The sequence below is a fragment of the Dermabacter sp. HMSC08H10 genome, assembly GCF_001807585.1.
In the GTDB taxonomy this organism is placed as follows: domain Bacteria; phylum Actinomycetota; class Actinomycetes; order Actinomycetales; family Dermabacteraceae; genus Dermabacter; species Dermabacter hominis.
In genome coordinates this window covers 139,995-189,501 of record NZ_KV789415.1, presented here as the reverse complement: position 1 = coordinate 189,501, position 49,507 = coordinate 139,995, and the positions used below count along the sequence as shown (strand labels likewise).

At 63.5% G+C, this 49,507-nt stretch carries 40 protein-coding genes; 18 read left to right on the top strand and 22 right to left on the bottom strand.

What is annotated here, in order from left to right; genetic code table 11:
* Window positions 1-479, top strand: a 479-nt coding sequence (locus HMPREF3176_RS10625) for an LPXTG cell wall anchor domain-containing protein (protein ID WP_141742317.1), incomplete at its 5' end; no start/stop codon positions are given.
* A 534-nt stretch (window positions 480-1,013) separates the two neighbouring features.
* Here the strand turns inward: HMPREF3176_RS10625 and HMPREF3176_RS01275 are convergent.
* From HMPREF3176_RS01275 to HMPREF3176_RS01240, 8 genes are all read right to left on the bottom strand, one after another.
* On the bottom strand, window positions 1,014-1,916 hold the full coding sequence (locus HMPREF3176_RS01275) for an anchored repeat-type ABC transporter permease subunit (protein ID WP_070457563.1): 903 nt from the start codon (window positions 1,914-1,916) through the stop codon (window positions 1,014-1,016).
* Window positions 1,916-2,725, bottom strand: a complete 810-nt coding sequence (locus HMPREF3176_RS01270; protein ID WP_246826614.1) for an anchored repeat-type ABC transporter ATP-binding subunit — start codon at window positions 2,723-2,725, stop codon at window positions 1,916-1,918. Before HMPREF3176_RS01270 ends, HMPREF3176_RS01275 begins: the two co-directional genes overlap by 1 nt.
* The gene (locus HMPREF3176_RS01265; RefSeq protein ID WP_070457561.1) at window positions 2,722-3,849 is read right to left on the bottom strand and encodes a choice-of-anchor M domain-containing protein; all 1,128 of its coding nucleotides are present in this window, start codon (window positions 3,847-3,849) and stop codon (window positions 2,722-2,724) included. The genes HMPREF3176_RS01270 and HMPREF3176_RS01265 overlap by 4 nt, the downstream gene beginning before the upstream one ends.
* 30 nt (window positions 3,850-3,879) lie before the next feature.
* Window positions 3,880-5,490: an anchored repeat ABC transporter, substrate-binding protein gene (locus HMPREF3176_RS01260; protein WP_210386438.1), complete on the bottom strand. Its 1,611-nt coding sequence runs from the start codon at window positions 5,488-5,490 to the stop codon at window positions 3,880-3,882.
* A complete protein-coding gene (locus HMPREF3176_RS01255) occupies window positions 5,487-7,487 on the bottom strand; it encodes a choice-of-anchor M domain-containing protein (RefSeq protein ID WP_070457559.1) in 2,001 nt (666 codons plus the stop codon). The genes HMPREF3176_RS01260 and HMPREF3176_RS01255 overlap by 4 nt, the downstream gene beginning before the upstream one ends.
* Before the next feature lie 93 nt (window positions 7,488-7,580).
* Window positions 7,581-8,198 (bottom strand): cysteine hydrolase family protein, encoded by a 618-nt coding sequence (locus HMPREF3176_RS01250; protein ID WP_083286160.1) that lies wholly within the window; start codon window positions 8,196-8,198, stop codon window positions 7,581-7,583.
* Complete coding sequence (locus tag HMPREF3176_RS01245; RefSeq protein ID WP_070457557.1) at window positions 8,195-9,661, bottom strand: purine-cytosine permease family protein; 1,467 nt, start codon at window positions 9,659-9,661, stop codon at window positions 8,195-8,197. The genes HMPREF3176_RS01250 and HMPREF3176_RS01245 overlap by 4 nt, the downstream gene beginning before the upstream one ends.
* Before the next feature lie 48 nt (window positions 9,662-9,709).
* Window positions 9,710-10,762 carry an arginase family protein gene (locus tag HMPREF3176_RS01240; protein ID WP_070457555.1) on the bottom strand — a complete coding sequence of 351 codons (1,053 nt, stop codon included), beginning with the start codon at window positions 10,760-10,762 and terminating at the stop codon, window positions 9,710-9,712.
* A gap of 62 nt (window positions 10,763-10,824) precedes the next feature.
* Here HMPREF3176_RS01240 and HMPREF3176_RS01235 point away from each other — a divergent pair, with 62 nt between their 5' ends.
* Window positions 10,825-11,583, top strand: coding sequence for an IclR family transcriptional regulator (locus HMPREF3176_RS01235; RefSeq protein ID WP_070457553.1), 759 nt, complete (start codon window positions 10,825-10,827; stop codon window positions 11,581-11,583).
* A gap of 38 nt (window positions 11,584-11,621) precedes the next feature.
* Here HMPREF3176_RS01235 and HMPREF3176_RS01230 read toward each other — a convergent pair whose 3' ends face one another.
* Together HMPREF3176_RS01230 and HMPREF3176_RS01225 are read right to left on the bottom strand one after the other, a co-directional pair.
* Window positions 11,622-13,379, bottom strand: a complete 1,758-nt coding sequence (locus HMPREF3176_RS01230) for a pyruvate dehydrogenase (RefSeq protein ID WP_070457551.1) — start codon at window positions 13,377-13,379, stop codon at window positions 11,622-11,624.
* 613 nt (window positions 13,380-13,992) lie between these two features.
* Complete coding sequence (locus tag HMPREF3176_RS01225; RefSeq protein WP_070457549.1) at window positions 13,993-14,838, bottom strand: MBL fold metallo-hydrolase; 846 nt, start codon at window positions 14,836-14,838, stop codon at window positions 13,993-13,995.
* Between the two features lie 223 nt (window positions 14,839-15,061).
* Here HMPREF3176_RS01225 and HMPREF3176_RS01220 point away from each other — a divergent pair, with 223 nt between their 5' ends.
* Genes HMPREF3176_RS01220 through HMPREF3176_RS01210 form a run of 3 tightly spaced genes read left to right on the top strand, consistent with a single transcriptional unit; the run spans window position 15,062 to window position 18,203 of the window.
* Window positions 15,062-16,387, top strand: coding sequence for an ABC transporter substrate-binding protein (locus HMPREF3176_RS01220; protein ID WP_070457547.1), 1,326 nt, complete (start codon window positions 15,062-15,064; stop codon window positions 16,385-16,387).
* Entirely contained in the window at window positions 16,384-17,268 is an 885-nt protein-coding gene (locus tag HMPREF3176_RS01215; protein ID WP_016663458.1) for a carbohydrate ABC transporter permease, read from the top strand. Before HMPREF3176_RS01220 ends, HMPREF3176_RS01215 begins: the two co-directional genes overlap by 4 nt.
* The gene (locus tag HMPREF3176_RS01210; RefSeq protein WP_016663457.1) at window positions 17,265-18,203 is read left to right on the top strand and encodes a carbohydrate ABC transporter permease; all 939 of its coding nucleotides are present in this window, start codon (window positions 17,265-17,267) and stop codon (window positions 18,201-18,203) included. Before HMPREF3176_RS01215 ends, HMPREF3176_RS01210 begins: the two co-directional genes overlap by 4 nt.
* Before the next feature lie 15 nt (window positions 18,204-18,218).
* On the opposite strand, the gene HMPREF3176_RS01205 is transcribed toward HMPREF3176_RS01210, so the two are convergent.
* Entirely contained in the window at window positions 18,219-19,535 is a 1,317-nt protein-coding gene (locus HMPREF3176_RS01205) for an ABC transporter substrate-binding protein (RefSeq protein ID WP_070457546.1), read from the bottom strand.
* 231 nt (window positions 19,536-19,766) lie between these two features.
* Between HMPREF3176_RS01205 and HMPREF3176_RS01200 the strand changes: the two genes are divergently transcribed.
* From HMPREF3176_RS01200 to HMPREF3176_RS01180, 5 genes are all read left to right on the top strand, one after another.
* Entirely contained in the window at window positions 19,767-20,126 is a 360-nt protein-coding gene (locus HMPREF3176_RS01200; RefSeq protein WP_210386437.1) for a FeoA family protein, read from the top strand.
* Window positions 20,123-22,066, top strand: coding sequence for a ferrous iron transporter B (locus HMPREF3176_RS01195; protein WP_070457544.1), 1,944 nt, complete (start codon window positions 20,123-20,125; stop codon window positions 22,064-22,066). Before HMPREF3176_RS01200 ends, HMPREF3176_RS01195 begins: the two co-directional genes overlap by 4 nt.
* Complete coding sequence (locus tag HMPREF3176_RS01190) at window positions 22,066-22,737, top strand: NifU family protein (RefSeq protein ID WP_070457542.1); 672 nt, start codon at window positions 22,066-22,068, stop codon at window positions 22,735-22,737. Before HMPREF3176_RS01195 ends, HMPREF3176_RS01190 begins: the two co-directional genes overlap by 1 nt.
* A 169-nt stretch (window positions 22,738-22,906) precedes the next feature.
* Complete coding sequence (locus tag HMPREF3176_RS01185) at window positions 22,907-25,309, top strand: PhoX family protein (RefSeq protein WP_070457540.1); 2,403 nt, start codon at window positions 22,907-22,909, stop codon at window positions 25,307-25,309.
* A 368-nt stretch (window positions 25,310-25,677) separates the two neighbouring features.
* Window positions 25,678-27,663, top strand: a complete 1,986-nt coding sequence (locus tag HMPREF3176_RS01180) for a DUF6541 family protein (RefSeq protein WP_070457538.1) — start codon at window positions 25,678-25,680, stop codon at window positions 27,661-27,663.
* A gap of 46 nt (window positions 27,664-27,709) precedes the next feature.
* Here the strand turns inward: HMPREF3176_RS01180 and pseC are convergent, their stop codons facing one another.
* Window positions 27,710-28,840 carry a UDP-4-amino-4,6-dideoxy-N-acetyl-beta-L-altrosamine transaminase gene (gene pseC, locus HMPREF3176_RS01175; RefSeq protein ID WP_070457536.1) on the bottom strand — a complete coding sequence of 377 codons (1,131 nt, stop codon included), beginning with the start codon at window positions 28,838-28,840 and terminating at the stop codon, window positions 27,710-27,712.
* Between the two features lies 1 nt (window position 28,841).
* Entirely contained in the window at window positions 28,842-29,831 is a 990-nt protein-coding gene (gene pseB, locus HMPREF3176_RS01170) for a UDP-N-acetylglucosamine 4,6-dehydratase (inverting) (protein ID WP_070457534.1), read from the bottom strand.
* 106 nt (window positions 29,832-29,937) lie between these two features.
* Between pseB and HMPREF3176_RS01165 the strand changes: the two genes are divergently transcribed.
* Both HMPREF3176_RS01165 and HMPREF3176_RS01160 read left to right on the top strand, forming a co-directional pair.
* On the top strand, window positions 29,938-30,693 hold the full coding sequence (locus HMPREF3176_RS01165; protein WP_083286157.1) for a cytidylyltransferase domain-containing protein: 756 nt from the start codon (window positions 29,938-29,940) through the stop codon (window positions 30,691-30,693).
* 53 nt (window positions 30,694-30,746) lie between these two features.
* Window positions 30,747-32,198 carry a bifunctional UDP-2,4-diacetamido-2,4,6-trideoxy-beta-L-altropyranose hydrolase/GNAT family N-acetyltransferase gene (locus tag HMPREF3176_RS01160; protein ID WP_246826612.1) on the top strand — a complete coding sequence of 484 codons (1,452 nt, stop codon included), beginning with the start codon at window positions 30,747-30,749 and terminating at the stop codon, window positions 32,196-32,198.
* Here the strand turns inward: HMPREF3176_RS01160 and pseI are convergent.
* The 4 genes from pseI to HMPREF3176_RS01140 all read right to left on the bottom strand — a co-directional run bounded on the left by pseI (window position 32,179) and on the right by HMPREF3176_RS01140 (window position 38,535).
* The gene (pseI, locus tag HMPREF3176_RS01155) at window positions 32,179-33,249 is read right to left on the bottom strand and encodes a pseudaminic acid synthase (protein WP_070457528.1); all 1,071 of its coding nucleotides are present in this window, start codon (window positions 33,247-33,249) and stop codon (window positions 32,179-32,181) included. The genes HMPREF3176_RS01160 and pseI overlap by 20 nt on opposite strands.
* Window positions 33,250-33,284: 35 nt before the next feature.
* The gene (locus HMPREF3176_RS01150; RefSeq protein WP_070457526.1) at window positions 33,285-34,313 is read right to left on the bottom strand and encodes a hypothetical protein; all 1,029 of its coding nucleotides are present in this window, start codon (window positions 34,311-34,313) and stop codon (window positions 33,285-33,287) included.
* Between the two features lie 5 nt (window positions 34,314-34,318).
* Window positions 34,319-37,699, bottom strand: coding sequence for a glycosyltransferase family 4 protein (locus HMPREF3176_RS01145; protein WP_246826610.1), 3,381 nt, complete (start codon window positions 37,697-37,699; stop codon window positions 34,319-34,321).
* A gap of 83 nt (window positions 37,700-37,782) precedes the next feature.
* Window positions 37,783-38,535 (bottom strand): glycosyltransferase family 2 protein, encoded by a 753-nt coding sequence (locus HMPREF3176_RS01140; RefSeq protein WP_070457594.1) that lies wholly within the window; start codon window positions 38,533-38,535, stop codon window positions 37,783-37,785.
* Between the two features lie 150 nt (window positions 38,536-38,685).
* On the opposite strand from HMPREF3176_RS01140, the gene HMPREF3176_RS01135 reads away from it, so the two are divergent.
* Window positions 38,686-39,573, top strand: coding sequence for an ABC transporter permease (locus tag HMPREF3176_RS01135; RefSeq protein WP_246826606.1), 888 nt, complete (start codon window positions 38,686-38,688; stop codon window positions 39,571-39,573).
* Window positions 39,566-40,426, top strand: coding sequence for an ABC transporter ATP-binding protein (locus HMPREF3176_RS01130; RefSeq protein ID WP_070457521.1), 861 nt, complete (start codon window positions 39,566-39,568; stop codon window positions 40,424-40,426). The genes HMPREF3176_RS01135 and HMPREF3176_RS01130 overlap by 8 nt, the downstream gene beginning before the upstream one ends.
* A 92-nt stretch (window positions 40,427-40,518) precedes the next feature.
* On the opposite strand, the gene HMPREF3176_RS01125 is transcribed toward HMPREF3176_RS01130, so the two are convergent.
* From HMPREF3176_RS01125 to HMPREF3176_RS01110, 4 genes are all read right to left on the bottom strand, one after another.
* On the bottom strand, window positions 40,519-41,136 hold the full coding sequence (locus HMPREF3176_RS01125) for a response regulator transcription factor (RefSeq protein WP_070457519.1): 618 nt from the start codon (window positions 41,134-41,136) through the stop codon (window positions 40,519-40,521).
* Window positions 41,133-42,353, bottom strand: coding sequence for a sensor histidine kinase (locus HMPREF3176_RS01120; protein WP_070457517.1), 1,221 nt, complete (start codon window positions 42,351-42,353; stop codon window positions 41,133-41,135). The genes HMPREF3176_RS01125 and HMPREF3176_RS01120 overlap by 4 nt, the downstream gene beginning before the upstream one ends.
* A 100-nt stretch (window positions 42,354-42,453) precedes the next feature.
* The gene (locus tag HMPREF3176_RS01115) at window positions 42,454-43,272 is read right to left on the bottom strand and encodes an ABC transporter permease (RefSeq protein WP_070457515.1); all 819 of its coding nucleotides are present in this window, start codon (window positions 43,270-43,272) and stop codon (window positions 42,454-42,456) included.
* A gap of 42 nt (window positions 43,273-43,314) precedes the next feature.
* Window positions 43,315-44,262, bottom strand: a complete 948-nt coding sequence (locus HMPREF3176_RS01110) for an ABC transporter ATP-binding protein (protein ID WP_070457513.1) — start codon at window positions 44,260-44,262, stop codon at window positions 43,315-43,317.
* Window positions 44,263-44,449: 187 nt separating this feature from the next.
* On the opposite strand from HMPREF3176_RS01110, the gene HMPREF3176_RS01105 reads away from it, so the two are divergent.
* The 4 genes from HMPREF3176_RS01105 to HMPREF3176_RS01090 are packed head-to-tail and all read left to right on the top strand — an operon-like array spanning window position 44,450 to window position 48,580.
* On the top strand, window positions 44,450-45,307 hold the full coding sequence (locus tag HMPREF3176_RS01105) for an SAM hydrolase/SAM-dependent halogenase family protein (RefSeq protein ID WP_246826604.1): 858 nt from the start codon (window positions 44,450-44,452) through the stop codon (window positions 45,305-45,307).
* Between the two features lie 9 nt (window positions 45,308-45,316).
* Window positions 45,317-45,913: an ECF-type riboflavin transporter substrate-binding protein gene (locus tag HMPREF3176_RS01100; RefSeq protein WP_070457511.1), complete on the top strand. Its 597-nt coding sequence runs from the start codon at window positions 45,317-45,319 to the stop codon at window positions 45,911-45,913.
* Between the two features lie 8 nt (window positions 45,914-45,921).
* Window positions 45,922-47,757, top strand: coding sequence for an ABC transporter ATP-binding protein (locus HMPREF3176_RS01095; protein ID WP_070457509.1), 1,836 nt, complete (start codon window positions 45,922-45,924; stop codon window positions 47,755-47,757).
* Window positions 47,747-48,580, top strand: coding sequence for an energy-coupling factor transporter transmembrane component T family protein (locus tag HMPREF3176_RS01090; protein WP_070457508.1), 834 nt, complete (start codon window positions 47,747-47,749; stop codon window positions 48,578-48,580). Before HMPREF3176_RS01095 ends, HMPREF3176_RS01090 begins: the two co-directional genes overlap by 11 nt.
* A 58-nt stretch (window positions 48,581-48,638) precedes the next feature.
* On the opposite strand, the gene pdxH is transcribed toward HMPREF3176_RS01090, so the two are convergent.
* On the bottom strand, window positions 48,639-49,322 hold the full coding sequence (gene pdxH, locus HMPREF3176_RS01085) for a pyridoxamine 5'-phosphate oxidase (protein WP_070457506.1): 684 nt from the start codon (window positions 49,320-49,322) through the stop codon (window positions 48,639-48,641).
* Window positions 49,323-49,507: the final 185 nt, after the last annotated feature.

Genomic DNA, 49,507 nt, shown 5'->3' with positions numbered 1-49,507 from the left:
CCACCGTGGATCCGACCGATGATCCGACTGTGGATCCGACGGACGAGCCCACTGTGGATCCGACGGATGAGCCCACCGTGGACCCGACGGACGATCCCACTGTGGATCCGACCGATCCGGTTGATCCGACGGTCCCCGGCAAGCCTGAGGATCCGGCTAACCCCGAAGATCCGACGGATCCGGGTAAGCCTGAGGACCCGTCGGATCCGGAGGAGCCTGGTCAGCCTGAGAATCCGTCTAACCCCGAAGATCCGACGGATCCGGGCAAGCCTGAAGCTCCGTCTAACCCGAGTAATCCTGGGGGCACCCCTGGCGACGAGGGTAGTTCGACCGGCAAGCCGAGCAGGCCGTCGAAGCCGGGCCTGCCTCTGCCTCGTACCGGTGCCGAGATTGCCGCGACTGCTGGCCTCGCCGCACTTCTCGTGCTCGGTGGCGTAGCTGCAATCGCATGGCGCCGGAGGTCAAACTCGCAGAAGTGAGGACAAAGCGATGAAGCCGTAAAGATTCATCTCTGACTCGCACACATGTGGCGGGGGAGCGGGAGAAATCCCGAACCCCCGCCACATTCGTATACCTACAGCCGGTGCCGACGGCGTTGCCGACCGAGTCGGCTGGGCAGAGCTGAGTGCGCCGGTTATTGGGAAATGAATCTGGCGATGGTCCAAGAGCGCCGCCGTGGACGGGGCACGCGAGGTCGACCGCAAAACTAAACCCAACATTTGCGGCGGAAAACGAGAGAATAGCGCCGCAAACGTTGGATATAGAAGTCTAGGCCGCGAGGGAGGCTTCGCGACGAAGCGCGGAGGACCCCAAGAGAGGAGTGGGCCCGAGAAGGGGGCCCCGAGAGGGGTAGGCGGGGCGCGCAGGACCGAGGGCCGAAACTACACCCAACATTTGCGGCGGAAAACGAGAGGATAGCGCCGCAAACGTAAGGGATAGATCTCTAGGCAGGGAGGAGGGGCCGAAGAAGGGGCCCCGAGGAGGGGCGGTTCGAGGAGGGCTGGCGGAGCGCCCTAAGCGCCCACCGCCTCGAGCTCCGTGCCCTCGGCTCCGCTGTCGAGCTCGCCGCGGCGCTTGTTGCGTAGTACGCCGTGGCGGGGGCTCAGCGCCCACGACAGCACGAAGATCGCCGTCGCGACGAGCACGATCGTGCCGCCCGTTGGGAGATCGAGCGCCCACGAGAAGTACACGCCGAGCAGGGCACTGCCCATGCCGATTCCCGCCGCGCATGCCATCATGGGGACGATCCGATCGGTGAGCATGCGCGCCGAAGCCGCAGGGGTCACGAGAAGGGCGAGCACGAGGATGTTGCCGATCGTGTGGATGCTCATGACGACCGCGAGGGTCACGAGAACCGAGAGGGCGATGTCGAGGAGCATCACGGGGAGACCGAGCGCCGCCGCATAGCCGCGGTCCATGCCCACCACGACGAGGTCGCGGTGCAGGATCACGAGCAGGGCAAGCACAATAGCGGTGAACACCGCCGAGGTCACGAGCGCCGAATCCTCAATGCCCGTGATCGCACCAAACAGGAAGCTCGAAAGCGAGCCACCATAGCCGGGAGCGCGGCTCATCACGACGATGCCGAGCGCAAAAGCCGCCACGAAGAACACGCCGATCACGGCGTCGCTGCGAAGCCGGTGATGGTTCCCGAACACCGCGATAAGAATCGCCGTAATGACACCTGCGACGATGCCTCCCACGAGGAACGAGCCCTGAAGCACGAACGCGACCGCGATACCGGGAAACACCGCGTGCGCGACCGCATCGCCGATGAAGGTCATGCCGCGCAGCACCACGTGCGTGCCGACGACGGCGCAGACGAGCGCCGCAAGCATCGACACGACGAGAGCTTTCGGAAGGAAGGTGAGCTGCGGGTTCGTGAGATCCGTGAGGAAGTCGAGGGGAGTCAGCATCAGTGATCTTTCGATTCGGCGTCAACCGCGGAGGCGACGTGTGTGAGAAGCGGTGAGTGCTCGGAAACACGGAAGGTCTCCCGCCACGGCTCGGGATCGCGAAGCTCGCTCGGCGGAGCATCCGCGACAACGCGGCGATTGAGCAGAACCACACGATCGGCGACGTGCAAGGCGTGGGTGAGGTCGTGGGTCGACATCACCACGGAGCAGCCCTCGCGCGCGAGCGACACGAAGAGGTCGCTCAGCAGTTCCTGCGAGGGCATGTCGAGGCCCGTGAAAGGCTCATCGAGCAAAAGCACGGAGGGCTCGAGCACGAGCGCACGCGCGATCATGACGCGCTGGCGCTGACCACCCGACATCTCGCCGATCGGCCGATCCTTCATCGCGTCCATGCGCACCTTCGCAAGGGCACGCGCCACTGCCTTGTAGTGCTCCTTACTCGGCGAACGCCACCGGCTCAACCTTCGGATCAGGCCGAGCATGACCACGTCGTGCGCTGTCGCGGGGAAGTCCCATTCCATCTCGCTGCGCTGCGGAACATACGCGCGTTCGCCGCGCGCCTCGACCGTGCCCGAAGCGAGCGGGAGAAGCCCGAGCAGACTCTTCACGAGAGTCGTTTTTCCAGCGCCGTTCGGGCCGAGAAGCACCGTGATGCTCCCCGCCTCAATATCGAGCGAGATGTCGTCGAGAACCGTGCGCCCACCAAGGTTCACGCGGAGGTCGCGGCACGCAAGAGGCGAATCAGTCCCGCGCTTTGCCCGCTTCCCTTTCGTGGGGGTCGAGGTGTGCGCAGTAAGCGCCGCGGTCACTTGGCGCCACCCTCATCTGCGCGGGTAGAGCCCGCACCCGCCGTTTCAGCCTCGGCCTCGGCACGGGCGCGGTCACTCTTCTTCTTACTCAGAGCGTACGCGCCACCGCCGGCTGCTGCAGCAACGACAGCGCCGCCGCCCACGATCCACGGAAGCGAGTTCGAACTCGTCTTCTCGCTCGCACCCGCATCATTGGCGCCCTTCGACGGCTCGGACGTGCCATCCTTGGGAGCGTCACTCGAGGCCGAGGAAGCGTCGGAACCGCCACCATCGCTCGCGCCCTCAGATGCCGAGCCCTTTCCCTCATCCCACGGGACCGAAGCCGTGAGAGCTTCATCGGGTGCGGTCGCGTCACCCACGGCGAAGCGCAGCGTGCCGCCCGCCGAATACTTCGTGCCGTCCTCGCCCTCCGCGATAGCCTCGACCGCGACGAGGTACACGCCCGGCTTCGTAAACACCCAGTTCGCGTGCGTGTGGGTGTTGATGTCCACGAACACGTCCGCCGGTGTCTGTTCGAGCGTGTCGCCATCGGCGAGCTGCTGCGGCGGCGCGAAGTTGCCCGGCTGAAGGAACAGGCTGAAATGCCCCGGACCGGAGACGTTGGTAAAGCGCAGCGTCACGCCGCGCGGGCACGCCTTCACAACCGCCGGGTCCTGCGTGTTCCAGCCGAGCCACACGACGCCCGAGACCTCGGTCTGCGGAACGACGTACACCTCGGAGCCCGGATCGGCCTTGATGAACGAGTACGCCTCGTCGTCGGGAACGGGGAGAATGCCCTGGTCATGAACCTGGAAAACCACGTCCTCAACCATGCGCCACTTAGGGCTTTCGCCCGTGTCATCGCGCGCCGCGAAGATCCATTCGCCGTCGATCAGGCGCGGGCCGAGATCGACGTGGTGAGCATCGATCACGACCTTCTCATCCTTCACGATCTGCTCGCTCTCGCTCACCTTCTGCTTGAGCGCCGGGTCGTCGGCACCGTCGGTTGCGCCGTCGGTCGGGTCGAGCGGCAGTGGCCGTGCGGGGGCCGCGAGGGCAGGTGCGCATACGAAGGCGCCGAGTGCGCCGGCGCCGATTGCGGCGAAGCTACGGCGCGAGAGGGGACGGGAAAAGTGGGAGGTCATGAGTTCATCTTTCGTATCTGGGTGGGTTTTCTATTCCGACGCTTGCCGGTCGCCATTGCCCAGGGGTTTTCCGCCGAGCCCGCGTGCGAGGGAATCGGCGTTGGCTCTCATCATCGCGGCGTAGGTGTTGACCTCGCGCGTGAAGGAATCACCCCAAATGGGTTGGACGGGAATGCTTTCCATGCGCGCCGCATCCACGAGGCTCGTGGACACGGGCCCTGCCGTCGCCTCAAGGAACACGGCCTTGGGGGCGAGGTCGCGAAGCGTCGCCGCGAGGCGGCGACGGTCGGCGATCGAGGGCTCTTGTCCCGGCGAAGGCGAGACGACCGCGGCGATGCGAAGTCCGTAGCGGTTCGCAAGGTAACCGTAGGCGTCGTGGGTCGTGACGAGCTCGCGGCCCGCCTCGGGGATCGAGTCGACCGAGCGCTGAACGTAGGAATCGACGTCGTCGAGTTCGCGCAGGTAGGTTGCGGCACGCGCACGGTAGCCGCCCGCGTGATCTGGGTCGAGGCCGCACAGGTGATCGCGAATGACCTCGACGTAGGCCTGGGCATTTGTGACGTCCTGCCACAAGTGCGGGTCGATCTCGCCGTGCACGTGCTTGCCGAGAACTGCTTGCGGAAGCTGGTACACATCCGTGCCGCCGCGCGCGATAAAGCGGAACGCGGGATCGGCTGGCACGGGAAGGAGTGCCTTTGGGGGCACGTGAATGACCATGTCCGAGAGGGCGATATCGCGGGTTCCGCCCTCTGCTTCGGGATCGTCGATGCGCATTGCGAGCGAGGCCGAAGGTACGTTGACCGTGATATCGGCGTGGCCTGACGAAATCACCTGGCGCTTCGCGAGAGACACTTCCGCACCCTTCTTCGCAGCTTCCTCGGGGGAGACGCCCACGCAGATCCACACGTCACCCTCCGCCGAGGACTCGGCGCCGAGGGAGCCGCCGCTCCACGTTGCCCTGAACCGCGCGCGATACACGCCCGCCTTTGTGAAGGCCCAGCTCATGTGCGTGTGGGCATCCATCGGGAGATCAATCGCATCGGTGCGAGCGGAGGTGCCGTCGGAAGAATCGAACACCCGCTGCGGCTCGCCAAACGTTCCCGTGACGTACCCGTGCAGGTCACCCGGACCTTCGCACGAGGCGAGTGCAAGGCGCACTTGCGTGAGGCGTCCGGCGCCGCGCTCACGGCCCGCGACGCGAAGACCGAGCCACACCGTGTCAAGAGAGCGGTTCTCGACGAGCGGGATGATTGTGGCGCCGCGCGTCGAGGCTTCCTCGGCGAGTGCGAGGTGCGTCGAGCCAGCGGGAAGGTTCGCGTCGATCGTGCGGATCAGCGCCTGTTCCTCGAGCATGAGGTAGTTCGACAGCGCGAGATCGGCGTAGGCGATGTCGCGGACGTTGCGGGGGAGAGGCTCGAACGAGTGCGGGTCGCCGCCCTCGGGGATGAGGGACGTGACGAGTGCATCGGGACCCGCGACGTTCTTTGCGAGATCGGCGAGAATGCCGGTCGTTGCCACGACGCGCGGGCGAGGGTCCTCGCTTGAGCGCGCGGTGCGGCCAGGCAGAATGATCGCGCCGAGAGAGCAGGCGGCGGCGCCCAGGAGCACGGAGCGCCGCCGCAGTTGAGGGGTGGAGGTCACTGGAAGCGGCGCCTCGCCACTGCCGTGCCAGCGCCCACGATGATGAGCGCTGCGGCGGTGCCGGCGAGGCCGGTCACCTCAGCGCCCGTGCGCGGAAGATCCGAAGCGGAACCCGCGGGAGCGTCGCCCGTCACGGACTTGGCGTAGTCGGCGGAGCCGCCCGCCTCCACGATCTGGTCGGCGCTGAGGTCACAGTCGGCGCCGTCCTCGGTCTTGCCCTTGAGGTCGACGATCTTGTAGCCCTTGCCGTCCTTGAAGATCTGGCCGATCTTCGCGCTCTTGCGGTCCTTTGCGGCGCTCACGCTCGAGCCCGAGCCGGCGGTCGAGGAGTACCACTTCTGGCCAACGATCTGGCCGAAGTTGCCCGAGGTGAACACGCCCACGTTGCCTGGGCCGCTCGCGGACACGAGGGTCTGAGTGATTTCGCCGGTCGTGTTCTGGATGATCGAGGGGTGCATCGAGTTCGCGCCGACCCACGGAACGCTCGGGGCCTGAGTCGAGCCGATCATCCACACGTCCGAGCCTGCGGGGGCGATGAACTCGATGCCCGCGGGTGCCTTTGCCTTTGCGGCGTTGCCGAGGCCGAACGAGATGGAGGAGGGGTCAACCCACTGCGCGGGTGACTTGCGGTCGTCCTTGATCGACGAGATGAGCTTGCCGTTCTCGAAGCGTGAACCGAAGTCGAAGTGGCCGCTCGTTGCGCCGGAGCTGCTACCCACGTTGAACGTGAGGGTCGAGGTGTCGGAGTAGCTCTTGCCGTCCTTGCCCTTGACGCTCTGGCGGATCGTCAGCTTGTAGGTGCCGGGCTTCGAGAAGACCCAGTTGGGGTGCACGTGCGTGTTCGCGGGAATCGTGTACGAGCCGCCAACCTTGGCTTTAGAGGTGCTCGTCGCGGCCTTGATTTCGTCCTGCGTGGCGTCGCGCACGACCTCGGTCGCCGTGCACACGGGCGCCTTCGGCTCTTCCTTGGCGGGGGCTTCCGGCATCGCCGGTGCTGCGGGAGCAGCGTGCTTTGCCGGTGTCTTGGCCTCCTTAGCCGGGGCCGCAGCCTTAGCCTTAGCCTTAGGCTTCGCCTTCGGCGCGGGTGCGGCGGGCTTTTCCGGCGCCTTGGCCTTCGGCGTGGAAGTGCGAGGCTTCGGCTTGTCCGCGGGTGCGGGATTTGCGGGCGCGGCAGGCTTGGTGGAGTCCTTCGGCGCAGGCGCTGCCGCGGTGGGTGCGGTGTCCGACGGCTTCTTCGGTGTCGTCGAGTCCTCCGGTTTAGGGGCAGGAGCCGGTGCTGGGGCAGGAGCCGGTGCCGGCTTTTCAGCCTTGGCGTCGGCCTTGCCCTTGAACTCATCGCCCACGGTGAAGGTGTAGGTCGCCTTGTTCGAGGAGACCTTCTTGCCGCCCTTGCGGCCCTCGGCGTGGAGGGTCAGCGTGTACACGCCGGGCTTCGTGAAGACCCAGTTGGCGTGAGTGTGCGCTGGCATTTCCTGGTTGCGCACGGCGCCAGCCTTGAGGTCCATGCTGCCGTTCTCGAGGAGAGGCGCGATCCCGCCGAATGAGTCCTGGCCGAACAGGTGAATCTGGCCCGGGCCTTCGACCTTGTCGAACTTGAGCTTGATCGACTTATCAAAACCCTTCCCCTGCGTGCTGAGCGTGTCCCAGCCCGGCCAAAGGAGCTTTTGGTCCTGGGACATAGGCAAAAAATACGCTTTGGGTGCGCCGGGAAAGGCCTTGGGGATGTCTTTGAGGGCCGCGGACTTCACGTGAAGCTCGACGTCTTCGGGCTTGTGAGTCACGTGTTGACCGGTGACGTCTTCCTTGAGGTTGAGCGTGAGGGCGTCGCCGTTGGCTTCAACGTTGAAGGCATCGACGTGGCCGGATTCGATCACGAGGCGCCCGGCGGCGTGCGCCGAGCCGAGTGGAATGAGGATAACGGCGAGCGAAGCGAACGCCGCGAGGAGCGCGCGCAACGCGGCGCGAGTGCGCGCCGGCGCCGTGGCTGTCTGGACCAAGGGAGCACCTTTCTATGTCGCCCGGCGAAAAAACGCGAGCAACGGTTGTTAATGAGAGTCGCTATCATTAACAACATAGGGAGCCTCCTCCCGTCAACCCAGGGACAGCACCTCGTTCGTTGTAGCGATACGCACCTGCGGCGCAAAAAGCCTCATGATTGAGAGCGCCCGCTCGTGATTTCCCTGGTCAGAGCCCGCACACGCATCGCCTACGAGGGTGATCCACGCACCCGAATCGGCCGCGGGCAAAACTGTCGAGATCACGCAGCAATCGGTCGACACTCCCGCCACGACGAGATGCGGACTCCCGCCCGTAATCGCCGTGAGTTGGGCGCCCCACTTGCCGAACGTTGGCTCATCAATCACGTGTGAAGCGCCGAGCGCGGCCGCCTCGGGGGTGAGGTCGTACAGCGGGTCGCTCGCTGGCACATCCGCAAACGGCCACGCCTCGAAATACTCGCCCCACGAGGTCGAGCGGTCCGCCGTCGGAATCCAGCGCGTGAGAATCACCCGCCCCTCGAACGCCTCCGCAAGGCGCGCGATATTCGCCCAGGCCGCCTCCCACATGGGGGAGGCCCAGTCCGACGATTGCTCGGCAAAAATCACCTGCGGATCAATGACGAGAAGCCACGCATCCGAGAAATCGTCGCCGGGAACGCCGCGAGAATGCGAAGCCGATGCGGCGCCGGAAGGCGTCGGCACCGCGCTCATGCCCGCTCCTGACGGCGGATCGTGCCACGGCGCAGCACGAACGTGAGAACGAAGCCGAGGACGAGTGCGAGAAGAACGCCGAGGTTCGCGTCCGCCCAATCGCCATCGCGCCCACCGAGCGGGCCAAGCAGATAGCCCTGCCAGTTGTTCCATGCCGCCGCTTCCGCGAAGCTGTTGACCACGAGCCCCCAGCCGAGCACGGAGCACACGATGAGTGTGAGGATCGAGATCCAATCGACCGAGCCGTAGCGGCCGTGTGCATCGAACAATGCCTGCTCGTCGTAATCCACGCGGCGCGTGAGGATATCGGCGATAAGAATGCCCGCCCATGCCGCGAGCGGAACACCGAGCGTGATGAGGAAGCTTTGGAACGGGCCGAGGAAGTCGTGCGCGAAGAACACGACGTAAATGGTGCCCGCCGTGAGGATTACGCCGTCGATCGCTGCCGCGGCGGGGCGCGGGATGTTGATGCCGAGGCTCAACAGCGTGAGGCCAGACGAGTAGATGCCGAGCACGGCCCCCGACACGAGCGCGAGGACAGCGGTGAGCCAGAACGGGATGAGCACCCAGATCGGGAGGATCGAGGCGAGCGTGCCGATCGGATCATTCACGATGCCATCGCTCAGTGAGGGATCCGAGGCCACGAGGAGCACGCCAAAGAACACGAGGAGCACCGGGGCGATCGCACCGCCGAGCGTGTTCCACCAAATGATCGAGGCATCGGAGGTCTCGCGCTTTTGGTACCGCGACCAGTCGGCGGCGATATTGATCCAGCCGAGGCCGAAGCCGGTCATGACCATCACGAGCGCGCCGATGACCTGCTGCGGCGTGCCGTTCGGGACGGCGAGGACCGCGTCCAAATCGATGTGAGAGAACGTGAGGAGCACGTACAGGATCGTGATGGCGCCCGTGATCCACGTCAGAACCGACTGCAACTTCATGATCGTGTGATAGCCGAGCACGCTCGCGACGACGATGAGCGCAGCAACCGCAACCGTCGCGGCAACGAGCACGGGCGTGCCACTGGGAAGGCCAAGGCGGGAGAACACGGTTGCCGTCGCAAGAACCGCCATGATCGACAGGAACGTCTCCCACCCGATCGAGGTGAGCCACGAGACGATTCCGGGAACCTTCTGGCCATGCACGCCAAACGCCGCACGAGAGAGCACCATCGTTGGGGCGCTTCCGCGCTTGCCGGCGATCGCAATCAGGCCACACAGGAAGAACGAGATCGGGATGCCGATGAGGGTCACGAGCGTGGCCTGCCAGAAGCTCACGCCGAAACCGAGGATGTAGCTGCCGTAGCCCATGCCAAACACCGAAATGTTCGCGGCGAACCACGGCCAGAAAAGGTCGCTCGGCTTCGCCGTGCGCTCGGATTCAGCAACGATCTCAATGCCTTGGCGTTCCATGAGCCCCGGGCTCGTGACAGGCGTGGGGGAAGAGGATGCGTGAGTGCTCATGAACAGCTCCAGTCGCGCGAAGGAAAGGGGGGTTAGATCACATCCTAGTCAGCGAGCGAGGATGTGGGCGGCCTCGCTCACGAGCCGGGCCGCGGACTTCGCGGTGCGTCCATCCACGTCAAAGCGCGGATTCAGCTCGACAATGTCCATGAGCGAGAGTTTCCCGGTGCGCGCAGCGGCCCGCACCGCCGCCACGATGATCGGCAAATCCACGCCAAGCGCCGCCGGGGCTGACACCCCGGGCGCCGTGTGGGCGGGCAGCACGTCGAGGTCGATCGTCAGGTAGAGAACGTCGATACGGGCGGCGAACTCCTCGACGAACCGCGCGACGCCCTCGGCACCCATCTCAAGGCACTCCAGATCCGTGCGGTACTGAACGCCGAGCGCATCGGCCGTGTCGAAAAGCGTGCGCGTGTTGCCCGGCTCCGCGATCCCGAGCACCGCGTAGTTCAGGTCGCGCCCCTCGGCCTTTTCCGCCTCCGCCATTTGCAAAAATGGGGTCCCGCTCGTGGGCGTGGGCGCGCTGCGAAGATCGAAGTGGGCGTCAAGGTTGAGAACGCCCCACGAGGGAGGCTCGCAAGCGTCGGACCCCTCGCCCGCGGTGCCCGTGGTGCCAACCGAGCCGGCTCCCGCGCGCCCGCGCGCCCCCAGGTGCTCGCGAAGCCCCAGGTAACTTGCCCACGCGGTTTCGTGACCGCCGCCGAGCACGAGCGTGAGGCGATTGCCCTCGGTGCCGAGCGCGCGGGCCGTCAGATGCCCCATGTCCGCTTGCGCTTCCTCGAGCGCCTCGCCAACGGTCGTCACATCGCCCCAGTCCGCGAGGGCCACCTCGCCCGTGCCGAGCGGACCGTGAAGCGCCATGCCCGCAAGCGCCGAACGCAAAGCTGCGGGTGCTTCCGCCGCCCCCACACGACCGTGATTGCGGCGCACCCCCTCGTGCGAAGCAAAGCCCGCAAGTGCCACGTGTGCGCCCTCGGGCGGGCGCTCCTCACTCACGAGCGACACGCGCTGATGCCAGCGCGCGTGCGCCGCACCCTCACCATCAACTCGACCCTTCCACGGACTGTTCTCGATGCTGCTCAACGTGTTCACGCCCTCCATTATGGGTGCGCGGACTGTATCCAAATAGATTCGCTCCAGGCGCGCCCGATAGTGTGTGCTCTATGCCGTCGAAAGTACCCGCAGCCGCCTCAACGTTGAGGATCCTCACCTACCTCGCCCAGCGCTCGAGGCCCATTGCCGCCTCGCGCATCGCGAGCGAACTCGATATTCCGCGCTCGAGCACGTACGACATCCTCGCGGAACTTCTCGATCAAGGCTTCGTTCTCCACTACTCAGACCTTCACGCTTACGGCCTTGGTCCATCCGCCTATGAACTCAGCTTCGGCTACACCCGGCAGGCTCCGCTCGCTCGCCTCGGCAAGCGCGTGACCGAACGTCTCACGGATCGAGTTGGCGAGATCTCGCACGTCGCCGTGCTTCAGGGCCGCCACGTGCTCTACGTCGTCGAAGCACGCCTCAGCAAACCCGCCTCCTACCCCACCGACGTCGGCGTGCGCGTGCCCGCCCACCTCACCGCAAGTGGGCGCGCAATTCTCAGCGCCCTGCCCGCCAATCAGCTCGCCGCCGTCTTTACCGGCGAAACGGTTCTCGAACCTCAGCTCGGTGCCGAGGTGGGCCCTGCGTTCCCCGTAGCGCGCGCGCTCGCCGACGCACGCGACACGCGCACGCGCGGCTACGCCGTCGAAAACGGTGAGGTTCTCGACGGACACCGCTCGGTGGCGCTCCCCGTTTTTGACGGCGCTCGCTGGCCTGTTGCCGCGGTGGCCGTCACCTGGCAGGGAAGCGACTCCTCGCGCGACCTCGACATGCTCGAGGCCGTGCGCGTCGCCGCAGACCAACTGCAAAAGGCGATCTCCTAAAGGAGACCGCCTTTCGCCTTACGCGTTCGCGAGAGTTCTTAGAAGAACGCTCCGGGTCGCGGAATATTGCGCACGTTCGACTTCGCAAGATTCACCATCTTGCCCACGCCGCCCTCGAGCACGATCTTTCCGCCCGCGGTTGCAAAACCGCTCATCTGCTCGAGCGTGATCTTCGGAGGCATCGCAAGCGCGTCCGGATCCGTCACAATGTCGATGAGCATCGGGCCAGGTGCTGCGAGGGCCTTCTTGAGGTCCTTGCGCAGGGTCTTTGGGTTCTCGATGCGGATCGAGGGGATACCGGCACCTTCGGCGATCTTCGCGAAGTTCACCGAATCGTGGTCAGTCTCGAAATCGGGAAGGCCCGCCACGAGCATCTCGAGCTTCACCATGCCGAGGCTCGAGTTGTTGAACACGACAATCTTCGTGTTCAACTGGTGCAGGCGCACCGTGAGAAGTTCGCCCATGAGCATCCCGAGGCCGCCGTCGCCACTCATGGAGATGACCTGGCGGTTCGGCTGTGCGGCCGAGGCGCCGATCGCCTGGGGGAGGGCATTAGCCATCGTGCCGTGACGGAACGAGCCGAAGATGCGGCGCTTACCGTTCGGCTCGATGTAGCGTGCGGCCCACACGTTGCACATGCCCGTATCGACCGTGAACACAGCATCGTCGTCCGCGAACTCATCGAGGAGGCTCGCAACGTACTCCGGGTGGATCGGCTTGAGGCGCGACGCCCGCTTCGTGTACGAGTTGACGACGTGCGTGAGCTCCTTCTCCTGCTTGCGCAGCATCGAGTTGAGGAACGAGCGGTTCTTCTTCTGCTTGAGCTGGGGCAGCAGCGCGCGGATCGTGAGGGCCACATCGCCGTGCACACCCAGATCGAGAGGCACGCGGCGGCCGAGGCGCGAGCCGTCGGCATCGATCTGCACAACCTTCGGCTTACCTTCGCGGGGAAGGAACTCCGAGTACGGGAAGTCCGTGCCGAGCAGGATCAAAAGATCGCACTCGTGGGTTGCTTCGTAGGCGGCGCCGTAGCCGAGCAGGCCGCTCATGCCCACGTCGAACGGGTTGTTGTACTGGATGAATTCTTTGCCGCCGAAAGCGTGCCCGATGGGCGCTTTGAGGGTGTCGGCGAGTTCAAGGACTTCCGCGCGTGCCCCCTCGATACCGGCTCCGGCAAAGAGGGTGATTTTCTTAGCCGAGTTCGCGAGGCGGGCGAGTTCCTCGACGACCGAGGCCTGCGGCTGGATCGCACCGAAGGTCGTGGTGAGGGTGCGGGTCGCTTCAATCGTGACCTCCTGGCTGGCGATGTCGCCGGGAATCACGAGAACCGAAACGTCCTTGTTCGCGAGCGCGGTTTGCGCGGCGTTATGAAGCATCTGCGCGCCGTGGTTGCCCGAATTGACCATTTCGCAGAAGGCCGCGCATTCGTTGAAAAGAAGCTCGGGGTGGGTTTCCTGGAAAAAGCCGGTTCCGATCTTTTCGCTCGGGATATGCGAGGCAATCGCGAGAACCGGAACAGAGTCGCGGTGGGCGTCGTAAAGGCCCTGCACGAGGTGCGTGTTGCCGGGGCCGCACGAGCCTGCGCATACGCCGAGCTTGCCCGTGACGCGGGCCTCGGCGCCTGCCGCGAAAGCCGCGGCCTCCTCGTTGCGCACGTGGATCCATTCGATGCCCTTGGTCGTGCGCACGGCATCCACGATGGGGTTGAGGGAGTCGCCCACAACGCCGTAAATACGCTCGACGCCCATAGCAACGAGTTGATCGACGGTGTGCTGGGCGAGTGTCTTTTTCGCCATGGAGTTTCATCCCTTTCGCGGATGTTCGTCTGGCCCGCGGCGAAAACGCCGAAAAGACCAGCGTTGAGTCTGTGACGCTTTAAGCGTAGGCGGGACTTTGGTCCATTGCAGCTTGAGGTTTCAGAGGTCACGTTATTCGCGTGAGCCGGGCCACGTATTGATGAAGTTAGCACCTTCTTGGGGTGGGGGCATCGGCCTCGTGCGGGCCGCGCGAGCGGACGCGCACGCAATGCATAAAGGGGCGTGAGTGGTGCAAAGTGGCGTGCGGATAGTGTGACTCGCGTAATAGTTCGCGACTCACTCAAGGCGCTGACCAGGCAGTTTGTTGCGCTTCCAAGGGGAATTGCAGGAAATACAGCCAATCGTGATCCCATTTCCCGGTTTTTTCAAGGCAGACGTAGTTGCCTTAATGCATCGCGCACGGATCCCTCAAAGTGGGATCTCGTCGTGCGGGGATAAGGGTAAAGGGATTGACCCCCGGTTGTGCCTCGTGAAGGCAGACCGGGGGTTTCCCTATTGAGCCTCGCGTAATCGAGGTGTAGATAACTGCGCTATTTCCCCGTTTTCGCGCATGCCTGCGACATTTTCTCCACGTGAAAAAGGGGTCCGACGGTTACCCGCGCCCTACTGTTTCCCGAAGGTGCGCGTGCCACGCCTCCATGCGCGGCATCGATCGGCGTTCATCACGCGGATTGCCGCCCTCGAGAATCGACACGAGATACTCCCGATCGCGCTCGAGCCTGTCGAGAGCATCGACGCCAAGGGGGCCGTGGCCAGGAATGACGAGTCGCGCCTCACGTGCGTAGGGCTCGAGCAGCGAGAGTGCATCGAGGTAGGCGCGGAAGGGGTCGAAGCTTCGCTTTTGGAGCACGCGTGCGCGATAGTCGCAGTCGTCGAGGTCGGGCTGGGGAAGCTCGGTGCTCGAGAGCATGTCGCCCGCGATCAGGATGCGCTGGTCGGGTAGCCATAGGGCAGTGTGGCCCGGAACGTGGGCGTCGTGACTGAGCAATTCGGGCTCGAAACCGTCCGGTGCCGCACCCTTGGGGAGCCACGTGCGGTGGGCATCGGCCGGAGCCTGCGGGGTGGGGTAGAGCCGGCCGAGGAGCGCGACGATGCCGGGCCGAGAATCAAGGCCCGGATCGTCCGCAGCGGCGCGCTCGAGGAGGCGCTCGCGATCGGCATCCACCAGGCGCACCGTTGTCTCAGAGGCGAGCCGCGGGGCATCGCCAAAAGCCGGATGCCACAGGACGTGATCGTGATGCGCGTGGGTGGCGAAGCCAGAAAGGACCTTCAGGCCGCGTTCGTCGAGTTGGTCGGCTATGTCGTCGAGCTCATCGACCTCCCATCCCGGATCGATGAGCATCGCCTCGCTGATCGAGGCGAGCACAACGCTATTGAGTGACTCGTGGCGCGAGGTGTGCACGAGGACTCCGGGCGCGACATCCACCAATTCAGCCATGGCCCCATTCTTTCAGCCGTTCGCCTCTCGGGATGGAAGCACCCCGTCTCACGGGTCAAAACTGGCAAGGCCTCGACCCTTTTCTTCGGCCTTTTCGGTTGGACGGCGTGGTGTTTGCCCAGGTCCGAGGGGTAGGCGTATAATGAAATGTGATGCAGGCCGCATGGGTGCTGGCCGACCCGACGTCGAGGGCCGCACCGTTGCGGATCGACAAGGAGGTCCCATGAAACCCATCACCCGGCGTACTGCGCTCGCCGGAACAGGCGCCGCACTCGCGGGTGCCCTCGCGAGCTGCGCACCACCAAACCCCGGCTCGGTGAACGCCGAAGCCACAATCCCACCGTCGAAGGATCGCGTAAAGCTCACCTACTGGGCATGGGTCAAAGACCTTCAAAAAGTCGCTGACATATTCAACAAGAGCCAAGACCGCATCCACGTGGAAGCCTCATGGATTCCCGGCGGCGGAAGTGGCGGCTACGCCAAAATTCTCTCCGCTGTAGCCGCAGGGGGTGGCCCCGACATTGCGCAGGTTGAGCTCCGCTCCGTTCCCGAGTTCGCGCTCGCGGGCGCCCTCGTGGACCTCTCTCGCTACGGGATCGTCAAAGACAAATTTGATCCGGGCGCTTTCGCGCAAGCGCAAGTGGGCGAGTCCGTGTGGGCCGTTCCGCAAGACACGGGCCCCGTCGCAAACTTCTACAACCGCGAAGTACTCGAAGGGGAGCTCGGCCTTACGCCGCCGTCCACATGGGACGAGTTCCGCGAGGTTGCGGGGGCCGTCAAGGATGCGGGTAAGACGATCTTTACCCTCGATCCGAGCGACGGCTCCTACTTCGTCATGTGGGCCATGCAGGCGGGTGCCACGTGGTTCAAGCCCGAGGGCGATGGATGGATCATCAACATGACCGACGAGGAATCACTCAAGGTCGCCGAGTTCTGGGATGGCATCCTCGCCGACAATCTCGTTGGAACCGGGTATGGCGCGTTTTCGACGCCGTGGATGGCGGCCACGGGCGACGACAAAGTCCTCAGCACGATCTCCGGATCGTGGAGCGACGCCCTTATCGAAGCGGTGCCTGGCGCCAAAGGTAAGTGGGCCGTCGCGCCCATGCCAACGTGGGGTGATGGCTACGCCTCGGGAGCCCACGGCGGCTCGTCAGCGGCGATCCTCTCTACGAGTAAGCACCCGGCCGAGGCGCTCGAATTCTGCACGTGGATGTGCACGAGCCCCGAGGGGATCGACGCGATGATCGAGAACTGTGGTATCGGCTGGTCACCGTCGGCGGACTACATCGGTGAGTCCCGCACGCAACCGTCAGAGTTCTTCTCGGGCCAAAACTACAACGAGGAGGTCATCGTGCCCATGGCCGAGGGGCAGAACCTCGAATGGACGTGGGCGCCGCTTATGCAGCGCTTCATGGATGTCGTGGGCACCGGAATGACGAAAGCGATCAACGGTGAGCAGCCCCTCGTGGACCTCCTTGCGGTCACTCAGAAAGACATCACCGAGATTATGCAAGGCATGGGCCTCAACGCGGAGGAGGCGCGATGAAATCAAAGTGGGCACCCTGGGTACTTATGGCACCGTTTTTGGTGCTGTTCATCGGCACGATGGTGGTGCCGATCATCATGGCGGTTGGCTACAGCTTCACGACCGTGGAGCGCCACGGCCTCCTCGGCGAGGGCGGCATCGAGACTTCGTTCGCGGGCTTCGATAACTACATCGCCGCGCTCGCGAACCAGAACTTTGTGGCCTCGATCGGGCGCATGATCCTCTTCGGCGTCGTGCAGGTGAGCGTCATGATCGTCGCCGCAACGATCCTCGCGCTCCTTCTCGAAAGTGCCGCGGCGAAATGGCCGGGATTCTTTAGAAGCGCCTACTTTTTGCCCTACGGCATTCCGGGCGTGATCGCCACTATCCTCTGGTCGTTCCTGTACATCCCCGGGCTGAGCCCCATTGTTGATGCGCTTCAGCTCGTGGGAATTGAGGCCGATTTCCTGAGCCCAGACATGGTGCTGTGGTCGATCGCGAACATCGTGACCTGGACGTATACGGGCTACAACATGCTCATCATCATCGCCCAGCTCAAGGCCATTCCCGGTGAGCTGTACGAGGCCGCCCGCATCGACGGGGCCGGTCCCTTGAAGATCGTGACCTCCATTCAGTTGCCACTCATTCGGCCGGCGCTTTTGCTGACGATCATCTTCTCGATCATCGGCACACTCCAACTGTTCGCGGAGCCTCGCCTACTGATGACGATGAGCTCGGGCATCACGAACGAGTACACGCCGAATATGAGCGCCTACGCGTACGCGTTCCAGTACAACGAGGTTGGGATGGCGGCGGCGCAGGCCGTGATCATCGCGGTCTCGGCCTTTGTTCTTTCGGCCATTGCTCTCGGGGTCTCCTCGTGGGCGGAGAGGAAGCGATGAGCGCTACGCAAACGACGCACGTCAGCGAACGTTCGAGGAAGAAGCAGGCTATGCGCCTTGAGCGGGATCAGCGTTCGGGTGCCCGCTCGGCTGGCCGCAAGCCGGCGACGACGATCATTGTGACGGCGCTTTTGGCGATCGTCGCGATGTACTTCCTCGTGCCGGTCTATTGGGTGATCGTGAACGCGACGAAGTCGACCGAGGACCTGTTTGGTACGAGCGGCTTCTGGTTTGGCAAAGAGTTCCTGCTGTTCGACAACCTCAAGGCTGTGTTCACGGCCAATGGCGGGATCTTCTCGCGCTGGGCGCTCAACTCGCTTCTGTATTCGGGAGTGGGCTCGGTGCTCGCGACCTACTTCGCGGTCGCCGCGGGGTATGCGCTCGCGAAATACCGCTTCCCCGGCCGCAGGGCCGTGTACGCGTTCGTGCTCGGTGGTGTGCTCGTGCCGGGCACCGCGACCGCGCTCCCGCTGTTTTTCCTGTTCTCGAGCGTGGGGCTCACAAACACGTACTGGGCCGTGCTTATTCCGTCGCTCGTGAGCCCGTTCGGTCTGTTCCTCGCGTCAATCTACGCGAGTGCGGCCGTTCCGGATTCGATGCTTGAGGCGGGGCGTCTCGACGGCGTGAGCGAGATTGGGCTGTTCCACAGGCTTGCCCTTCCTCAGCTCACGCCGGCGGTGGTGACGATCCTGCTGTTCCAATTCGTGGCGATTTGGAACAACTACTTCCTGCCCCTCGTGATGCTTGCCGACGAGAAGCTCTACCCGATCACTCTGGGCCTCGATAACTGGCGCGCGCAAACGGATCGTTTGCCGGAGTTTTTCCAGCTCACGACCGGCGGCGCGCTGCTCTCGGTGATCCCGCTCGCGATCCTCATTCTCGTGCTGCAGCGCTTCTGGCGCGGTGGCCTCACGGAGGGCTCGGTCAAGGGGTAGGGAGAGTCCGGGCGTTTAGCTGTTTTCCTTTTCGAGGACCTCGTTCATCGCTTTCGCGAGCTCGCGGCAGCCGTCCTCCGCGGTGATTTCCCCGTTGAAGACCTTCGAGAGGTATTCGCCCTCGAGTTCCTCCCATTCGGGGCACGTCTTGGAGACAGGGAAAGGCACTGCGTAGTTGTGTGCCTGGTCGACGAAGACCTCGAGGTTGTAGCCGGGCTGGGCGTCGACGTACGGATCCTGGGTGCCGTCGAGAGCGGGAAGCGCGATGCCGGATTCCGCGCTGATTTTGGCTGCTTCTTCGCCCGCGAGGAAGGTCACGAGGGCCTGGGAGGCAGCGAGGTTCTTGGTGTTTGCAGAGATCACGTGGCCGAGGCCGTGCACGGCGGTCTTGCGGTCGTCGCCGCCGGGAAGATACGCGACGGCGCAGTCGTTCTTCACGGAGGAGCCGATGAGTGCGCCAACGCGCCAGTTGCCCGACCACTGCATGGCCACCTGGCCGCCTTCAAACATGCCGTAACACGAGTTTTCAGCAAGGAACTCCTGGTCGGGGCATGCGCCGATCTCGATGAGGTCCCGCCAGAACTTCACGCCCTCGATCGTCTTGGGGTCGTCGTAGCCGGATTTCTTTTTGTCGTCGGAGATTACCCATCCGCCGTTGATGGCGATCGAGTGGTAGTAGGAGGCTGTGCGCGAGAAAACCTCAGCGCAGCCCCACACGCCGTCGGGAAGCTTGTCGGTGAGCTCGAGTGCCTTCTCCTTGTAGGTGTCGAGCGTCCAGGTTTCGTCCGGGTAGGCAACGCCGGCCTGGTCGAAAAGCTTCTTGTTGTACCAGATACCTACGCAGTCGACGTCCTTGCACGTCGCGAAGAGTTCGCCGTCGACCGTGTACATGTCGACGAGTGCGCTCGGGTATTTGTTCGGGTCGATGAGCCCGTCGTCGACGAGGGCTTTGAGGGAGGCGAGCTGGCCGTTTTCGGCGTAGGAGCGGAAGTTCGGGCCGTTCATCCAGAACACGTCGGGCAGAGCTTTCGACGAAGCCTGCGCGCGAAGCTTGGTGAAGTAGTCCTTGAACGGCACCATGTTCAGCTGAACCTTGACGTTCGGGTACTTCTTATTGAATGCCTTCATGACATCTTTGAGCATCGCCTCCTGGTTGATATCCCAGTAGGCGTAGGTGATCGTGCCTTTGATCTTCTTCGGGTCGTCGCCAATTTCGTTCGTGGCGCCCTTGACGCCGGCTTTGTTCCCTCCTCCGCAGCCGGTTGCGGCAGCAGCGAAGGCCGCTCCGCTTGCGGCGAGGAGGGAGCGGCGGGCGATCGGGGATGTGGCCATGATGGTCTCCTTTGTGGGTAAGGGGTTTCGGAGAGTGGCAGAAGTGAACGGTTTTCTAAAACCTCTTTAAGAAAACCAATGGCGGGGAATTTACGGCAAGGCAGGAGGTGAAATGTTGCAGCTCGTTCACTGAGTATTCAGATCTGCGGCTCTGCCCGGGGTGCTTCGGTCCGACGGTGGCGTGCCCCACATCCCTTCCTAGTTAGATTAGGCAATGCTAACCTTGCAAATATGTCAGTTGCCTATCCCGAGATGACGTCGCTCGCCAACGAGCTCACCTCGCGTGCGCTCGTGTGCACCCTCGACTGCCCCTTCGCTTCGACGATCGCCTTGAGCGATTTGCCGAAGGGGGCCACGGCGATCATCGCGGCATATCGCGACTCGCACTCTGTTCTGTGCCGCCGTCTCTTTGACCTGGGCTTCCACCCGGGTCTCGAGGTCGAGCTCGTGCGCAAGGCGCCCATGCGTGACCCGCTCGTGTTCCGCGTTGCCGATTGCGAAATCGTCCTTCGAAAGCGCGACGCGGCACGCATCCTCGTGCACGTTGGGGATGAGCACCCCAACAACTCGGTCGAGAAGAAGGCAGCATGACCTGCCACGATGCGGCGCCGGAAGTGCCGCGCGATACCGGCGCGCGCCGTTTTGCGCTCGTGGGCAACCCGAACGCCGGTAAATCCACGGTGTTCAACGCCCTCACGGGCATGCGGGCGAAGGTTGCGAACTACCCGGGCGTCACGGTCAGCAGGTTCGTGGGTAGCGTCGAAGTGCAGGACGCCTCCGGCGCGAGAATCGACGCCCAGGTGGAGGACCTCCCGGGTACCTACTCGCTAGACCCCATTAGCCCCGATGAGCAGGTTGTTCTCGAATCGCTCAGCGATGAAAGCCGCGCGGATGCGCTCATCGCGGTGCTTGACGCGACGAGCATGCGCCGCTCGCTCGGGCTCATCGCACAGCTTCAGCGCACGGGTCTGCCGATCCTTGTGGCGCTCACCCATGCCGACGAATTCCTCTCGCGCGGCGGCAGCGTGGACGTCGCGGCACTGTCGAAGGCGCTTGGCCACCGCGTTCTCGTCGTGACGGCCGGAAACCACCGAGAGCTCGACGCGCTGAAAGCCGAGCTGGCGTCGGAAGAGGACTGGCCGAGCCCCGCCGTTGCCGCTCCCACCAACCCGAAGGGCTCCGCCGCGTGGATCGATTCGGTGCTCGAGGCCGCGCACTATCGCGCGCCCGGCTCCCACGCCCGCACCCGCAAGCTCGATGCGGTGTTGCTGCATCCCGTGTGGGGCAGCCTCGTGTTCTTTGCGGCGATGTTTGCGCTGTTCCAGCTCATTTTTACGGTCGCTGCGCCCATTCAGGGCTGGATCGAAGAGGGCTTCGCGTTCCTCGGAGATGTCGCGCGCGAAAATATCGGTATCGATTGGCTCGCCGGTCTCGTGGCCGATGGCTTGATCGGTGGCGTGGGCGGCGTTCTCACGTTCGTTCCCCAGATTTTCCTGCTGTTCTTCGCGCTCGCCATCCTCGAGGCGTCCGGCTACATGTCGCGGGCGGCGTTCCTTATGGATCGGGTCATGGCAGGCGCGGGCCTCGAGGGCCGGGCGTTCGTCGCGATGCTCTCGAGCCTCGCGTGTGCGATTCCGGGGATTATGGCCACACGTTCGCTTCCTTCGGCGAAGGATCGACTCGCGACGATGCTCACGATCCCGCTCATGACGTGCTCGGCACGCCTTCCCGTGTACACGATGTTGATTGCGATGCTGATCCCGGCCGATGCCCGCCTGGGCGGAGTGATCGGTGCGCAGGGTGCGGCGCTCTTTGGGTTGTACGTGCTCGGGGCATGCTCCGCGATGGGCTCGGCGTGGGTGTTCTCGAAGATTTTTGGGCGCGGTCGGGCGAGCCTTCCCTTTTATATGGAAATGCCCACCTACCGCATCCCGACTTTGCGCGAGCTCGTGACGAACACGTGGATTCCCGTGAAGGGCTTTCTCACGAAGGTGGGTCGCATCATCCTCCTGCTCACACTCGTGTTGTGGGCGCTGCTCAACCTCCCGGCCGTGGGCGATGCGGAGCTCGCGGCCGCGGGCATCGACCAGTCCGATTCGGCGGCCGTGGCGACCTACCAGCTTGAGCATTCCTACGCTGCGGGCCTCGGCAAGGCCGTCCAGCCCGTGTTCGAGCCCCTTGGTTTCGATTGGCGCGTGAGCGTCGGTGTCGTTGCCTCGCTCGGGGCGCGCGAAGTGTTCGTTTCGACGCTCGGGCAGATCGCGAGTGCGTCCGATCCAGAAAACCCCGGCGATGCTCTCTCCTCTCTCACGTGGGGTCCCGGACCGCACGAAGGCCAGCTCCTCTTCACGCCAGGCACGATAGCCGCGCTCCTCGTGTTCTTCGTGTTCGCGCTACAGTGCACGAGCACCATCGCGGCGCTGCGCCGCGAATCCGGTTCGTGGACATGGCCCGCCCTCGCCTTCTGCTACATGTTCGCGCTCGCGTGGGTGGGAGCGTTTATCGCGAAGCTCGCGGTGGGAGCGCTGTAGTGGGCGTGGGTTCCGACGGTTCCCCGGCAAGCGTCGGACCTCACGCTTTGCCCGACCACTCCCAGCGTGCCGTGCCAAGTCTTGGCCATGCCACCTCCGCTCCGGCGAGCGTGACCGGGGCGGAGCGAGCGCTCAGGTGGAGCGTGCAGGGGGCGTCGTTGCCGCTTGGCTGGGAGCCGATTCCGGACGCGCTGCCGCAGCTTGAACGAATCGTCGCGGAGCCTCACGGGCTCTGGGTGTGGCTGCGCGCGGGATATTCCTGGCGCGACGAGGCCGAGGCTGTTCGCGAGGGACTTGCGCGCATGCTTGACGAGGCGGCGCCCCACCTCGCGGAGTTCGAGGCGCAAATCGGGGTGGACAGGCGCGTCGAGGCCGTGCGCCTTGCCGCGACAGATGTGATTGACGGTGACCTCGCGCCCTACATCGCCTCGCACGGCGGAAAAGTGCACATCGTTGACGTCGAGTGGTGCGATGCCGGGCCGGTGGTGAGCGTCGAGTTCGCAGGGGCGTGCAAGGGCTGCGAACTGTCCGAAGTGACGCTCCACCTGCGCATTGAGAAGGCGCTCGCGAAGCGCATTCCCGCGTTTGCTGAGGTGCGCGATGCGACCCCGCGCACGGCGCCGCGGCTCTTCCAGGGGCTTTTTCGCCGCCCGCCTGTGTCTTCTTCGTGAGGGTGTAGGCAGGCGCCTCATCCGCCCTCGTTGTGGGCGGCACACGCACGTCTTGACTGTTCTTTGAAAAAGAATTCACGTGGACGTCACTTTTACTGTGGATGTTGGTCCCTCGCGTAGAGCACTGTAACTGCGTCAGATCACCAACCACATTGAAGGGATGCCTCCAATGGTGCTCCACCTCCCGCTCCTCATGAAGGATCACGTTCGCGGCAAGCGTTCCGCAGTGACCTGTGCACTCAAGTGCGACAACCAGTGCGCGAAGCCCGCATGCAATACGAGCAACAACTCCTACATCGGTGACATCGTCTCCGCTGCGATCAGCCGCCGCTCGCTCCTCGGCGGTGCTGCCGCAAGCGCCCTCGTGATCGCCGCCGGCGGTACGCAGGGCATGGGTCAGGCCGCCTTCGCTGCCGACCCGAGCGCCCCGAACCCCACGATCGGCTCGGCGCCCGAAGCGCCGAACGGCTCGAAGCTCCGCTTCACCCCGATCGCCCCCGTCAACAAGGATGTCGACGAATTCAACGTGCCCGAGGGCTACCGCTGGGAGCCCGTCATCAAGTGGGGCGACCCCCTCTTCGACGACTCGCCTGAGTTCGACTGGAACAACCAGACTCCCGAAGCCCAGGCGAAGCAATTTGGGTACAACAACGACTACACGGAGATCCAGGAGATCCCCGGCTCGGATGGCCTGCGCGCCGTCATGTTCGTGAACCACGAGTACACGAACGCGAACATCATGTTCCCGGAGGACATGCCGAAGCATGATCAGGTCGCCATCACGATGGCTGCGCAGGGGCTCACCGTCGTGGAGCTCGAGCGCAAGGACCGCAAGTCGCCCTACACCTACGTGAAGGGCGGAAAACTCAACCGCCGCTTCCTCCTCGACACGGAGTATGAACTCACCGGCCCCGCCGCGAGCTCCGAATTCGTGAAAACGAAGGACGACCCCGAGGGCCGCACGATCCGCGGCACCTTCGCGAACTGCTCGGGTGGCCTCACCCCGTGGGGCACGCTCCTTTCGGGCGAAGAAAACTTCCACGGCTACTTCGTTGCCGATGAGAACATTCAGTCGAACGCCCGCCTCGGCATCGACAAGAAAGAGTCGGTGTACGGCTTCGAAATGATTGACCCTCGCTTCAATGCGACGAACCCCGGCTACGAAAACGAGGTCAACCGCTTCGGTTACGCTATCGAGATTGACCCGTGGGACCCCACCTCGACCCCGAAGAAGCACTCCGCGATCGGCCGCTTCAAGCACGAGGGCGCGAACGTCATCATCGCCGAGAACGGTCACGCGGTCGTGTACTCGGGTGACGATGAGCGCTTCGAGTACATGTACAAGTTCGTCTCCAAGGAGAAGTACGTCGAGGGCGATCGCAAGCACAACATGACGCTCCTCTCCGAGGGCGATCTCTACGTCGCGCGCTTCTACGGCAACTCGCCCAAGGAAGAAATCGACGGCAGCGGCGCCGTTCCTTCGGACGGTCAGTTCGACGGCACCGGCGAATGGGTCCCGCTGATCCTCGACGGCAAGTCGCAGGTTGAGGGCATGACTGTCGAAGAGATCGCGGTCAACACCCGCACCGCTGCCGACAAGGTGGAGCCCACCAAGATGGACCGCCCCGAGGACGTCGAGCCGTCGCACCACTCGCGCAAGGTGTACGCGGCCCTCACGAACAACTCGAAGCGCGAGATCTTCCAGGTGGATGAAGTCAACCCGCGCCAGAAGAACCGCGACGGTCAGATCCTCGAGCTCGACGAGCAGGGTGACCAGACGAGCACCGAGTTCGCGTGGAACCTCCTCCTCGTGGCCGGCGACCCGAACGGTGGCGACCAGACCTTCTACGGCAATGTCGACCCGAAGTCGGTCTCGCCGATCTCCTGCCCGGATAACCTCGCGTTCGACTCGGTCGGCAACCTCTGGATTTCGACCGACGGTGCCCCGAGCGGGATCGGTTACAACGACGGCCTGTTCCGTGTGACCCTCGAGGGAGACATGCGCGGCAACGTCGAGCAGTTCCTCTCTGTGCCTCGCGAGGCAGAGACGTGTGGCCCGATCGTTCGCGACGAGGACTACTCGGCATTCGTGTCGGTTCAGCACCCGGGTGAAGATGGCAAGTTCAGCGAGCAGCACTCCTTCTTCCCTGAGTACAACCAGACCGGCCCGCGCCCGACGGTCGTGCAGGTTCTGCCGATTTGGGATGAGGCTGAGGAGCCCAAGCCCGAGCCGAAGCCGGAAGAGCCGAAGCCCGAGCCGAAGCCTGAGGAGCCCAAGCCCGAGGAGCCGTCGGCACAGCCTGCGCCCGGCAAGGATCCGAGCGACGCGGCTGCTCCGGTAGTGCCCGCTCCCAAGAAGCCGGAGAAGAAGCAGCCGAAGAAGCCTGTCAAGAAGGTGAGGAAGGAAGCCGAAACGAACCGTGGCCCGCTTCCGCGCACTGGTTTCGAGGCCGCTCCGGTTGCCGCAGGCGCCGCAGCTTTGCTCGCAGCCGGCGGCATGATGGCGGCGAAGTCCGCCAAGGACGCTAAGCCTGCAACCGAGGCTGAAGGTGACGGCCAGGCCGACGCCTGAGCATGAACCGCTGAGCCCTAGGGTTTGAACGGGAGGGGCCTCGCGCTGCGGCGCGGGGCCCCTCTGCTATTCCCGGTCCGCTCGTGGCCCTCGTAGCGCCCCAGTGTTTTGTGGGGCAGTTTTTGAACCCCTGAAACTGCGGGACGATACCGCATGGCTGTGAAACGCGATTCCAGCGGTCAGCATGTGACAGGAAGCAAGACGCTGCAATGCTCTATCGTGAGTGTGCACCGGGGATCTGATGCTGCACGATGGTTGGACCGCCGAAGGGTATACCTTGCGTAGTCTTACGTGCGGGACACGCGTGATATCGGGGCGTTGGAAGAGCCTCGACAACGAGAACTGGAGCTGCGCCCCTTTTGATTGAAATGCTGTTGTTTATCGCCGTCATCGCCTTCACTCTGGTGGTGGCGTACGTGCCCGGCTACACCTGTATCCGGGTTCTTCGTGGCTCCGTGCTTCTTGCCGTAGCCTTCGCTCCCGCCATCAGTATGGGGGTTGCCGGTCTCGCTGCCGTTGGCGCGGGCGCCATGGGTGTGCGGTGGGGGATAGTGCCCTTTGCACTGGCGTTTGTACTTCTCATCTCAGCGTGTGCTTTGGCTCGGTTTCTGGGCGTCACGCTGCCTGCAACGTGCATGGATAACTCCCTGCTTCCGCATGCGTCGAAACGCCAGATCGCCGGATGGGGATTTGCGCTTTTCTCCGCAGTGGCCGTGTGCCTTGGGCCGATCTTTTTGGTCGCACGGACCCCCGAGGCCATTCTTGAGCGCTACGACGCTCTGTACCACCTGAACGCCCTGGCGTTTGTGCACGATCGCGGCGATGGCTCGAGTCTAAGCATCAACGCACTCACGCGCACCGTCCTCTCCGCAGTGTCGTATCCGGCCGCCTTCCACGACCTAGCCTCCCTCGTCCCGGTGTCGAACGTGCCGATCGTGCTCAACGGCTCCGTACTGGCGTTATCAGTCGTTCCGTGGATTCTGGGTAACGCCCTCCTTGCGGCAGTGGTGTTCCCCCGAGTGCGGTGGGCTGTTCCAACCGCAGCCATTGTCGCGGCGCTCATTCCGGCCAGCCCCGTGAACCTCTGGATTCACCTTTCACCCATCCCAAACCTCATTGGGTTCGCGATTCTTCCCGGGCTCCTCGCCGCCGCCTACGCCCTGTGGCTCAGCCTCGAGAGCGGACTTAAGCCAAGCCCTTCCCCCGCTTCTCTTATTGCCGGGACCTCGACGCCCGCGCGCACTCCTTCCGACCCCATCGCGATGCGTTCACCGATCAAGGCTGTTCTATGCATGACTGCGGTGGCCGCCCTTGCACTAGTGGGACTCGCGCTCCTGCATCCAAACACCGCCGTCACACTGCTGCTCTTGCTGGGAGTCCTAAGCACAGTGCGGGTCATCCAGGGCGGGAGGCAGATGCGCGTGCTGTGGTTAGTCCCAGCTCTTGCGCTCATTCCAGTGTTCATCGTGGCTTTCACGCCCATAGGAGCCCGGGCCACAGGGTTCTCGGGCGGGTTAAAGGTTCCGCTCAGCACTGCATTGGGAGAAATCCTCTTCGGCCTATTGACGGTGTGGCCGATGCCGCTTGGCGTGGCTCTGGCATTGCTGTGGTTGCCGGGGCTCGCAGTGAGTGCGCGTCGAGGGGAGCGTTGGGTAGCGGCGTGCTGGCTCGTCACCGCAATTCTGTACTTGGACGCTGCCATTGATTCGCCGCTCAACCTTTCGGCGCTGTACTTCCGCGGACAGGATAGGCTCGCGATTCCCTTGGCGATGCTCTCTATTGTGCTCGTGATCCCCGGTATTCGAGCCTTGAGTGGCCTGGTCCATAAGAAGTCATTCGCACAAAGTGGGAGCGCTAGTCGCCCGCCCATTCGGATCGTCGCCGCAGCGCTCGCGCTGGTCGCGGCACTCAGCTCTTTGCCATACCGCTACGCGGATGCCGCGTTGAACCTGCAACCCGAATACCCGGGCCGAGGCAGGTTCTTGCAACCGGGAGAGCACGAGGCGTTTGCTACGGCGCTGCCCAAGCTCGACGCGGAGCGCTCGATCCTCGCCAGTCCCTATTCGGGGGCGGCGCACATGTACGCCCTGGAAGGCGCACGCGTCTACTTTCCGGTGCCGGGGATGGCACTGTCCGCCAAGGACCGTGCCGTTATCGATGCGGTTCCCCTCGCGAGTACCGATCCGGATGCGTGCGCACTCCTAACGAAGGCTGGCGTCGGCTACCTCTACCAGGAGAATACGCTGTATCAGTACGATCCAGCGTTCAGCCCATTGCAGGGAAATTTAACAGGACTCGGCTCGACGGTCTTTGAAACCGAGCACTCCCGGCTTATTGAGATCGATTGCGATTGAGCATGTGCGTGCGATGGTGCTCGCGTAGAGCACCATCGCACATAGATCAGGCGGTTGCTAGCGCCTTACGGAGCGCTTCAATCACGCGCTCAACATCGCTATCGCGGAGATCGGGGAACATCGGCAGCGAGATCTCACGACGGTAGTAGTCCTCCGCCACCGGGCACATTCCGCGCTTGTAGCCCAGATCCTCGAAAACGGGATGCCAGTAGGCCGGAATGTAGTTCACCTGCACGCCGATCCCCTGCTCTCGCAGCGATTCAAAAATCGCTTTGCGACGTTCAGCGGGAACCCTGAGCGGGTACAGGTGCCAAGCAGGCTCGGCTTCTGCGGGGGCAAAGGGAATCTCCACGCCGTCGAGGTTCGAGAGTGCCTCGTCGTAGGTCCGCTTGATTTCGGCTCGACGAGCGACGAAATCATCCAGACGTTGAAGCTGCGAACTACCCAGCGCACAGAGCACATCCGGAAGGCGGTAGTTGATGCCGAAGGAGTGCACCTCCTGATGCCAGGGGCCCTCATCGGGGTAGCGCTGGAGCTTCTTGTCTCGCACGAGTCCGTGATTCTTGAACCGCCGAGCTCGAGTGGCGAGATCGTCGTCATTGGTCACCAGTGCGCCACCTTCGGCGGTGGTGAGGTTCTTTGTGGGGAAGAACGAGAAGCTGGTCAAATCCGCGAGCGAGCCTACGGGATCGCCGTGGTAGCGCGAACCGATCGAATGGGCCGCATCCTCCAAGAAGAGCGTTCCAGTCTTTTCCGCCAGGGCCCTAAAGGCTTCGGCCTCGACTGGAACACCGGCGTAGTCAACGCCCGCGATGACTTTGGTGCGCGAGGTGACAGCGGCTTCAGCAGCGGCAGGATCGAGGTTGCCGGTCTTCGGATCTACGTCGGCGAACACGATTTTCGCGCCGAAAACGGCGGCGGTGGCCGCGGTGGCGACAAAGGTCAGTGGCGTCGTCACGACCTCGTCGCCGGGCTCGATCCCGGCAGCGGCGTAGGCGAGATGAAGGCCTGCGGTACCGGAGGTCACGCTGATCGCATGTGACGCGTTGGCGCGCTTCGCGACCTCTGCCTCGAACCGGTCAACCTCGGGGCCCGTCGTCAGCCAATCGCTGTTGAGGGCACGGGTGACAGCTGCAATGTCGTCGTCGTTGATGGATTGGCGACCGTAGGGAAGCACCTCAGAGTCCTTTCGCGATGATTTCTGCGATTTCGTCGCGGGTGTACCACTCGTCGTTGGAGTCGGAGCGGAAGGCGAAACCATCTTCGACCGGTTCAGAGTCGGCAGGGGTCTTGTAACCCCAGGTGGCAAGGTCCGGCTGAATGATGAAGTACTTGCCGCCGGCAATCTTGACGGCCCTGCGGCCCTCTTCGGGGCTGATCATTTCTTCGTGAAGCTTCTCGCCTGGGCGCAGGCCGACGTCGACGAGCTCTGCACCCGGAACCACGGCGTGGGCCAGATCAACGACCTTCATCGACGGGATGCGCGGGACCAGAAGTTCGCCACCCTGCATGAACTCGAAGGAGTCCGTCACCATCTTCACTGCCTGCGGGAGGGAGATGAAGAAGCGAGTGCAGCGCAGGTCCGTGATGGGCAGCGGCTTACCCTCTTCACCGAGCTTGCGGAAGAACGGGATAACTGAGCCGCGCGAGCCCATGACGTTGCCGTAGCGAACGACGGCAAAGCGCGTGGGGTAGGCGGCCGCGTAGTGGTTGCCGCTAATGAAAAGCTTGTCGGCTGTGAGCTTCGTGGCGCCATAGAGGTTGATGGGGCTGGAAGCCTTGTCGGTGGACAGTGCCACGACCTTCTTGACCCCCGCATCGATGGACGCTTCGATCACGTTCTGGCTTCCAAGGATGTTGGTCTTCACGAACTCGAACGGATTGTATTCGGCAGTATCGACCTGCTTCAGCGCGGCGGCGTGAACCACGTAGTCCACTCCGTGAAGCGCGCGGCGAAGACGCTTCTCGTCGCGAATATCGCCGATGAACCAGCGCAGACGCGGATCGTTGTTGAACTGGTTGCGAACCTCGTACTGCTTGAGTTCATCGCGGGAGAACACCACCACGCGGCGGGGGTTGTGGTTCTCGAGGACTTCCTTGAGGAACGCCTTACCGAAAGATCCGGTTCCACCGGTGATGAGGATGGATGAACCGCTGAGGATCGACATTTGGGTCTCTTTCGTTGATCGATGTCCACGCGCGAGCTCGCCTGGTATGGCCGAGGCTGCTGGATTCGCGTTGTTGCGCGTGCCATTATGGCACGCTCATACCTGCATGTGCCATTATGGCGCAGTGAGTTCAAAGCGAGTTGTAGCCGTAATCCAAGCCCGAACGGGATCATCACGTTTGCCTCGAAAGGTCCTGCGCCCGCTCGCGGGCCGGCCGGTTTTGGAATGGATGGTGCGGGCAGCCCGCGAAGCACACGGAGTCGATGAAGTGGTGATCGCCACGTCGACTGCCAGCAACGATGATGAGGTTGAGGCTCTCGGGTCGCAGCTCGGCGTCAGGGTTGTGCGTGGCAGCGAAGACGACGTGCTTTCGCGTTTCATGCTGGCACTTGAGGCTACCGACGCCGATGCCGTGGTGCGTTTGACTGCGGATTGCCCACTGTGCGATCCCGCGCTGATTTCCGCGATCGTCAGCATGTGGAAGGTCGATCCCACTTTGGACTACGTGGCCACGACGTTGATCCGCACGCTGCCGCGCGGGCTCGATGTCGAGCTTGCCTCGCGCAATGCGTTGCAAATCGCCGATGCGGAAGCCGAGAGCTTCCATCGGATCCACGTGACCTCGTACCTGTATGACAGCAAGAGTGCGTTCCGCACGATGGGGCTCGTTGTGCAGCCAGCGGCGAACGATCTTCGAGTGACGTTGGATACGGCCGAGGACGGCCAGCTACTCGATGCGGTTGTCGCGGAGTTGGGAGATCAGCCTCCGGCCTGGCAAGACGTGGTCAGCCTCTTGCGTTCGCGCCCAGATATCGTCCAGATCAACGCCAAGATTCGACAGAAGAAACTGGCGGATGGCTGATGCACGTTCTGTTGCGTTGTGATGCTACCGATGAGGGTGGCAGCGGGCATTTGGTGAGAGCCCTTTCGGTCGCCGACGCCGCTGTTCGCGCGGGTTATTCGGTGTGTATGGCAGGCTCGATTCAGTCGCCGCTCGCGCGTCAGTTGGTTGCCGAGGCGCAGATCCCGGTTGTACCGGCTACGAGTGATCTTGGTGAATTGGCGGCAGAGCAGGGAGCCTCCATTGTTCACGTGGACGACTATGCGGTGGACAACGATGCCCGCGGGCAGGTGCACGCGTGTGGCGCGTTGTTGTCGTCGATGGAGGATGGCAGCTACGGCCAGCGTGACGCCGATGTGATGATCGATTCGACGATCGGCGCGGAACTTACCGATCGTGAACGGGTGGCGGGCGGCCGCCAGCTGCGAGGGATTACCTATGCGCCGATGCGCAGGCAGGTGTTAGCGGCCAGAGAAAGCCGCAAGAAGCACTTCACGCCATCAGCTGTTCCGCGAGTTTTGATCGTCATGGGGGGAACCGACGCGACGTCTGCGGCAGCCACGATCGCGGGGCTGTGTGCGGGCCTGTCGAGGCCACTTGCGCTCACGGTGATCGCCCCCAAAAATCATTGGCAGGCTGTCACTGAAGCGGCGGGCGCGGGGGTGGAGCTCTTGGAGCCGACTCCCGCGTTCTTGGATATCGCCGCCACGATGGATGTGGTGATTAGCGCCGCCGGGACGAGCGCATGGGAGCTCGCGTGCATCGGTGTGCCGACCTTGCTCGTTGCGGTCGTCGATAATCAAAAAGCGGGTTATGCCGCTGCGATCGAAGCAGAAATCGCGAATGGCTTGGGCACTCTTGAAGAGATCCGCACCAACCTCGATCGGGCCGCCGCGCGTTTGGCGGAATTCCTCGCCGCCCTCGATAAGGGAGAGGTGAGCACGCGCCAAGCCACGGCGAAGGTGGATGGCCGCGGAGCTGACCGCATTGTGCAGGCTTGGAGCGACGCTTTCGATGAGCGGTGCGCAGCAGCTCAAGGTTCTGACGCTGCTCACGGGGCAGGGGCGGCGATCACCGTGCGCGATGCCACGATGGATGACTGCCTACATCTGCTTCGCTGGCGCAATGACCCAGCGACCAGGGCGGTTTCTCGCTCAACTGAGGCCATCGGTCTCGACTCTCACGCCCCCTGGCTTGAACGCACGCTTCAGCGTGACGATCGTGAACTGTTGATCGTTGAATTCGAGGGGCGCCCCGTGGGAATGGTGCGGTTTGATGCGGAAGATTCCGCGTGGGAAATCTCCATCAATATGGCGCCGGAGTCTCGGGGGCGTGGGTACGCCCGCGCCGCGCTTTCGGAAGCGGAGCAACTTTTCTTCCGACGCCACCCGGGTACGTCGATAGTGGCGTTTATACGCGCTGATAACGCAGCTTCCGCAGGCCTGTTCGATCGGGCCGGCTATGTGCCGTGGCCCGATCGAAACGAGCCTGAGTTCGGAGCTTTCCTTAAATCAGATCCCAGCTGAGGGCGGTCCCTTTTGCGGCGTCTGCCCTGAACGTACGGCCCATCACCGTATCGTAGTAGCGAGGCTCGAGGCCGCCTGCGGGGCGAATAGAACGTACGTTCTTTTCGGTAACGACATCGCCGGCACGGACGTCCTCAACCACGTACAGGGAGCGGCGTAGGCGCTGGCTTTCTGCTTCGCTTGCAACGGGACCGATGTGGACGTCGCCGATCGCGAGCCAGGCCGCGTAGGACTCGTCGACGAGTGCTTTGAGCTCTTCGGGCTCCAGCGAGAAGTCGGAGTCCACGCCGCCGTCGGCGCGGCGAAGGGTCACGTGCTTTTCGAGGATCGAGGCGCCGAAGGCAACGGCAGCAACGCTCACGCCGATGCCCTTAGTGTGGTCGGAAAGCCCGCTGACCACGTTCCAGGTGTCGCGCAGTACCTCGATCGTACGGAGGTTTGAGGCGTCTGCCGTGGCAGGGTAGGAGGACGTGCATCCAAGGACGGCGATCTGGTCGTTTCCTTCTGCGCGGATTGTTTCCACGGCAAGATCGATGTCGGCCGCATTGGCGGCGCCGGACGAAAGAATGATCGGCTTGCCGGTCCGTGCAACGGTGCGGAGCAACGGAATGTCACCAATCTCGAGCGATGCGATCTTGTACAGTTCAACATCCAGATCTTCGAGCAGGTCAACGGCTGTGGCGTCGAAGGGACTTGAGAAGGGGACTAGTCCGTGTTCCCGGGCGCGCTCGAAGATCGGCTCATGCCACTCCCACGGCGTGTGTGCTTCTTGGTACAGGCTGTAAAGGTTGCGGCCACCCCATAGGTCGTGGCCGGCGCTGATCTGGAAGGCAGGGCCGTCGGCATCGATCGTGATGGTATCGGCGGTATAGGTTTGCAGTTTGATTGCGGGGGCGCCGCTCTCGGCGATCGCATCTACGATCGCGAGGGCGCGGCCGAGATCGCCGTTGTGGTTCCCCGACATTTCAGCGGCGACGAATGGGCGGTGCCCTTCGCCGATTGTGTGGTCACGAAGGTTGATCGTCTTGGGTGCGTGCTGATGTTGCGACATGCCCCCGATCATACCGCCGATGTGAGGGTGGCTTTCTAAGCGTCGCCGCCTGACTTTTGGTGGCCGTCGGTAAGCGGTGTGGGCAAGAGATCATGCGTGGCGATCCGCGGGAGGGGCCCGGGCAGGTGGCTGAAGGGGTGTTTCAGGAACGCAAGGGGCGAGTTTCCCGACCCTGCGTCTTGGGCGCCGTCGGGCCGTTTGACAATGCCCAACACCGCACCTGCCTTTCGCAGGGGAGCGCCGCACCAGTAGTCAAACCAGGGCCTCACGTGACGTTTGTCCCAACCGAGAAGTTCACGCAGCTCATCGGGCTCGCGCATGTCGTCGATGCCCAGTTCCGCAAGCGCAATGTCGGTTCGAGCCTCGACGGAACTCGATTCAAAGAATTCTGGCCACACCTGTTGCGTCCGGGTTGAGACGGTGGTGCCGAGTGAGCCGACTGCTACCGCTGGCCCGTAAATCTCAGTGGGGGTGCCTTCTGCCGCGGCGTACACGACCGCGGTGGAGAGCTGATTGGACACCACGCGGTTCGCTGCTCGCACCAGGTACAGGATGCGGCCCAGGAAATTCGGGTCACGCCGATCACCGGCGCTGACGACTTCGTGACCGTGATCCTTCCACACCTGCACCGCTGCCGGGTCCGCAAGGTCCTCGGGGTGGACGCACACGACTGCGGGGCCTTCGCGACGGGCAAGCTCCTTGGCAAAACCGCTATTGGCACTATCGATTTTCACGAGTCGCGTGGAGTGCACGGGAAAGGCGACGGTCTTTCCAAGGGGCTCGAGGGACACCTCGCGCGCGAGCGCGCTGAGGTACAGCCAGGGTGCCCCGATGGCGGTCGTGGGGAAATCGTCGCGTTGGGCGTCCCACGCGCGCGAGTGGTGACTCCACACGAGCCGACGAGCAGTCCGGGGGAGCTTCGCGAAATCGGAAAAGTGTACGAGCGTGGGTGAGGCGACGGTCCAGCCGTGTTGCACCAACCCGTCAATGTGCCTCACCGATTTCTCACCCGTGTAACGGGCAAGGGCCGCACTGTGGCCGTAGTAGTGGTTTTGAATGTCCATCGCTATCAGCCGAAGATTTCGTGCCGGGATTCCGGAACAGTGAAAGGCACGAGATCCGCGGGGGACTGCGCGAGACGGAAGAGGCCGGATTCCACATCCTGCAGTGTTTCCTCGTAGCCCGGAACCTCAATCACGAAGGTGGGCTTGCCGAGCGCTGCGGATTCCCACAGAGAGGTGGAGAACGTTCCCACGCTCATCCGGGCCTTACTCACGGTGACCAGGGTGTTTTCTGCGGCGATGTCGACGCGGCCCTCGAGCCCCGCTGCCGCGATCTCCTTGCCGATAATGGCGCGCTGTGCCGGGTGGGGGGCAACGACGATCGAAAGCTCGGGGCGTTCGTCGGCGATTCGTTTCACGAAGGCCAGGATCCGTCGGAGCACACGCGGTTGGGAGATCACGCACACGTCCCAGCGTGGTTCGGCGCTGCCGGCGGCCTCCTGGGCGGCGACAAAGTCGCTTTGCTCGCGAGGGACGATCACGCATTCGTCGTAGACGTTGGTCCGTTCGGCCCACATGCGCGACCAGGCATGGAATCGGCTTGCGCCGTAATGCGGGGTGCCGCCGAACCAGAAGCTCGGCGCGTACCGACTTGTGAGCGCGTATTGAATATCGCCCACGAGTGCGCCAGAGCGCTGCGCCGCGTTCACGATGCCCGCGCGCCAGTGGCTGGAGGCGATCATGACCTCTTCGGGCTTGACGCGCTCGAATACCGGGGTGAAGAAATCGCGTTCGAGTTGGAACTTCGCCAGACGGTTGCGCAGGTGGTCGCCGAGGTCGACACGCATGCCGAGGGCTGAGCTGAGGGCCTCCTCGAAGGGGCGCGCATCGACTTCCGGCACACGCAAGTGTGACCAGCGCTGGCGCCAGTGCCCGCGCCACTGGTCGAACTCAGCGAAGGGGTAGACGAGCGGGGAGTCCTCGACGCCGGGGTACCCGTTAGCGTCGGCTTGAACGACAAACAAGGTGCTGTCATTGACATAGGGGGCCGTGCGGTATCCGCTCTGCCCGCGGCGCACATAGTCGAACACAACGGTGCGAGCCTGCGGCGCTGTGGTGAGCTGCTTGGGACCGTCGTACGCGGATTTCACCGGGGTGCCGATCGCATCAGCGGCGCCCCACAGGCCAAGAGCCTCGGCAAGCTGAATCACGAGGGCCGAGCGACCAAGCTCCCACAGGTAGACGCCGTCGCGGGTGGTGATGTCGAAAAGGCCGTACTCGCGTTCAGCCTCGCACAGGCGGTCGAAGAACTCTCCATAGGTGAATGGGGACGAGAAGGTGCGGGTGGAGAGTCCATCGCGCAGACGCACCTGGTCGTACTCGCCGCGCACGAGGACCGACGGGGCGTGGGTGAGGGTCCCCGTCTCGACCGCGACGGCGCCCGCCGTGTTGACGGGGGTGTCGAAGTTGTCGGTGCCGCCCGTGACAGGGAACCACGGGTGGGTGCCGATTTCGCGATGCGGCGCGATGGGTTCTTTGACAGCGACAGCGTTGCGAAGCAGCGCGATGCCCGATCCCGCGTAGGACTTAGCGACGCTGGACACGCTCGTCACGAGCTTGTTGGAAAGCCCAAGCGTCTTGCCGAACTCGCGAAGGCCTTGGCTGAGACCGCCATCGGATTGCTTAGTGTGCGGCTGCGCTTCAGGCTTTGAGGGCTGTGCAGGAGCAGTCGATTTCGGTGGATTGGGCGTCGTGGTGGTCTGAGCCGCCGAGGTGGCAGGGGGTGTGGCCTGTGCCGGCTGCTCCTTGGTGCGCGAGGCTTGCAAGTGCTTGTTGAGTTCCGTGGCGACCTGACGAACTTTCCAGGAGACTGCTTCGGCACCCTTATCGAGGAAGGACACGAGGGCTTTCGGCGTCGTGGACCATGACACGTGCTGGGCCCCACCCTGGGCTGCGTGGAGGGTGTCCACAGGGGTGTAGTCGGCATCGCGGCGTAGGTGGCCGAAGACCTTGAGCTCATGACGGGTGGTCGTGTGCCCGAGATAGTGGCGTTCTTGAGAGCCCGGTTCTGCGGTGTAGGAAATGACTTCCTTGCCGAAAGCGGGGAATTGGATCAGCGTTTCGCGGGTGGTGTGCGCGGCTCCTCTACGCTTGATGCTGCGCTGCTTGATAGTCGGCGTCGTGATTCGCTCGGAGTTATCGATCTGCACATCGTGCAAAGGAGCATCGCCCGAGACCCTGATCTGGTGGTAGCGCGAGAGCCCGCGCCATTTCACTCTGTGGCTAATCTGCTCGGTGGAGATGGGCTCGCCGCCCTCGACAGCGAAGACCTCGGTCAGATCGATAGCCTTTCCCCTCGGTCCGAGGAACTTCTCGTAGCGCTTGCCAACTGCCTCTTGTGAGAAGTGCTGATCGTAGCGTTTGCGGCCCGCTGCGCCGAAACGCTCGCGCATGGAGGCATCTGCGCTCAGTTCGCCGAGGCGTGTGGCGAGGAGATCCACGTCGAGCATGGGGATCAAGAAGCCGGTGTGGCCATCCTCGATGGCTTCGCGAGCGCCGAAGTTAAAGTCGTAGGCGACGACAGGAAGCGAGTGGCTCATTGATTCCAGCAGCGGGTAGGGGAAGCCCTCGGACAGTGAGGTCATGAGCACAATGTCCGCTTCGGAATACACGTCTTGTTCTGAGCCGTATCCGCAAATATTCACGCGATCGTTGAGGCCGAGCCGCGCGATTTCGTCGCGCACTGCGCTCACGTAGGGATTCAGTGGATGCGCAGAGCCCCAGAGGCTGAGTCGCACCGAAGCGTCGTCGATTTTCGCGAGTGCGCGCACGGCATCCAGTTGGTTCTTGCGGTGCTGCAGGGACGCTGGGAGAACGATGTTCACTCCCTCGTGCGACACGCGCGGTATCGCCCTCTTTCCCTCCCCGGGGAAGTTGGGGATGAACTCGACATTGGAGTCGCCGAACAGGTCGATGAACTGCGCGCGCAATCCGTCAGCCACGGTCTGCAAACGATCCAGGCTTCCTCGCACCGACTTCAGCGGTTCCCACAGCTCTTTGTGATGCGCGTAATCGCCGTGGATCTGCAATATCGTGTGCGGACGCCGAGCGGCGCCTCCCAGGGCTTGCTGGAATGCGAGCACCTGGGCGGGGTTGGTGAAAATGATCGTGTCGTCTTCGTCAAGGACGTCGTTGAGTTGGCGCAAAACCGCCATCTGGTTCGCGGTGAAGGAGAACCGAAGCGCACCGAGGTTGCCCGAGTATTCCGGGTACACCCCGCGGTGCAGATGCGAGCCGCCTTCGGCGGGCAGTGACCGCACGGTGAACGCGGGAATTGCTTCATCGAGCGGCCAGGACGGCAGCATCCGCTCCCACACATTGCCGCCACCTAAAAACGCAAGTACCGCAACCGGGTATCCAACGTCGTTCAGGCCATTGGCCAGCTGCACCACCGATTTGTGGTACCCAGTTGGTCCAGCCAGCTCATTTGTGCAGATCAGGATCATTCTTTGCTACCTACCCATGCGGTCGTTCAAATTTTGGATTTTTTCAGCGCGCCCACGGCATTCCTTGCCAAACACCATGCGGCTCTCAATCGTGGCACGTTTTCTTGGTCGCGCAGAACTCGCCACACTGCCCTGATGGCGCGAACCCGGTCAGCCGAGTGCGAGTTCTCCTGCGCGGCGCGGTAGAGCGCGAGGGGCTCTTGAACGCCGTGGGCGGCGCCGTGTTCGCGCGTGATGGTGAGCCACAGGGCCCAATCCTCAGCGCCCTGGTAGTCGGGCATCGTGACCGGCCCCGCAACGGCACGGTTGACCATCGCTGTTAAGTTGCCGATGTGGTTTCCCGTGAGGAGTTTCTCGTATGTGAGCTTCGTCGGCACCCGCACTACTCGGCCCGATGGTTCGAAGTCTTCGGCGCTGTCGTGGAAGCCCGGTTCGATGCGGTGGTAGGAGCTGTAGATCAGCGGGGCCCCTGTGCGTTCCGCGCACGCAATCTGACGCTCAAGTTTGTGCGGCAACCACATGTCGTCTGCATCGCAAAACGCCAGGTAGCGCCCTTTTGCGGTCACGATCCCGGTGTTGCGCGCCGCCGCGGGGCCACCGCTTCGTGGCCGTCGTTCGAGCCGCACTCGGTCATCGGTTTGGGCAAGGCGTTCGACAATCGTCGCGGAGTCGTCGCTCGAGCCATCGTCAACGACCACAAGCTCCAGATCGGGTACCGACTGGCTTAGGATGCTCATCATCGACTGGTGTAAAGTCGCAGTGCCGTTAAAAACCGGCATGATGACAGTCACAAGTGGAGACGAAGGGTCGCGTTGGTTCACACCGACCGATCATAGCGAACACGGCGTCAAAACAGTGAGCCGCGATCTCAGGCCCATAGGAGCATGATTTTGGCTGAAACCAAGCCCTCAGTGGAGTTATCTCCACGATTGAGTTCTGCGCAGGCAGCAGAACTCGCACGCAAGGCGGGCCTGAGGGAAATGGGCGTGCGGCCGCCACTCGGGCGCTACATCGCTCAGGTGTGGCAGCGCCGCTCCTTCATCTGGCACCTTTCGGCCTCCCGCGCCTACTCGCGTAACCAGGGGTCTTACCTTGGGCAGGCTTGGGCAATTCTTCGTCCCATTTTGGATGCAGGAATCTATGTGGTGATCTTCGGCTTCCTGTTCCACGGCAGTGCCCCCGGAATCGATAACCGGGCTGCGTTTATTACGATCGGAACGTTCAGCTACACGCTTTTTCAAACGTCGGTGATGTCGGGCATTAACTCGATTCCCACGAATATGCAGCTCATACGCTCGCACCGCTTTCCGCGAGCGATCGTGCCGCTAGCCTCTGTTATGACCGAGGTTGTGCTGTTCGTGCCGATCCTCGTGGCGATGATGATCATGACCATGGTCACCGGGCTTTTGCCTGGCATGGGTGCGGTGTGGCCCACGTGGTCGTGGCTGCTGCTGCCCTTTGCTGCGGTGCTGTTGGCGACGTTCTCAGCTGGCGTGACCATGTTTTTCGCCCGGCTCGGTGCGAGGGCCCCCGATATCGCGAATGCGTTGCCGTTCTTCCTGACGCTGGGGCGCTACGCCTCAGGCGGCATGTTCCTCCTGAGCGCTATGGTGCCCGATGGCATGTGGATCAAGCCGATTCTCCTTCATCAGCCGCTCACGGTGTACCTGGACTTGTTCCGCGCTGTTTTCGGCAATGAGACCCTCATCCCCATGACGCCAATGTTGTGGCTCGAAGCCATTGTGTGGGCTGTAGTCACATTCGCGATCGGCTTTGTGTTCTTCTGGCGAGTCGAGGAGACCTACGGACGTGACTGAAGATATTGACTTCGAAATTGACCCGAGCGTTCTTCCGAAAAAGGTCAAGCGTAAGCCTCTCGGGCCGCCGTCGGTCATTGCTGACGACCTGTACATCACCTATCGCGTGTTCGGTGGGCGCCGGGGCGGTACGGCAAAGCAGCGCAAGAGCCTGTGGGATAGGGCGATTAGCCTGGGACGCCCCAGCACTGGCCCCATCACCCATGTGCCCGCGGTGAAAGGCGTATCGTTCGTGGCACATCACGGTGAATCTGTGGCGATTCTCGGCACGAATGGTTCGGGTAAATCGACTCTCCTGCGGGCGATCGCTGGGCTGCTGCCGCCTACTGAGGGGCGTGTCTACACCTCGGCTGAGCCGGAACTACTTGGTGTCAATGCAGCGATGCTGCCGCGCCTCACCGGCGAGCGCAACATCATGATTGGCGGTCTCGCCCTGGGCCTCTCCTCCAAAGAGGTGCGTGAGAGCGTGGAGCACGTGGCTGATTTTGCCGAGCTCGGTGACTTCCTCTACCTGCCGATGACCTCGTACTCCTCGGGCATGGCCTCGCGCCTACGGTTCGCGATCTCCACGATCCGCAGTCCCGAGATTCTCATGATTGACGAAGCTCTTGCGACGGGCGACGCCTCCTTCCGCAAGAAGAGCATGGCCAGGATCGAGGAAATCCGCGAGTCGGCAGGCACGGTCTTCTTCGTGTCCCATTCGCTCGCCTCCGTGCGCGCCATGTGCACGCGCGCGCTCTGGATCGAGAAAGGCGTGCTCGTAGCCGACGGCGACGTGGATGAAGTTGCCGACGCCTACCAGGAGTTCGTGGATCGCCGCACGAATGCGTCGTCAGGGGCGAACCTCAAGTAGTCGCCTTTTCGTGTCTTCAGCTTGAACCGTGGAGGTCCAGGGGCCTGCCGGCCTCGTGACCGTGTCGTTCTCGATCCGTACGGTCCGTGCGGTCATGACGAGAGCCAGCCACGGTCGCGCGCCACGGTGAAGGCTTCGAAGCGGTTGGCCGCACCCACTTTTGCCATCGCGTTCGAGAGGTAGTTTCGGCAGGTTCCGGCCGCGAGGTGTGCTTCGGTGGCGATGTCGTCGATGGAGAGGCCCCGCCCCGCCAGTTCCAGTAGTTCGCGTTCGCGCTCCGTGAGGGGGTTGTCGCCCTCGTTGATCGCTAGGGCCGCTGTTTCGGGGTCGAGGTAGCGCCGTCCGGCGTGGACGGTGCGGATGGCCGCGGCGAATTCCTTCGCGTCCGACGTTTTCGGGAGGAATCCCGCGATACCGCGTTCGAGCGCGCGCTTGAGGGCTGCGGGGCGTGCGTGGCTCGTGACGATGAGCACCTGCACACCGGGGTGTTTCTCGCGCACGCGATGCGCAGTTTCGATGCCGTCAATTCCGCCAAGCTGCAGGTCGCACACGAGAACGTCGGCCCCGCCGGAGTCTCGCGCCCACCACTCAAGTATTTCCTCGCCCGAGCCGCACACGGTGGCGATCTCAAAATCCTCTTCGAGCCCGAGCAGGGTCGCGAGGGAGGAGGCAACGAGGGTTTCATCGTCGGCGATGGCGATGCGGATCATGCGCTCTCCTCGGGTGTGTGAGTGGGGGTGGGTCCGACGCTCGCCGGCCCTTCGTCGAAGCATAGCCGCACGGTGAAGTGCGGGGCGTCATGCTCGACGGTGATGCTTCCGGCCGCTGCGGCCACGCGGCGGCGGAGCGACTCGAGGCCCGAGAGCGGGCCGGGGCTTTCGAGCGCGCCGTCGTTCGTCATAGCCACGCTGTCCTCGGCAAGAGTGAGGCGCGCACTCGTGGCGTGGGAGTGACGGAGGATGTTGGTGGTGGCTTCGCGGACAAACCAGGCGGCGTCCTCCCGCCGGTTGTCGGGAACGTCGAGGGAGTCGCCGTCGACGTGGACGTTGATGTGTGAGGCGCCAAGAAGCGCGCGGGCTTCGGCGATTTCGGTGGCGAGATTGATGCGCCGGTAGCCGTGGGCGACGGCGCGCATATCGGCGGTGCTGGCCTTCACGAGTTCCTGGAGTTCGCGAAGTTCCTTCATGGCGTTCCTCTCGCCACGTTCGACGAGGGCGATCGCCACCTGTGTTTTGAGGCTGATCGCCGCGAGCCTCTGACCCATCGTGTCGTGAAGCTCTTGGGCGAATCGGAGTCGTTCCGAGCTGACGTGGAGTTCGGCATCGAGCTTGCGGGCCCGGTCAGCGTCGCGCAAAACGTCGAGGCCCCAGAAGGCGGAGAGGGTGGCGGTGAGGAAGATGAGGGGAATGTAGATCGACGAGAGGACGGTGACGGCGTCAATCCTGAGCTGCGTTGCGCACGTGAGAAGGGCAGCGACGGTGACGGCGATCCACTTGTGTCGTATCCACGGCGCGTGGGCGAGTGCAAAGAGCGCGGTGCACAAAATCGCGTAGGCGCTAGCCCACGCCCCGATCGAAACGGGCGCGAGGACGGACACGAGGATGCACACGATCCAGCCCACGAGCACCAGAATGAAACTGACCTTCGCTCCACGCGCGCGTCCCCGTCTCTCAGGAAACAGTTCGAGTGCGGGTTCGCGTAGAAGAGTGATGCTCACGAGGAGCGTGAGCGCGGCCGAGGCGACTGCCCACAGCAGAGGTGTGAGGCCCGCATGCTTCGAGGTTGTTGCCGTGATACTCGGAATAGCGAAGATGAGCCAGGTGACGGGTGCCGCAAGCGCGACGGACCACTTCGTGTAGAGCGCGTATTTCTCCATGCTGCGCACGCGCGCCGGATCTGCGGATTGGTCGCGCGGGGCGGTGCTCATGCGGTGTCCTCTGTTCGTTGGCGGAAAAGGGGAGACTGGCGGGGCCGGGAGAAGCCCCACCAGTGTCCCACGGGTCGTCCTACGGGTCGTAGCCGGCGGTTTACCGGTTGGATTCCCACTTCATGACCCTCGGTACGAGCACGAGGAGCGCTACGGCCCACAGGGCGAGCATGAGCATGGGGGCGGTTGCCGCCGCGAGCGCCGCGCCGGTGTCGAGCGGCTCGAACCCACCGGTGACCGTCGTTCCCGACCATGCCAGGTGTGCGAGGTCCCCCATGAGGGCGAAGGGCGTGCGGTCGATGATGCGCGTGACCTGTTCGGGCATGAGTGCGCGGAAGGTGCTTTGGGAGGCAATCGCGAGGATCATGACCGGCAGCGAGGTGATCTGGGCAGCTTCGGCGTTCATCGTGAAGGCGCTCGTGAGGAATCCGAGCGCCGCGCTCACGGCTATCCCGACGAGGACAGCGACGAGGAGAGGAACGACGGTGACGGGTGCGGGAGCACCGAGAACGATGAGGAAAATCGGGGCGAGCACCATCAACACGACGGCGAGGAGGGAACTCGGGGCGGCAATCGCCAGGAGAATATCTGAGTCCTTCGCCTCTCCGGTGCGCAGGCGCTTGAGGACCTTTTCGTCACGCCGAGTCGTCGACATCGAGAGAACCGAGTAGTACACGACCATAAGCACTGTCGTAAGGATGGACGTCTCGAGCGCGAGCGAGGCGGCGAAGGCCTTGCCGCCGCCCGCGGAACTGAGGGCGAACATGGCGACCGGGAGGCCAAGGGGGAAGAGAAGCGACGTGAACAGGAGAGTGGGGTTGCGCAAAAACTGCGTGAGCTCGGCGCGCGCGAGGGCAATCGTGCGGGAGAGGCGGCCCGAGCGGGGTGTGGACTGTGCTGTGGCTGTTGCCGTGGTCATGGGGTGTCCTTTCGGTGGAAGCTTTGGTGTCTACTGCGCTCGTCAGTTCTGCTCGCCTGCCACGCGCATGAAGACGGTCTCGAGGGATGCGGGGGTCGCGGAGAAGTCGCGCAGGGCGAGGCGCTCACTCTGCGCCCACTGCAAGATGGCGAGCGAGTGCTCCTGAAGGTGATCGGTTCGCACCTCGTACGTGGAGCCGGAGCGAGTGACCTGGGCGCCGGCAAGGGCGGGAGGCTGAGGGGCGGTGGAGGCGCCGGTGGCGTCGGGCTTTTCCCCGATCTTGAAGCTGATCACCGAGGCCTCCGTGGCGACGATGTCGCGCAGACTGCCCTCGAGGACGATCGCTCCTCGGTGCATGATCCCGATCCGGTCGCACAAGCGCTCGGCTTCTTCGAGGTAGTGGGTCGTGAGGATCATCGTGACGCCGCGCGCCTTGAGGTCTTCGAGGAGCGCCCACACGCGGCGTCGGGATTCGGGATCGAGGCCCGTCGTCGGCTCGTCGAGGAAGAGAATCGAGGGCTGCCCCACGAGAGCGCACGCGAGGTCGAGGCGGCGCTGTTCGCCACCGGAAAGCGAACCGACTTTGACCTTCGCTCGGTGCGTGAGGTCGACGGCGGCGAGGGCTTGATCGGGGGCCATGGGGTTCGAGCACGTTCCTGCCCACATGCGGATCGTTTCGGCGACGGTCAGTTGGGTGGGCAAGCCCCCGGATTGGAGCATGGTTCCCGTGTGGGCGCGAACCTTCGCACGGTCTTTGCGCGGGTCCATGCCGAGGACCGATACGCTCCCGCTCGTTGCGGGGGCGAGGCCCTCGAGGATTTCGAGGGTCGAGGTTTTTCCGGCGCCGTTTGTGCCGAGCAGGCCGTAAACCTCGCCTTCGCGTACGCGGAAGGAGATGCCGTCCACCGCGGTGAAAGCTTTCTTTTTCTTCGCGCCCGTGTAGGTGCGGGTCAGGTTTGAGACGGTGATGGAGTCGTGTGCTGTGGTCATGCTTCTACTCTTCGGCACGCGGGACCCGGGTAGTAGTGGAAAACGTCAGGGGCTTATCGGCGCTTTGTCACGAGTGTGAATGACACATGTCACTGACGTCTCGCCTCGGTGTTCATATTTCGCCACGTGCATTCGCTCCCGTTCCTGGTATCGGTACGCTTACGAAGGTCATGAACTTTTGTGTCACATGGGAGGCCCCGCAGTGAAGCCACTCGTTCTCCAATCGGATTTCGGATACGTCGACGGCGCCGTGAGCGCGATGTACGGCGTCGCCACGGGCGTGAGCTCCGAGCTGCGCGTTCACGACATCACCCACAACATTCCCCCGTACGACATTTGGGAGGGCTCCTACCGCCTTGCCCAGGTCGTCTCGTACTGGCCTGAGGGCACCGTTTTCGTGTCGGTCGTCGATCCGGGGGTCGGCTCCGATCGCCTGAGCGTCGTCGCCCGCACATCAACCGGGCACTATGTCGCGACCCCGAACAACGGGACGCTGACTCACATCGAGAAGTTCTTCGGCATCGAGGAGCTTCGCGAAATCGACGAAAAATTCAACCGCCGCGAGGGCTCGGCGCACTCCTACACCTTTCATGGGCGTGACATCTACGCATTCACGGGCGCGCGCCTCGCGAGCGGAACGATCACGTATGAGCAGGTGGGTCCAAGTCTCGACGTGAGCGAGGTTGTGGCGCTTCCGGTTGTCGAGCCGGCGCGTGACGGGCACGTGCTCACGGGCACGATCGACGCGCACGATAACCGCTACGGCTCGCTGTGGACGTCGATTCCGCGCACGCTCTTCGAGGAAGCGGGGATCCACCACGGCGACTACGCGCGCCTCACGATCACCCACAACGGGCAAACCGTGCACGCGACGAGCCTCGTGTACGCGCCGAGCTTCGCGCACGTCGAGGTCGGCGAGTCCCTCATTTACGTCAATTCTCTCGATCGCGTGGCTGTCGCGATCAATCGCGGCTCGTACGCGAACGCTTTCCACCTCGGGCGCGGCAACAGCTGGCACGTCGCATTCGAGAAGGTCGAAAAGTAAGGATCCCTTATGTCTACTCCCGATACCCCCGCCACCGAAGCCACCCTCCCCGTGACCCGCAGGGTCTCGCCCGTGACGCAGGTTGTCGCGATCGGCATCGGTGCGGCGCTGTTCTTTGTGCTGAGTCGATTCGTTGCGATCCCCGTTCCCGTGCCGAACCTCGCGATCACGTTCCAGTACGCCCTGCTCGCGGTCCTCGCGGTGCTGTACGGACCGTACGTTGCGGGCGTTGCCGGTTTTGTTGGGCACATTCTCGCGGATGCCACCGGTTACGGCATTTGGCTTTCGTGGGAGATTCCGACGGCTGTCTTCGGTCTCATCGTGGGCTTCTTCATGCTCCGTAACCGCGTGAACGAGGGGGAGTTCCCGCGCCGCGATCTCGTGCGCTTCAACCTCGCGGTTATCGTGGGGCACTTCGTGGCGTGGGGGGTTCTCGCGTGGATTCTCGACGTCACGCTCATGGGTGAACCGTTCGACAAGGTTATTGTCCAGGGCCTCGTCGCATTCGTCACGAACTCTGTTCTTACCTGCGTTTTTGGCTCCATCATCCTCGCACTGTATGCGAAGACCCGCACCCGTTCGGGCTCGCTCGAGGTGGGCGCCTAAGCTTTCGCATGGCTTTTCCCTCTCATTCGCCCGAGGCAAACCGCGACGCTCACGCCATCGTTTTCGATGACGTGAGCGTGCACTATCGCACCCAAAAACTTCCCTCGGTGGAGAACGTGAGCTTCACGATCGGCTGGGGTGAGAAGGTCGCGATCGTGGGACCGAGTGGCTCGGGAAAGTCGACCCTGCTGCACGTGATGAACGGTCTTGTGCCGCATCGCTTCGAGGCAAGCGTGAGTGGCAGCGTGAGGGTCGGTGGCGTGGATCCGGTGCGCGCGCCGCTCGTGCGCACCGCCGGTGTGGCCGGCACGGTTCTCCAGGATTCCAACGCGCAGTTCGTCGCGCTTACGGTCGCGGAGGACATCGCCTTTTCGCTCGAGAATCAGGAGGTTGCGTCGGGCGACATGCCGGGCATCGTCGAGCGGGTCGCCAAGCGCGTGGGCCTCACCGAGCTTCTTGAGCACTCGCCGCACGAACTGAGTGGCGGGCAAAAGCAGCGCGTCGCCGTCGCGGGCGTGCTCGTGGACGACGTGCCGATTCTCCTGTTCGATGAGCCGCTTGCGAACCTTGACCCGGCGACGGGTCGCGCGATGATCGAACTGGCTGACGACCTCAATCGGGAGAGCGGCGCGAGTGTCGTCATCATCGAGCATCGTCTCGAAGAAGTGCTGCACAGGGGGGTCGATCGGATCCTCATGATGGCCGGCGGCCGTCTCGTTGCCGATACAACTCCGGATGAGCTCGTGACCTCCGGGCTCCTCACCGATCACGGTATTCGCCGCCCGCTGCACCTCACGGCCCTCAACTATGCGGGAATCGAACCGCCAGCGTCGGCGCACCCCGCTCGGCTCGAGACCCTTCGCCTGAGCGAGAGCGAATGCGCACGGGTGCGAGAGTGGGGGCGTGAGCAGTGGTCCGCGAGGTTCGGCTCGATTTCGGCTCAGGACGTACCGGGGGAGGGGTCCGACGCCACCGCGGCCATCAGCGTGCGCAATCTTCACGTGGTGCACGGCCACGATCAAGACCACGAGGGCGTGCACGCGCTGCGGGGAATCGACCTCGAGGTGCGGCGCGGGGAGATGCTCGCGATCCTCGGCAACAACGGCGCGGGAAAATCGACGCTCGCGAGCGCGATCACGGGTTTTGCGAAGCCGAACGCGGGCACCGTCGAGGTGCTCGGCGACGATGTTCTGAACCTGAGTATCGCCGAGATCGGCACGCGCGTGGGCTTCGTGCTCCAAGAACCGGGCCACATGATTTCGAAGCCGCTCATCTTCGATGAGGTCGCGCTCGGCCCACGCGCCCACGGTCTCGACGAGGAGGAGGTGCGCCGGCGCGTGGAATCTGCCCTCGAGACATGCGGGCTCACCCCGTTCAAAACCTGGCCCGTGAGCGCCCTCAGTCACGGCCAGAAGAAGCGCGTGACGATCGCGGCGGCGCTCGCTCTCGAGCCCGAAATCCTCATTCTTGATGAGCCGACCGCTGGCCAGGACTTTCGCCACTACACGGAGTTCATGGAGTTTATTCGCGAGCTCAACCGTAAGGGCACGACGATCCTGCTCATCACGCACGACATGCACCTTGCCCTCGAGTATGTGCCGCGCGCCGTCGTCCTGAGTGAAGGGGAGATCATCGCGGATTCGTCGCCCGCGCGAATCCTCGTCGACGATGACGTGACGACGCGTGCGAACCTCGGGCGCACGAGCCTCGATGCGCTCGCGGCAGCCGTCGGACTTCCCGTTTCCACTGATGACGGCGGCACCCAAGAATTTGGCCGCAGCGAGTTCGTGGAGGCCGTGATCGCGGTTGATCGCGACAGGCGGGAGGTGGGTGATGCCCGCTAAGTCCGTTCTCGGGTACGTGGATCGGCCGGGTTTCCTGCACCGAGTCTCGGGGCTCTCGAAGCTTATGCTCGCCGTCGCGAGCGTCGTGGGTGCGCTCGTGGGATTCGATGCGCGCTATCTCGCGGCGATGCTCGTGCTCAACATCGTGCTGTGGATTCTCAGCCGCGTGAAGCTGCGCGACCTCGCCGTTGTGCTCGTGATTATTGCGGGTCTCATGCTGCTCAACAACGTGTTCATTTTCCTGTTCGCGCCCGGCTACGGAACCGAACTGTATGGCACGCGCACCGTGCTCATGAACGGCCCGTGGCACTGGGACATCACGAGTGAGCAGCTTTTTTATCAGCTCGTTGTGACGCTCAAGTACTTCGCGGTGCTTCCACCCGTGCTTTTGTTCATTGCGACGACGCGCCCGCCTGAGTTTGCGCAGTCGCTGAACCGCATCGGCGTTCCCTACAAGATCGCCTACTCCGTCTCGATCGCTCTTCGATACATCCCCGATATTCAGCGTGATTTCGTGACGATCTCGAAGGCGCATCAGGCGCGCGGTCTCGAGACCTCGTCGAAAGCGGGTATCGCGACTCGCGCCCGCAACATCGTGGGCGTCATCATCCCGCTTTTGCTCGGCGCATTTGACCGCATCGAGGAAGTGGCGAGTGCGATGGAGCTGCGCGGTTTTGGACGCGGCAAGCGGCGCACCTGGTACGGCAAGAAGCCCCTGACGTGGCGAGACTGGCTCATCATGGCCCTCTCCTTCGCCGTGCTCGCGGTGCCGATCGTGCTCGCGATCGTCAATGGCGGAAGGTTCTGGAACCCCTTCGCCTAGAAGAAGAGGCTCGGCTGCCGCGCAGACAGCCGAGCCCCACAAAGTGCACCTTCGGTCCTCACGGAGCGAGGCGGTCGACCTGCCAGCGGCCTTCTTCCGAATCCAAGGCCGTGAAGCGGATGCGGTCGTGCAGGCGCGAAGCGCCACCCTGCCAGAACTCGATGACGTGCGGGGTCAGTGCCCAGCCGCCCCAGTGCGGCGGGCGGGGAACGTCTTTGCCCTCGAAGCGCTTTTCGGCACGCTCGTTTGCGAGCTGAATGTCTTCGCGTGAGTCGACGATGTCCGACTGCGAGCTTGCCCAGGCGCCGATCTGCGAACCACGCGGGCGCACCGCGAAGTAGGCGTCGGATTCCTCGGGGCTGATGCGGCGCACCTTGCCCTGGATGCGCACCTGGCGTTGAAGCGGCAGCCACGTGAAGTTCAGGGCGGCCTTGCGGTTCACGTCAAGGTCGTGCCCTTTTTGGGACTCGTAGTTGCCGAAGAACACGAACTTCTTGTTCTTGTGTTCCTTGAGCAATAGCACGCGCGAATCCGGCCAATCCGTTTCCGGGTTGATCGTCGAGACGACCATCGCATTCGGTTCGAGCACATCGCCCTCGCGGTCGCGACGCTCGATCGCGTCTCTCATCCATTCGTCAAACAGTGCGTGCGGGTCGTTGCCCGCGAGCGTTTTGGTGAGTTGGCCCTTGGTGTAATTCACGCGTTCCGCGCGAAGATCGGGCGCACTAGCCTTCTCGTTCATGACCTCTCCTCGAAACTCGATGTGGATCGTCCTCGATCCCGATCTACCACTCTAGCCCCGCCCTCTGGTCGCTTGCGGGGACTAAGGGAAGCATCAATGCTCGAGAGCCTCGAGCGTGCTGAGGGCCAGCAACCGAAGGGATGACGGAGGGCATGGCGTATGGCGTAAGCCACTTGGGGGGGGGG

What these genes read in the sequence shown, in the direction of transcription:
- HMPREF3176_RS01245 (WP_070457557.1), bottom strand. Translation starts at nt 9,661, where the DNA reads ATGAGCACTCACGCATCCTCTTCCCCCACGCCTGTCACGAGCCCGGGG.
- HMPREF3176_RS01220 (WP_070457547.1), top strand. Translation starts at nt 15,062, where the DNA reads ATGAAACCCATCACCCGGCGTACTGCGCTCGCCGGAACAGGCGCCGCA.
- HMPREF3176_RS01105 (WP_246826604.1), top strand. Translation starts at nt 44,450, where the DNA reads ATGGGAGGCCCCGCAGTGAAGCCACTCGTTCTCCAATCGGATTTCGGA.
- pdxH (WP_070457506.1), bottom strand. Translation starts at nt 49,322, where the DNA reads ATGAACGAGAAGGCTAGTGCGCCCGATCTTCGCGCGGAACGCGTGAAT.
- HMPREF3176_RS01180 (WP_070457538.1), top strand. Translation starts at nt 25,678, where the DNA reads ATGCTGTTGTTTATCGCCGTCATCGCCTTCACTCTGGTGGTGGCGTAC.
- HMPREF3176_RS01200 (WP_210386437.1), top strand. Translation starts at nt 19,767, where the DNA reads ATGTCAGTTGCCTATCCCGAGATGACGTCGCTCGCCAACGAGCTCACC.
- HMPREF3176_RS01195 (WP_070457544.1), top strand. Translation starts at nt 20,123, where the DNA reads ATGACCTGCCACGATGCGGCGCCGGAAGTGCCGCGCGATACCGGCGCG.
- HMPREF3176_RS01090 (WP_070457508.1), top strand. Translation starts at nt 47,747, where the DNA reads ATGCCCGCTAAGTCCGTTCTCGGGTACGTGGATCGGCCGGGTTTCCTG.
- HMPREF3176_RS01150 (WP_070457526.1), bottom strand. Translation starts at nt 34,313, where the DNA reads ATGGACATTCAAAACCACTACTACGGCCACAGTGCGGCCCTTGCCCGT.
- HMPREF3176_RS01140 (WP_070457594.1), bottom strand. Translation starts at nt 38,535, where the DNA reads ATGCCGGTTTTTAACGGCACTGCGACTTTACACCAGTCGATGATGAGC.
- HMPREF3176_RS01095 (WP_070457509.1), top strand. Translation starts at nt 45,922, where the DNA reads ATGGCTTTTCCCTCTCATTCGCCCGAGGCAAACCGCGACGCTCACGCC.
- HMPREF3176_RS01265 (WP_070457561.1), bottom strand. Translation starts at nt 3,849, where the DNA reads ATGACCTCCCACTTTTCCCGTCCCCTCTCGCGCCGTAGCTTCGCCGCA.
- HMPREF3176_RS01210 (WP_016663457.1), top strand. Translation starts at nt 17,265, where the DNA reads ATGAGCGCTACGCAAACGACGCACGTCAGCGAACGTTCGAGGAAGAAG.
- HMPREF3176_RS01205 (WP_070457546.1), bottom strand. Translation starts at nt 19,535, where the DNA reads ATGGCCACATCCCCGATCGCCCGCCGCTCCCTCCTCGCCGCAAGCGGA.
- HMPREF3176_RS01215 (WP_016663458.1), top strand. Translation starts at nt 16,384, where the DNA reads ATGAAATCAAAGTGGGCACCCTGGGTACTTATGGCACCGTTTTTGGTG.
- HMPREF3176_RS01165 (WP_083286157.1), top strand. Translation starts at nt 29,938, where the DNA reads ATGTGCCATTATGGCGCAGTGAGTTCAAAGCGAGTTGTAGCCGTAATC.
- HMPREF3176_RS01185 (WP_070457540.1), top strand. Translation starts at nt 22,907, where the DNA reads ATGGTGCTCCACCTCCCGCTCCTCATGAAGGATCACGTTCGCGGCAAG.
- pseB (WP_070457534.1), bottom strand. Translation starts at nt 29,831, where the DNA reads ATGTCGATCCTCAGCGGTTCATCCATCCTCATCACCGGTGGAACCGGA.
- HMPREF3176_RS01235 (WP_070457553.1), top strand. Translation starts at nt 10,825, where the DNA reads ATGCCGTCGAAAGTACCCGCAGCCGCCTCAACGTTGAGGATCCTCACC.
- HMPREF3176_RS01110 (WP_070457513.1), bottom strand. Translation starts at nt 44,262, where the DNA reads ATGACCACAGCACACGACTCCATCACCGTCTCAAACCTGACCCGCACC.
- HMPREF3176_RS01230 (WP_070457551.1), bottom strand. Translation starts at nt 13,379, where the DNA reads ATGGCGAAAAAGACACTCGCCCAGCACACCGTCGATCAACTCGTTGCT.
- HMPREF3176_RS01120 (WP_070457517.1), bottom strand. Translation starts at nt 42,353, where the DNA reads ATGAGCACCGCCCCGCGCGACCAATCCGCAGATCCGGCGCGCGTGCGC.
- HMPREF3176_RS01100 (WP_070457511.1), top strand. Translation starts at nt 45,317, where the DNA reads ATGTCTACTCCCGATACCCCCGCCACCGAAGCCACCCTCCCCGTGACC.
- HMPREF3176_RS01250 (WP_083286160.1), bottom strand. Translation starts at nt 8,198, where the DNA reads ATGAGCGCGGTGCCGACGCCTTCCGGCGCCGCATCGGCTTCGCATTCT.
- HMPREF3176_RS01125 (WP_070457519.1), bottom strand. Translation starts at nt 41,136, where the DNA reads ATGATCCGCATCGCCATCGCCGACGATGAAACCCTCGTTGCCTCCTCC.
- HMPREF3176_RS01240 (WP_070457555.1), bottom strand. Translation starts at nt 10,762, where the DNA reads ATGGAGGGCGTGAACACGTTGAGCAGCATCGAGAACAGTCCGTGGAAG.
- HMPREF3176_RS01275 (WP_070457563.1), bottom strand. Translation starts at nt 1,916, where the DNA reads ATGCTGACTCCCCTCGACTTCCTCACGGATCTCACGAACCCGCAGCTC.
- HMPREF3176_RS01115 (WP_070457515.1), bottom strand. Translation starts at nt 43,272, where the DNA reads ATGACCACGGCAACAGCCACAGCACAGTCCACACCCCGCTCGGGCCGC.
- HMPREF3176_RS01225 (WP_070457549.1), bottom strand. Translation starts at nt 14,838, where the DNA reads ATGGCTGAATTGGTGGATGTCGCGCCCGGAGTCCTCGTGCACACCTCG.
- pseI (WP_070457528.1), bottom strand. Translation starts at nt 33,249, where the DNA reads ATGTCGCAACATCAGCACGCACCCAAGACGATCAACCTTCGTGACCAC.